The organism is Herbaspirillum rhizosphaerae (assembly GCF_046025915.1).
In the GTDB taxonomy this organism is placed as follows: domain Bacteria; phylum Pseudomonadota; class Gammaproteobacteria; order Burkholderiales; family Burkholderiaceae_D; genus Herbaspirillum; species Herbaspirillum rhizosphaerae_A.
On the sequence record NZ_JAQQFR010000005.1, the window covers coordinates 230,211 to 287,881 of the forward strand.

A 57,671-nucleotide genomic window follows, 5' to 3' on the forward strand; every position below is an offset into this window, starting at 1 on the left:
CCGCTGGCGATCATCTGGAAGATGCCGCTGTTGGCGCCGCCTTTACTGATCACTTCAAAGAACTTGCGCTGATCGACGCCGACCGCGTCGCAAATGGCCAACGCTTCCGTCGTCAGGGTGGCGATGCCGATGGCGATGAAGTTGTTGAGCAGCTTCAGCTTTTGCGCGCTGGTGGTGTCGCCGATATGGAAGATGTTTTCGCAGAAGGCTTCCAGCACCGGTTTCACTTTTTCGAACGTTGCTGCGTCTGCACCGACCATGGTGTTGAGACGACCCTGCATGGCTTCCACCGGCGTGCGCGCCAGCGGCGCATCGACGAACTTCACGCCCTTGGTCGCCAGTTGCTCGGCAATGCGTGCGCTCGACATCGGTTCGCTGGTGGAACAGTCGATAACGATCTGGCCGCTGCGGCAGTGTTCCAGAATGCCACCGGCGCGGAACATCAGGTCTTCCACCTGCGGTGAGCCGGTGACGCACAGGATAATGGCATCGGTGCCGGCGACCAGATCTTGCAGGCTGCTCGCCTCGCGCGCGCCTTCGGCGACCAGCTCTTCCACCGGTTTGCGATTGCGGTTGCCCATGACGGTGACGTTGAAGCCTTTGATGACGAGGTTGTGCGCCATGCCCTGGCCCATCATGCCGACGCCTATGAATCCGATATTTTTCATGACTGGTGAATTGCTTTCTCTAAAGTGGGAAAAGCCGGCGCAACCGGAGGCTGCGTCGGCGTGAAGCGATATGTTTTTTACTTAGGCATGTATTGCGAGAGATCAGCCAATGGCGCGCCGGCAGCTGCCTCATAGGATTTGGCCAGATTGCCGTTCTTCATATTGATGACGACCCAGTTGTTGATCCACGCCAGCAGTGCCGTGTCTTCCTTGCGTACGCCGATGCCGTGCGGAACCACCTTGACCGCAAATTTGGTCTCGATGTTGCGGCCCGGATTTTTGCGTGCGGTTGTGGTTACCAGTTCCTTGGCGGTGCCGATGGCGTCGACCTGACCCGACAGCAACGCGGCGGCATTGGTCGAGTCGTCGTCATAGCGCACCATTGTCGTACCCTTGGGGACGAGTGGCGTCAGCAGCGTGTCTTGCAGGTTGCCGCGCACGACGCCGACACGTTTTCCGGCCAGGTCGGCCAGGCTCTTGATCTGCATCGAGTGCTCGGCGCCGACTACCGATTCAGACGCGCTGTAAGGCACGCTGAAGTTGATCACCTTGGCTCGTTCCGGCGTGATGCTGAAGGACGCGATCACGATGTCGGCCTTGTTGGTCAGCAGGAAAGGCACGCGGTTGGGACCGGTAACCTGGATGATTTCCATCTCGACGCCGAGGTCCTTGGCCAGCATCTTGGCGGCGCTGACGTCGGAACCGTAGGGTTGCAGCTTGTCGTCGGTCATGCCGAAGGGTGGCGAGCCGAGGTCGATGGCGATGACGATTTTCTTGCGCTGGCGAATGTCGGCGAGCGTATCGGCGCTGACCGACTGGGCCAGACAGACCAGGCCGAGGAAGGCGGCGGCTATGTATTTGATGTTGACGAATTTCATGCTATCTCCTGGATATAAGAATTGTTGTTCACTGCTGGCATTGCGTTGTTGCTAGTTACTAAGTAAAGCGATGGCTGCAAAACGGATAACAAATTCTGGGTTTCGGAAAAGCGATTGCGTCAGAGCAAGAGGTCCATAGCGATAGAGGAGGAGAAACGGCAGGCGCGCGTTCGTCGCCATCGTTCAGACGCAGCAGCGCCGTCAACGATGGAACATCGGTGTCGCGTAAAAAAATCCTGGTGTTGTCTCCGCCAATGGCGTGGCAATAATCTCGTATTGGCCGCCGGCTTTTATGGTTCTTGATTCTGTTGCGGGGCCATTCTGGATTTGGCCCTCGTGTGGAAAGCGACACTACGCCCGGCATCAGGCACTGTCTAATGAAAGTAATTCATCGCGTGATAACCGGTTGCGATAGCGCAGCCTAAGTCATATATCGGCTGCATCGTCTGCTTGCCGGTGATTGAAATGCTCTATGTTCGTGGCTTCAATGCGGGCCTCAATACAGGTCGCCCATGATGGGCATATTGGCTCGGCGGCTTGCCCAGCACTTTGCGAAACATACTAGTGAAGGCGCTGGCGCTCTTGTAGCCAAGCTTCTCCGCGATGCGCTCGACGGCGTCGCCCTGCGCCAGCCGCAGCAGCGCCTCGGTGATGTGGACTTGCTGCACCCAATGACGAAACTGCAAGCCGGTCTCTTTGGGAAACAGGCGGATCACCGTGCGCGCACTAGCGCCGCCAATTTCGGCCCATTGCTCCAGTGAATTCAGGCTGCCCGGGTTGCCGACGATGGCTTCACAGATCGCTACCAACCGGCGGTCGGAGGGCCAGGGAATGGCGACGGGGATCGAAGTCGCCTCCTGAATCTCCAGCAGGATCAGTTGCGCCAGATGGCCGCCACGCGCCTTGGTGTCGTAGTCATCGCTTTCCTTGAGCAGCGCCAGGATCAGTTCGCGTAACAGCGGGCTAACTTCCAGCAGGCGGCAAGCATCGCCGATCTGCTGCGATTCTTCCCGCCGGATATAGAGCGTGCGCAGATGCACTTCGCTGAGCATGCGGATTTCATGTTCCAGTTCCGACGGCACCCACAACGCGCGTTGCGGCGGGATCACCCACAGGCCGTGCGGCGTGCGTACTTGCATCACGCCTTCTGCGGCGTACAGCAGCTGTCCGCGTGGATGGGAATGCGGCGCCAGCAGCTGAGCTGATTCGAAGTCGCGGCTGAAAGCGACCACGGCTTGCGGAAGTTGCTGGAGTTTGGCGGCCTTGGCGCTGGAGTGGACGATTTTCATGGTGCGAGCGGGTTGTCACTTAATCGACGAAAAATGGCATTACAGTTTTTAAATGCCACTATACCATTCACCTATTCCTGCAAGTTCTTCGTCCATTCATCCATTCCTAGTCATGACAATCAATAGTTCATCCTCGCTCAGTCCGACGCTGGCCGATAAGGCCCCCGCGATATCAGCCGTCCCAAGCAGCAGCAACACCGGCGCTGCGCCGCTGGTATTGCGCATCGTCCTCGCGGTCGGCTTCGCCCACATGATCAACGACCTGATCCAGGCCTTGTTGCCGTCCATTTATCCGATGCTCAAGCAGAACTATGGATTGACGTTCACCCAGGTCGGGCTGATCACCCTGACGTTTCAGGTAACGGCGTCGCTGATACAGCCGTGGATCGGCATGTATACCGACAAGCATCCTAAGCCGCTGTTGCTGCCGTGCGGGGCGGTCTTTACGCTGATCGGCGTGTTGATGTTGTCGATGGCCGGCAGCTTTGGCTGGTTCCTGTTTGCGGCCGCGCTGATCGGTGTCGGTTCGTCGACCTTTCACCCGGAAGCCTCGCGCATTGCCCGCATGGCGTCAGGTGGCCGCTTCGGCCTGGCGCAGTCGACTTTTCAGGTCGGCGGTAATGCAGGTTCCGCACTGGGACCGTTGCTGGCAGCCGCAATCGTGGTGCCGTTCGGGCAGCCTAACATCGCATGGTTCTGCATCATGGCGGTGGTGGCGATCATCACCTTGTCACGTGTGAGCAATTGGTATCGCCATCATCTGGCCGCCGGCGTCAAAAAGGGCAAGGCAGTTACGCATCACAATCTGTCGCCGGGTACCGTCAAAAAGGCACTGGTGGTATTGTCCTTGCTGGTGTTTTCCAAATACTTTTACATGGCGAGTTTCACCAGCTATTTCACCTTTTACCTGATCGACAAGTTTCATGTCGCGGTGGGTGATTCGCAGATCCTGCTGTTCTTGTTCCTCGGCGCGGTAGCGTTGGGGACGTTCTTCGGTGGCCCCATCGGCGACAAGATCGGGCGCAAGCGCGTGATCTGGTTTTCGATCCTCGGTGCGGCGCCGTTCGCCTTGCTGCTGCCGCATGCCAATCTGTTCTGGACCGGTGTGCTGTGCGTGTGCGTCGGCTTCATCCTGGCATCGGCGTTCTCGGCCATCGTGGTGTATGCGCAGGAGCTGGTGCCGGGCAAGGTGGGTTTGATCTCGGGAGTGTTCTTCGGGCTGATGTTCGGTTTCGGCGGCATCGGTGCGGCGCTGCTGGGACATCTTGCTGATCTGTACGGGATCTCGACGGTGTATGCAGTGTGCGCGTGGCTGCCGCTGGCGGGAGTATTGACGGTGTTCCTGCCGAATCTGAAACACTAATTTGGGCTCGATGACGCACGACAATATCCGTATGTGCGGATATTGTCGTTTCAGCTTTCTTGAGCGGACTTACAGTTTCGTTACCGCCAATACTGCATCGGCGAATGCCTGCGGCGCTTCCTGTGGCAGGTTATGGCCGATGCCGCCGGTGAGGTTGCGGTGTTCATATTTCCCCGAGAATTTGTCGCGATACAAGGTCGGCGGCAGGAAGGGCGCGCCGTTGGCGTCGCCTTCCATGGTGATGGTCGGGATGCCGATGACAGGGAGGCCGGCGAGGCGGAGTTCCAGTGCGTCGTACTTGCGTTCGCCATCGGCCAGGCCGAGACGCCAGCGGTAGTTGTGGATGACGATGGCGACGTAATCCGGATTGTCGAACGACGCGGCGCTGCGATTGAAGGTGGCGGCGTCGAACTGCCATTTCGGCGAAGCGGTCTTCCAGATCAGCTCGGCGAATTCGCGACGGTACTTGGTATAGCCTTCGACACCGCGCTCGGTAGTGAAGTAGAACTGATACCACCAGTCGAACTCTGCCTTCGGCGGCAGTGGCTTTTTAGCCGCTGCCAGATTGGTCATCAAATAGCCGCTCACTGACACCAGCGCTTTGCAGCGCTCCGGCCACAGGGCCGCCATGATGCACGCGGTGCGCGCCCCCCAGTCAAAACCGGCAATGACCGCGGAGGGAATCCGTAATGCATCCATCAGCGCGATGATGTCCTGTGCCACGGCTGATTGCTGGGCATTGCGCAGTGCGTCCGCAGACAGGAAACGCGTGCTGCCGTGGCCGCGCAGATGCGGGATGATCACGCGATGGCCGGCAGCCGCCAGCAAAGACGCGACGTCGACGAAGCTGTGGATGTCGTAAGGCCAGCCGTGCAGCAGGATGACCGGTTGACCGTTGGCCGGGCCGACTTCCGCATAGCCGATATTGAGTACGCCAGCGTCGATTTGCTTGATACCGGTGAAACCTGCTGCGGTTGCGGACGAAGTGCCGGCGACTATGCTTTGCGCATTGGCGAGCGCACTGAAGTTCAGTTGCGCAGTGGCGACGGTGGCTGCGGCTGCGCCGAAGAAACGGCGGCGGCGTTGGTTGATCAGATCTGACATATTTTTTCTCCTTGGATGTGATGGTGTTACGTGTGTGGCGATGCGCGGGTTTGCGTTGCTTCAATGCTTACTGTGGTTGCGCCAGCAAATTCTTGATGGCTGCTTCGGTCTGCGCGTACTGGCCTTCGCCGAAGTGCGTGTAGACCACTTGTCCTTTTTTATCGATCAGGTAGAACGCAGGCCAGTACTGGTTGTTGTACGAAGTCCAGGTGGCGTACTGGTTGTCCTGTGCCACCGGATACGTCAGGCCGAAGCGCTTGATGGCGGTCTTGACGTTGTCGGTGTTGCGCTCGAACGGGTACTCGGGCGTGTGCACACCGATCACGACCAGGCCCTGATCCTTGTACTTCTGGTACCAGGATTTGACGTAGGGCAGGGTGTTGATGCAATTGATGCAGGTGTAGGTCCAGAAGTCGACCAGCACCACCTTGCCGCGCAATTGCTGCATGGTCAGCGGTTCGCTGTTGAGCCATTTGTCGATGCCGGTGAATTCCGGTGCGGCGACGCTTTTGCCGAGTGTGCCGGCAGAAGCGGTGGAGGTTGCAGCAGCCAGTACAGTCAGGGCGGCGAAGGTCTTGAGTCGGGAAAGCATGATGGAGTCCTTTAGGGTTTCAGAAGGAAGAAGAAAACAGAGACGAAAATGCAGCAGTAATCAACACGTCGTATTGCAGATAGATCGCCAACGCTGTCAGCACCACCAGCACGCCGAACAGCTGTTGCAGACGTTGGGTATGGCGCGACACCATGCGAACATGGCGGGTGATGTACTGGCCGCCGTAGAGGATGGCGAGCATGGGGATGGCGGCGCCGATGGTGTACATCAGCAACAGCAGGGCCGACCAGCCGAGATCCTGGGCCTTCACGACCAGTACCAGGATCGATGCCAACACCGGACCGGCGCACGGTGTCCATACCGCGCCCAGCGACATGCCCAGTACAAAGCCGCCGGTGTTGCCGGCATGCACTTTGGGAGTCTTCGGCGCGGCGTGCATGCGTTGTAGTGGAGTCTGCAATTGCGCCACCAGCCATTCATAGGGCCGAGGCCACAGGCGCAGCAGGCCGGACAGCGCCAGCAATGTGATGGCGGTATTGCGCAAGACTTCCTGCGCCACATGGATGGTGCTGGAGACAGCGCCCAGCAGCATGGCGAAGGCGGAAAAACTCAGGATGAAGCCGGCGATAATAAACAGCGGGCGGGTTCGGTTGGGCGCGCTGCCGTTCGTCCCTACCGAACTGCCCAGCAAGATGGGTAAAACCGGGAGGACGCAGGGAGAGGCGATGGTCAGCAGACCGGCCAGCAGGGCGAATGGTGTTTCGAGGAAGCTGTGCATGGCGATTTCCAATGTTGGTTGCGATGACCGTATTGGAACGCTTGGACGTATCTGGCTTGTGTCCATAAAGCCGCCTGGGTGCAATGTTTTGTGTATGTGTATGCGCCAGATACATTGGGACACAAATCATCCCGGGACTTGTCTTCGCATTGATTTATAAAGTGGTCATTGCCAACCACCTGAAGGAAAAGTAAATGATCCCTGAACGCTACAAAGGCTCCTGCCACTGCGGCGCTGTCCGTTTTGAAGTCCGTACCGCGCTGACGCCGGCCGGGCGCTGCAACTGCAGCATGTGCCGCCGCAAGGGTGCGCTGATGACGCCGATGATCGACGCCGCCGACGTGAAGATCATCAGCGGCGAAGAGTCGCTGACGCTGTACCAGTTCAATACACGAACTGCGAAGCACTATTTTTGCAAGCACTGCGGCATCTATCCCTTCCATCAGACGCGCAAGGATCCGCTGCGCTGGCGCGCCAACATCGGCTGCCTGGAAGGCGTCGATCCGTATGCGCTGGAAGCAAGCGTCGCCGACGGCGCCAGCCTGTCCGTGCTGGAGGACGCATGAGGCTGCTAAGGCGCTTGCTGGCGGTGTTTGCCTTTGTCGCCGGTGGTCTGGCGGCGGAACTGGCCAAGCCGTTGTATTGCTCGCTGCTGAATGTGGCAAGCGCAACACCCGCGCGTCGCCGCAAACGAGCTAAGGTATGATCGCCGCATGGAAAACCAAGACCACATCCTGATCGTCGACGACGACCGCGGCATCCGTGAATTGCTGGCTGCCTATCTTGAAAAGAACGGCATGCGCGTGTCGCTGGCGGCCAACGGGCGCCAGATGCGCGCCGTGCTGGAGCAGGGCGCACCGGACCTGATCGTGCTGGATCTGATGCTGCCCGGCGAAGACGGCCTGGTGCTGTGCCGCGAATTGCGCGTGGGCAAATTCAAGGCCGTGCCTGTGCTGATGCTGACTGCGCGCAGCGAAGAAACCGACCGTATCGTCGGGCTGGAAATGGGGGCCGATGATTACCTCACCAAACCGTTTGCGGTGCGCGAACTGATGGCGCGTATCCGTTCGGTGCTGCGGCGCGCGCGCATGCTGCCGCCTAACATGCAGGTGACCGAAGCGGTTCAGTTGCTCGGTTTTGGCGACTGGCGTCTCGATACCACGGCGCGACATCTGCTCGATCAGGACGGCACCATGGTGGCGCTCAGTGGCGCAGAATATCGCCTGCTGCGCGTCTTCCTCGATCATCCGCAGCGCGTGCTCACGCGCGACCAGTTGCTCAACCTGACGCAGGGGCGGGCGGCGGATCCTTTTGACCGTTCCATCGACCTGCTGGTCAGCCGCCTGCGCCAGCGCCTGCAAGATGGCGCGCGCGAACCGCGCTACATCAAGACGCTGCGCAACGAGGGATATGTATTTTCGGCAGCCGTCACGCTGATAGATGGTGAGCAATGAAGCTCTCTTTTTTACGCTGGCCGCGCACGCTGTTCGCCCGACTGGCGCTGATCTTATGCATCGGGCTGGTGCTGGCGCAGACCTTGTCATTCTGGCTCACGCTGACTGAGCGCGATCAGGCCACCACCAATGTCATGATGGGTTATATCGAGCGCGAAGCAGCCAGTTCAGTAGCGCTGCTCGACCATCTTCCTCCCGCCGAACGTCCGCAATGGCTGCCGCGTCTGGCGCGCCGCAGTTATGAATTCATCCTCGGCCCCGGCATCACGGGCACGCCGCCGGACGCGCGCCTGTCGAAGATGGTGGCGAAGTCGATCGCCGACGGTATCGGCACTGATTACGCGCTGACCGTCAATGCCGTGCCCGGTGACAAAGAGCGCATGCAGGTGCACCTGAAGCTGACCGACGGCACGCCGCTGACCATCGACATGCGGCCGATGTCGGGCGTGCCGCTGTCGCCGTGGCTGCCGCTGGTGCTGGCGCTGCAACTCATCGTACTGGCCGCATGCTGCTGGCTGGCGGTGCGGCTGGCGACGCGGCCGCTGCACGCGCTGGCAACGGCGGCTGATGCGCTTGGCCCCGATCTCAAGGCGGCGCGCTTGCCGGAAGACGGCCCCTCGGAAGTGGCGCGCGCATCCAAAGCATTCAACGCCATGCAGGATCGTATCGCGACCTACATGACCGAGCGCATGCAAATCCTCGCCTCGATTTCGCACGACTTGCAGACACCGATCACGCGCATGCGTCTGCGCGTCGACGTGATGGACGACGATCCGCAGCACGCCAAACTGCAACAGGATTTGCAGGAAATGGAAAGCCTCGTCAAGGAAGGCGTAGCCTATGCGCGCACCTTGCACGGCGCAGCGGAAGCGCCCATCCGCATTGACCCCGATGCCTTGCTCGACAGTCTGATGTGCGACTACGTCGACGCCGGCAGCGATGTGTCTCTGGAGGGAAATATCGGTGCGCCATTGGTGACGCGCCCGCAAGCACTGCGGCGCATCCTCGGCAACCTGATCGACAATGCATTGAAGTACGGGGGCAGTGCTCGCATCGTGGTGGCATCATCTCCGCCTGATGGATCGGTAATGATTTCGGTACGTGACAGCGGCCCGGGGATTCCACCAGAGTTGCTGGAGACCGTGTTCGAACCCTTCTATCGCGTGGAAGAATCGCGTAATCGGCAGACCGGCGGCACCGGACTGGGGCTGGCTATTGCGCGGCAGCTGGCGCTGGCGATGGATGCTTCGCTGTCCTTGCACAATAATTTGCCGGAGGGCGGGTTGGAAGCGCGGCTGATCTTGGCGAAGACGCGCTGAAGGTTTCCATGAATCGGTTGCCGTATTGCGCGGCAACCTGATCAAATCCATTCAAGGTAAAACTGATTTGCGTTGAGATTTTTTCCTGCTTGCTTGTACGTGTTGTTCGCCTGCCTAAATGACAGAACGACTGCACAAAAATCACTCAACGATTTCCGCTTTGCCATCCGGATAAGGATGCAGGCAATACACTTTTCCCGATTTTCCCTTCATGTGTTTTTGCGGCCAGATGCCACCAATGCGATAGAGCACCCGGTTGGAAAAAATGATCGGGCCTTCCAGTACCTTCGCTTGTTTGAATCCGCTCTCGCTCAGACATGCCGCGCGCGTGTCTGCTTTCAATTTTTCCCACTGATCTGCACTGGATGCCTGTGCATTGCCGGTCCATATCAACGACGTTGCGATAGCTGTCAGTTGTAATGTTTGTTTCCAACTTTTTTGCATATTGTTTCCTTTTTCATTTTGCCAGATCGACAACGTTGTCTGATCGTTAAATCATTGCGTGGTTCAGAGCGAAAGAAATCGTCATTCATCAAGGCGACATTTTCGAATGTTATCAATGGCGGTTGGCCTTTAAAACGAGAAATAGGTAGTAATACCTATAGCTCTGAAACGGCCTTATTACCGACAATACGGGCGGTTCGGGGCAGGATGCCTATGTTTTTCTTTGCCGAAGAGACAGGCTTCCGAATCGACATTCAAATAAGGATAACAATGAACTTCCTCGCCAATATGAATATCAGCAAACGTCTGAATCTCGGTTTTGCCATCATCCTTTTTTCCGCGATCGGCGTCATTGCAGTGAGCATCTGGCGGTTGCATGCCGTCGCCGAAACAACGCAGGCGATGATGGAGAAACCGCTGGCGAAAGAACGCCTGGTCTCCGACTGGTATCGCACCATTCATACCAGCGTGCGCCGCACGACGGCGATTGCCAAGAGTTCCGATCCCAGCCTTGGCGCTTTCTTTGCAGAGGATGCGTCGACCTCCTCCAAATTATCTAACGAACAGCAAAAAGCGCTGGAAGCCTTGCTCACCAGCGACCGTGAAAAAGAACTGTTCGCGCAGCTGAGCGCAGTGCGCAAGCGCTACGTTGCCGCGCGTGATGCGATCACCAAGGCCAAGACGGATGGCCAGGTTGACGAAGCCAATCGCATTCTTGAAAAAGTCTTTCCGGTGGAAGCCAAGGGGTATCTCGATTCACTGCAACAGTTGCTCGATTTGCAGCGCTCCAGCATCGACCAGATCGCGGTCAGCATTCATGAAATCTATATGACGAGCCGCAATCTGCTGATTGCCTTCGGTGCGCTGCTGTTTGTCGCCGGCTGGTTATTCGCGTGGCGTCTGGCGCTCAGCATCACGCGTCCGCTCAATCAGGCAGTCAACATCGCCGAGACCGTGGCGGCGGGCGACCTGACGTCGCATATCGACACCAATCGCAAGGACGAAACCGGCAAGCTGTTGCTTGCGCTGAAAACCATGAACGACAATCTGTTGCGCATCGTCGGCCAGGTGCGCAGCGGCACCGACACCATCGCGACGGCATCGCGCGAAATCGCAACCGGTAATCTCGACTTGTCTTCACGTACGGAACAGCAGGCAGGTTCTCTGGAAGAAACTGCCTCGGCGATGGAGGAGTTGACCTCGACCGTGAAGCAAAATGCTGACAACGCACGCCAGGCCAACCAATTGGCTGCGTCGGCATCGGATGTCGCGGTGCAGGGCGGCAGTGTGGTCGGTCAGGTTATCGATACCATGGGCGCCATCAACGAGTCGTCGAAGAAGATCGTCGACATCATCAGCGTGATTGACGGTATCGCTTTCCAGACCAATATCCTTGCACTCAATGCTGCCGTTGAAGCCGCACGGGCAGGTGAACAAGGCCGCGGTTTTGCAGTGGTCGCATCGGAAGTGCGCAGCCTCGCGCAACGATCCGCCAGCGCCGCGAAAGAGATCAAGGAACTGATCGACAACTCGGTGCAAAAGGTCGACTCCGGCAGCAAGCTGGTTGAGCAGGCCGGTGCCACGATGACGGAAGTGGTTGCCAGCGTGCGCCGTGTGACCGACATCGTCGGCGAGATCAGTTCCGCCAGCCAGGAGCAGAGCGATGGTATTGAGCAGGTGAATCGCGCCATTGCACAGATGGACGAATCGACGCAACAGAATGCAGCACTGGTGGAGCAAGCTGCCGCCGCCGCGCAATCCTTGCAGGATCAGGCGCATACCCTGACCGAGGTGGTCAGTATTTTCAAGCTGGATAGCGCGAATGGTGGTGACGTTTCGCCGCGCAATAACACGAGACCGGCGGTCGCATCTGCTATGAACACGGCTTCTGTGAGGAAGACCCAACCAGCGGCAAGCGCAGCGCGCAAACCGGTGGCGAAACTCCCGGCGGCGGCATCGGTACCTGTCGTTACCAGACAGCCCAAGTTGCCGGCAGCGACGTCGGACGACGATTGGGAACAGTTCTAAGCATAGACACTAAACTTTATTTCACAACGATGCCGGCGGCGACAGGAAGGTATTGCAAAGCCAGCTACCGGCTTGTCCCAGTCCGCGATCGCGTGACCAGATCAGATGCACCTGGATATTTTTGGGCCAGCCGTTGACCTGCAATTCCTTCAGGTCGGCGGCGCCGAAACGTTTGACGATCCAGCGCGGCAGCTCCGCCCAGCCGAATCCCAGTTCGGTCATTTCCAGCAAAATCAGATAGCTTGATGACGACCAATGGAATCCCGATCGTGGCGGTTTGACTTCGTCGCGATAGGTGTTCAGGCGCAGCTCGCGTACCTCGCGCAGCATGTCGCCGGTGACTTGCGTGGCGCGCGCCAGTGGATGTTTGGTGCTGACGTAAAGACCAATCTCGGACTGGTCGGCGATGGTCTCGAAACCGATGTCGGGCGGGTAAGAGGTTTGCGCGGCCACCAGCGCCATCTGAACGCGCCCGGATTGCACCAGATCGACGGCGTCTTCGTCTTCCGCAATCAGGCATTCCAGCCGCAGGTCGGGATAGCGTTGCTCCAGCTGCGACAGGCTCTTTTCAAAGACGTCGGATTGATAGGTATCCGACAGTGCAAAACTCAGTTGCGCTTCCAGTCCGCCGGACAATCTCTGCGCGGCACGGCTCAGGCGATCATTGGCGTCGAGCATTTGCTGAGCATGGGCGAGCAGGGCATGGCCATGTTCGGTCAGCGTCGGTTTGCGCGTGCTGCGATCAAACAGCGTCACGCCGAGATCGATTTCCAGATTGGCGATGGCTTCGCTGACGGTGGATTGTTGTTTGTCGAGCTTGCGCGCCGCCGCCGAAAAGGAGCCCAGATTGGCGGATTCGATGAACATCAGCAGGGCGTCGACGGAGTGGAGCATGGTTTGAGGATCTCTTAATATCGGTTTTTCCGATGGTTAATGATTTTATCCTATCAGATTAAGTGAAGATAATCTCCTTCCTTGAGTCCGAAGGAGAGCAGCATGACGCTGGAAAAAACCTTATATGAACGCTTTTTGCACGCGGTTCTGTTCGAGCTGGTGGCGCTGCTGCTGTGCGCACCGGTGATGTCCTGGCTGCTGGGCGTGTCGTTTGCCCATGCGGGTTTGCTGACCCTGATGATTTCTCTGGTGGCGATGGCGTGGAATGTGATCTTCAACAGCATCTTCGACCGCCTGGAGCGCCGCTGGAAGGCTAAGGCTGCACCCGCTACGGTTGCGGAGCCGCGCCGCTTTTCGGTTCGCATCGCGCATGCCGTGGTCTTCGAAGCCGGCCTGATTCTCGCTGTCGTGCCGATGGCGGCTTGGTGGCTGAATATCGGTTTGGTTGAAGCTTTCGTGCTGGATATCGGTCTGGTGTTGTTTTTTCTTCCTTACACGCTGGTGTTCAACTGGTGCTACGACAAGCTTCGCGCCGGCATGCTTAAAAACGCCACGTGCTGATTGCGTCTGGCGCAGGTCGTCTTCCGCACTTGTTAACGGTTTTTACATGACTGTTCTGGTGAAATAAAAGGTGACACAAAAAACTGAAAACGAGCCGGCGCGATGCCGGCTTTTTTAATTTTCACGTTCATTTCCCTCGTTGATCTGGGGAATGACGCAGTTGCACAAAAGCTATACTGGCCCGCCATTTGCCGGGAATACCAATGAACCGGCAACTTCGTTGTCAATTTTGCTATCCGCTTTATTGTCACTCCATCATCTTATAAAAATAGAGACTTCATGAACATCATCGCTAATCTGAAAATCGGCAAGCGCCTTGCGCTCGGATTCTCCGTTATCTTGTTGCTGGCCATCGCGATCATCTGCATCGGCATCTGGCGCCTGCAAGGCGTGACGGATGCAACCAAGGCGATGATGCAGAAGCCGTTGGAAAAAGAACGCCTCATCAGCGACTGGTTTCCCTACGTACAGACCTCAATCCTGCGGGTGACCGCGATTGCCAAGAGTACGGATCCTGCGCTGGCGCCTTTCTTTGCCAAGGAAGATGCCGCCTCGTCGAAGATATCCACCGAGTTGCTGAAAAAGCTGCAAGCTGTGCTTGAAACGGATCAGGAGCTGGTTCTGTTCAAGAAGATCGAAGAGCAGCGTCAACTGTATGTTGTGGCGCGTGACCAGATGCGCAAAGCGAAAGCTGCCGGCGATCTCGATGAAGCGAACCGTTTGCTCGAAACCGCCTTCATGCCACGTGCGAACGATTTGAAGGACGCGCTGCAAAACCTGCTGACGATGCAGCGTAAAAGTATTGACGATACCGCGGCTGACATCGACCGCATGGCGCATACCGGCCGTACTTTGCTGATCGTGCTCGGCGTGCTGATCCTGTTGTTTGGTGTGAGCTGCGCCTGGTATCTGACCGTCAATATCACAGGACCGCTGACGGTGGCGGTAGGCGTGGCACGCGGTATTGCCGATGGCGATCTGACTGCGCGTATCGTCGTCAGGAGCAAGGATGAAGTCGGCATGCTGCTGAGTGCACTCAAGGATATGAACGGCAGCTTGCTGCGTATCGTCGGTGATGTTCGTGGTGGGACCGATGCCATCGCTACGGCGTCAGGCGAGATCGCCAGCGGTAACCTCGACTTGTCTTCGCGAACCGAAGAGCAAGCCAGTTCGTTGGAACAAACCGCTGCTGCGATGGAACAATTGTCGGCGACAGTGAAGCAAAACTCAGAGAATGCGGTGCAAGCGAATTCATTGGCAAACTCGGCTTCAACTGTGGCCGCAGAAGGTGGTGATGTGGTCGGCGAAGTGATTTCGACCATGCGCTCCATTGATGCCTCATCGAAGAAGATCGTGGACATCATCAGCGTGATTGATGGCATCGCGTTTCAGACCAATATTCTGGCGCTCAATGCTGCGGTCGAAGCCGCGCGTGCCGGTGAACAGGGGCGCGGCTTTGCCGTTGTGGCATCCGAGGTGCGCAGTCTGGCGCAACGCAGCGCCGCTGCCGCGAAGGAAATCAAGACTCTCATCGGCGACTCGGTAGAGAAGGTCGGCGCAGGCACGCGTCTGGTGGAGAAAGCCGGCGTCACGATGAACGATGTCGTCGCCAGCGTGAAGCGTGTTACGGATGTCGTCAGCGAAATCTCGGCAGCCAGCCGCGAGCAAAGCGAAGGCATTGATCAGGTCAAACACGCAGTCACGCAAATGGACAGCGTCACCCAACAGAACGCGGCGCTGGTGGAAGAGGCTGCTGCGGCAGCCCAATCCTTGCAACAGCAGGCCGACAATCTGGCGCGTATCGTCAGCGTCTTCAAGCTCAGTCACGATGCCGTGCAAGTCGGGCATGTTCCACGCCGCATGAAAGACATTCCCGCTGATCCGGTACGGCTGACGTAATGTCATAGAGCGCAAACACAAAAGTAGCAGACAAAAAAACACCCCTTCGAGAGGGGTGTTTTTTTTCGTCGGTGAAGAACGCTGACGAGGTGCTTGCAACGATCTTTACTTCTCAGCAGGCTCGCGGAAGTAAATGCGCTTCGGCAGTGCCCACAGCAACAACGCTGCGCCGAGCAGGCATTCCAACGCGACCACATACAGACCCAGCGATGCGCTGCCGGTGATGTCGCGGATCTTGCCGACCATGTACGGCGTGATGATGCCGCCCAATTGACCGACCGAGTTGATCAGTGCGATACCGCCTGCGGCAGCAGCACCGGTCAATACGCGCGGAGGCAGGATCCAGAACAGACCGATACCGGCGATGATGCCTGTTGCAGCAAACGACAAACCAATCACCAGCACCAGCGTGTTGTTGCCGAAGTAGGCGCTGACGGCATAACCGACGGCGCCGGCCAGTGCACAACCGGCCAGATGCCAGCGGCGTTCGCCGGTGCGGTCCGAGCTGCGACCGATCAGGATCATGCCGATGGCAGCACACAGGTAAGGGATCACCGTGATCAGGCCGATGATGAAGGTGTCATCGGTGCCGGCAGTCTTGATCAGTTGCGGCATCCAGAACACCAGACCGTAGATGCCCGAAGCCAGCACCAGATAGATCAACGACATGGTGATGGTCGATGGCTGCTTCAAGGCGTCGCGGAAGGAATGCACCGCGTCACTCTTTGGCTCTGCGGCCAGACGGGCCAGCAGCAATTTCTTTTCATCGTCCTTCAGCCAGCGGGCGTCTTCGATCTTGTTGTCGATGACGATCCAGCAAATCACGCCAAGTACGATCGATGGAATGCCTTCCAGCAAGAACAGCCATTGCCAGCCGTGCAGCGAGCTCACGCCGTGAGTGAACTTCATGATGCCGCCGGAGATCGGGCCGCCGATCATGCCGCAAACGGCAATCGCCGCCATGAACAGCGAATTGATGCGGCCGCGACGTTGCGATGGGAACCAGTTGGTGAAGAAGTACAGTGCACCCGGGACAAAGCCGGCTTCCAGGCTGCCGATCAGGAAGCGCAGAATGTAGAACCCGGTTTCATTGGTGACGAACATCATTGCCGCCGAGGCGATGCCCCAGGTGACCATGATGCGGGCGATCCAGCGTTTCGGACCGACCTTGTGCAAGATCATGTTGCTGGGGATCTCGAACAGGAAGTAGCCGACAAAAAAGATACTTGCGCCGAGGCCGTAGACGGCATCGGAGAAACCAAGATCTTGTTGCATCTGCAGCTTGGCGAAGCTGATGTTGACGCGATCAAGGTAAGCAAACACAAAGCAGATCACCAGCAGCGGCACGAAGCGCAGGGTGATGCGGCGGTATAGATTGGATTCCTGAATATCCTGCGCGGTTGCAGGATAGGGGACTGCTGCCATGACTTCTCTCCTCAATACATTTAAAAGGCGCAACTTACCTACCGGCGATGCTTGTGGCAGCGCCGGTAGACAGGCTGGAATATTGTTATTTTTTTGCGATAGCGCGGCGCATGTTCAATGCACCGCGGTTGCTATCGTTATTACAGTTTTGGCGGGATCAATAAGTCGCGCGGCCGCCCGACAGGTCGAAGACCGAGCCGGTGGTGAACGAGTTTTCTTCCGAGACCAGCCACGACACCATTGCAGCGATTTCTTCTACCTTGACGAAGCGTCCACGCGGGATCTTCGACAGCATGTAGTCGATATGCGCCTGGGAGCATTGCTCCAGGATGCGGGTTTGTGCCGCAGCAGGAGTAATCGCATTGACGGCGATATTTTTGGTGGCTGTTTCTTTACCGAGGCTCTTGGTCAGGGCGATCAGACCGGCTTTGGCGGCGCTGTAGGCCGAGGCGGTTGGATTGCCTTCTTTACCGGCGATCGACGCAACGTTGACGATACGACCGTAGTTTTGCGCGATCATGCGTTGCACGACGACCTGATTGACGTAGAACGCGCCATTCAGATCGATGTCGATGACACGACGCCATTCTTCCGGCGAGTACTCGGCAACCACACCGTTTTGGCCTGCGATACCGGCGCTGTGCACCAGCACGTCGATCGATTGGGTGACCTTTTCAGTGGCTTCGATAGCGCGTTGTACAGCGGCCTGATCGCCGATGTTGACGACGACGGTTTCGACGTTGCCCAGCGGTTCCAGCTTGCTGCGCGCTTCTTGCAAGACTTTCTCATCCATATCCCACAGGACGACTTTTGCCTTGCCTTGCAGCAGACGTTCGGCGATGGCAAAGCCGATGCCTTGCGCGCCGCCGGTGATGATCGCGCTGCGACCTTGAAAATCGTAGTGATTCATGTTGACTCCGTTCTCTTTACTCTTGAGGAAACCCGTGTTGTTTTGCCTGCCTTCTATGGGCAGTTTTCAGCGTTTAAATGTGCTGCTGTGTCATGGCAAGACCATCGGCCGGTATCGGCCAATGGTCTTGTGCTAGAAGCAGGGTAGGTATTAAGCGTTCACTGTCTTTTGTTGTTGCTCACCCAGGCCTTCGATGCCGAGGCGCATGGTTTGACCTGCAACCAGATACACCGGATTAGGCTTGACGCCCATACCGACGCCTGGAGGGGTACCTGTCGAGATCACGTCGCCAGGCTGCAGGCTCATGAACTTGCTCAGGTAGGAAATGATGAACGGCACGTTGAAAATCATCGTGTTGGTGTTGCCGTTCTGGTAGCGCTTGCCGTCGACTTCCAGCCACAGTTGCAGATTGTTCGGATTGGCGATTTCGTCGCGTGTCACCAGCCATGGGCCGAGTGGGCCGAACGTGTCGCAACCCTTGCCCTTGTCCCAAGTGCCGCCGCGTTCTGTTTGGTATTCACGCTCGGAGACGTCGTTGACGACGCAATAGCCGGCGATGTGCGACAGCGCATCTTTTTCTTCGATGTACGCGCCGCCCTTGCCGATAACCACGCCCAGTTCGACTTCCCAGTCGGTCTTCTTGGAGCCGCGTGGGATCTTGACGTCGTCGTTAGGACCGACCACAGCCGAAGTCCACTTGTTGAACACGACTGGTTCAGCAGGGATAGGCAGGTTGGATTCAGCAGCGTGATCGGCGTAGTTCAGGCCGATACAGATGAACTTGCCGATATTGCCGACGCAAGCGCCGATACGTGGATTGCCGTCAACCACTGGCAGGCTTTGCAGATCCAGAGCGCGGATTTTAGCCAGAGTGCCGTCGTCCAGCGCTGCGCCGTTGAAATCCTTGACGTGCGCCGACAGATCGCGAATCTTGCCAGCCTGATCCAGGATGCCTGGCTTTTCTTGGCCGACAGGGCCGTAACGGAGTAATTTCATTGCTCTTCCTTTGGTGGTTGATCTAAAGATAAAGCGCCATGTTGGCGAATGTGCGGCGCATAGTCCTGCTTTTTGGAATCGAGATAATACCAATTAATTGGTAAGACCATCAAACAACTTTGCCGCGACGTAGATGAAAATATCTAATTTCGGCGATGTCAGTTGAAATTCTTGATGGAAATATTTAATTCTTTTTGGAAGGAGAAGTTAATTAAATCAATGATTTAGAGGTTTTAAGTATTTTTTGATTTGAAATTTGGATTCCATTTGGCAATTTCTGATCGCCACTTTTTTCACGATTTGTGAATTCGGTTTGGAATTTGCTTTCCGCGCAGCATCCTCACCCGCGTCTTGCATGTTGCAAGAGGCTGCTCTGTCGTGTGGGCGAGTGGGAAGCGATTCGGGATCGTGAGAGACACGGTTGTGGCAAAGATGAAGCCAGCTATTCCGAACTGCCATCCGAGAATTCTCTTCGCATGAATGCTGCATGAGTAGAGCGTTATCCGCTTTCAACACAAATTCACGTGTATTGTGAAAAGGACGATTACATCAGCGCTGATAAGGAAACGATCTGATCTCTCAACCATTGCTGAGTGGGATGTGAGTCATTGCGTCGATGCCACATCAAGTCGTAGGTGATCTCTGGCAAGGCGACTGGAGGCTTGAAGACGTCAAGCTTTCCCCACGCTGTTCGGTTCTCACCCCATCGCGCACTATGCATTTGCTGTTCCATTCCAGCCAGCGCCAGACTACCAAGCTGCGCAGTTTTGTCGACATGGTCTTGCAGGAACTTGGTCCAGACAGTCTTCAGGGGTCGCCGTGAGCGTACGGCGATGATGAGTTTCGGCGCCGTGATGTATGAGCCGATTGAGTCCGACGTGTCAGTAACAGATCTTCGCAAAGATGCGAAAAATCGCTCAATCGACAGGCCGTGTATTTGAATCGCCACGCGCGTCTGGTTTGATTTTCTCAACGCAGGCGATCCAAATATCCTCAATGGCCGTCTTTGCAATCTTTTTGCTTTTGGCTTGCAACCCGAATACTCCTAAAGCGCCAACGCATTCATCACTGCTTCTGGCATCGATGGACGACCGTTGAAAAGGCAAGTTGCGACAAACGTAGCTTCTGCATAGGTGACGCCATCAACTTTAATCTCTTGAACGAAATTGACACGATTGCGTTTTTCGTTCTTTTCAAGCTGACAAGTCACCTCTAATCGATCGTCCTTCTTGAGGCTTTTACGGAAGCGCAGAGAGTATTCAAGCACCATGTAGATTTTCCCCTGAGCGAACTCTGCTTCAATATCAATGCCCAGTGCTTCTTTCATGAACGCGTGCCTTGTCCACTCCATATAAAACGGATAATAGAGGCCATCGACCACGCCCTGAAAATCGATATGACTGGCTTCAACTTCGTAATTCTTTGAAAACATGTATCTATCCTAATTTGTTGGCTGGGCTGGTAATACTACCTACGAAAGCTTAAATGCTGTTGTCTTGCATCGAAAATTGCCTCCACTTATCCGCCCAGCCAACGAAGATCACTAGGCCGGACGATTCGCATCAAGGACGGTGAGCGCCGCCATGTTGATGATGCGTCGCACGGTGGAGCTAGAGGTCAGGATATGCACCGGCGCGTTCACGCCGAGCAAAAAAGGTCCCACGGCGACGTTGCTGCCCGCTGCCGTCTTGAGCAGGTTGTAGGCAATATTGCCGGCATCGACGTTCGGGCAAACCAGCAGATTGGCGGAGCCTTTCAGACGCGAAGTCGGCAGAATCTGCAAACGCAAGGCTTCATCCAGCGCGCAATCGCCGTGCATCTCACCGTCTACTTCCAGTGTCGGTGCGCGCTCGGTAATGATTTCCAGTGCGCGGCGCATCTTGCTACCGGACGCCGAGCTGGCCGACCCGAAGTTGGAGCGGGAAAGCAATGCCGCCTTTGGCACCAGGTTTAACCAGTTCATTTCGTCAGCGGCGGCAATGGTGAACTCGGCGATCTGCTCGGCAGTCGGGTCATCGTTCACGTGCGTATCCACCAGCGCCACGGTGCGCTGATCCAGCAGCAGGATGTTCATGGCGGCGTAAGTGTGTGCACCCGGTTTCTTGCCGATGACCTGGTCGACATAGCGAAGATGGTCGTGATACGCGCCGACGGTACCGCAGATCATGCCGTCAGCATCGCCAAGGCGAACCATCATGGCGCCGATCAGCGTGAGTCGGCGGCGCATTTCGACGCGTGCCATTTCCTTGGTGATACCTTCGCGGCACATCAAATCCCAATAGGTTGTCCAGTACTGGTGGAAGCGTTCATCGTAATCAGGACTGGTGACTTCAACGTCTTGGCCCAGGCGAAGTCGTAAGCCGAATTTTTGAATCCGCGCCAGCAAGACTTCGGGACGACCGACCAGAATCGGACGCGCCAGCTTTTCGTCGACGATCACTTGCACGGCGCGCAGCACGCGTTCATCTTCGCCTTCGGTAAAGACGATGCGGGACTTACCGCCGTCGCGCACGCGTTGCTTGGCCGCCGAGAACAGCGGTTTCATGAACGCACCTGAGTGGTAGACAAATTGCTGCAGTTGTTCGACGTAAGCATCCAGATCGGCGATGGGGCGCGTGGCAACGCCACCTTCCATGGCAGCTTTGGCGACTGCCGGCGCGATGCGCACGATCAAGCGTGGGTCGAAAGGTTTTGGAATGAAATACTCGGGTCCAAAGGACAAGTCATAGCTGCCGTAGGCTGCGGCGACGACGTCGTTCTGCTCTTCTTCCGCCAGCCCTGCAATGGCATACACGGCGGCGATTTCCATTTCGCGTGTAATGGTGGTGGCGCCGACGTCGAGCGCGCCGCGGAAGATATACGGGAAGCACAACACGTTGTTGACCTGGTTCGGATAGTCCGAACGGCCGGTCGCCATCACGATGTCGTCGCGCACTGCCAACGCAACTTCGGGCAGGATTTCCGGGGTCGGATTGGCCAGCGCAAGGATCAACGGACGCGCCGCCATGGTGGCGACCATTTCCTTTTTCAGCACGTTGCCCGCGGACACGCCAAGGAACACGTCGGCGCCTTCAATCACTTGCGCCAGCGTGCGCAAGTCGGTCTTGCGCGCATAGCGTTCCTTGTCCGGATCCATCAGCGTCGGGCGGCCTTCGTAGACCACGCCTTCAATGTCGGTTACCCAGATATTTTCCAGCGGCAGACCCAGGTCCATCATCAGTTCCAGGCAGCCCAAGGCGGCGGCGCCGGCTCCCGACACCACCACTTTGACTTCAGCAATGTTCTTCTTGACGACCTTCAGTCCGTTGATGAAGGCGGCCGATACAGTGATCGCCGTGCCGTGCTGGTCATCGTGGAAGACAGGGATCTTCATGCGGTCGCGCAGCTGGCGTTCGACGGTAAAGCATTCCGGAGCCTTGATGTCTTCCAGGTTAATGCCGCCGAAGGTCGCTTCCAGACCGGCGATGATGGTCACCAGTTTGTCGGGATCGGTTTCGTTAATCTCGATATCGAAGACATCGATGCCGGCAAATTTCTTGAACAGAACCGCCTTGCCTTCCATGACCGGCTTCGAGGCCAGCGCGCCGATGTTGCCAAGTCCGAGGACGGCGGAGCCATTGGTGATGACGCCGACGAGATTGCCACGCGCCGTGTAACGGTACGCATTGAGCGGATCGGCAACGATCTCTTCGCAGGCAGCCGCCACGCCGGGGGTGTAAGCCAACGTGAGGTCGCGCTGGGTGACCAGGGGTTTGCTGGCGTTGACGGTAATTTTTCCGGGGGTTGGATATTGGTGGTAATCCAGGGCGGCTTGCCGGTCTGTCGTGTTCATGTGCTCTTCCTCTTTCCAAGATGCGCCCGGGATCGTAGTGACCAGCGGCGGCGGTTTGTCATCGGTCTGGCGTTTTTAGCTTGTTTTTGCGCTCAAACCGTTTTTTCTTTGCGATCGTCATGGCGATGATGGCCATGACTTGAGGCGAGTTTAGGCAATAGGCATATCAAGATCATTTTGATTTATTATGATCCCATCACCTTTTTCTAATGAAAGACGCCTTCCTATGGAGGTATTTGATGCAAACGCGCTGCTCAGGCGCTTGAGTACGCGCTTGAAAATGCGCCATCTGCTCTTGTTGTTGCAAATCAGGCAACACAAGTCGCTGACGCGTGTCGCCGAGCAAATGGCCAGCACGCAACCTGCCATTACCAATGCACTGTCGGAATTGGAAGGTATGTTTGGCGGCCCGCTGTTCGATCGTTCGGCGCGCGGCATGGCTCCGACCGAATTGGGCAAGGTGGTGCTGGAGCGGGCAGGGGCGATGGTGCATGACTTGCGTCATTTAGTGCGCGACATCGAAACCCTGGCATCCGGCCATGCCGCGCATTTGCATATCGGGATTACCCCCTTCATCTCCGGGCAGATCCTGACATCGGCGATTCAGCGGGCTCGTCCCGAGGGCGAGCAGCGGCTCACCGTGACAATTCATGAGGGAACCAGTGACCAGCTTCTGGCGCAATTGAGTGACCACGCTCTCGATCTTGTCATTGGGCGGGCATCCTCCGGAGTCAATCTGGAGAAGGTCAAATTTGAGGTGTTGTACCGCCAGCAGCCGCGCCTGATCGCCAGTCGCCGCCTCGCCGCTCAGTTGGGAAGAGTGCGCCTGGATTGGCGCAAGATGGTTGAACTGGACTGGATACTGGGCGCTCCCCATACGCCCATGCGAGAGCAGGTAGCCGATATTTTTCTCGGCGCAGGCGTTGTTCCTCCCGTGCCCGTTGTAGAGAGTTACTCGGCGAAATTGATCGGAGAAATGATCGCTGCCAACGAAAGAGCGATATCGATCGTACCGGCCGATATCGCCGAAGAGCTGGTCCGTGTCGCCGGCGTGGCAATCGTGCCGTACTCTTTTGACTGGACGCTTTCTCCCATCGCCTTGTTCATGCGCTCGGATGGGTTGCAGCGCAGGGCAGACCAGCTGTTCGCTGAATCGCTGCGCGCCGTTTGCGAAGAGACTTACTCGACGCTGTCATCGTAAAAATCCAGCCGACCATGCGTCTCCATTCAGAGGGGGCGATTTGTAAATTGAATTTTTTAGCCTAAATATTAAAATTAAGTTGCGCGCTAATTAATTGTGCGATATATTTCAACCCGTGCTTCAACCTGTGCTGTCGCCGAACTCCTTTTAGAGGAGTTTTTAAATGTAAATTACTTAGCGCGCTAAGTAATTTAACTTCCTTGAGAGAACTATCATGAAACTGACCTCCATCGCTAACGCTGTCCTCGTTTCCACACTGCTGTCCGCCTCTGTCATGAGTGCGCAAGCCGCGCCGGTCGCTGCTGACGCTACCACCGTTGTTCTTGTCCATGGCGCCTTTGCTGATGGATCGAGCTGGGAGAAGGTGATCCCGCTGCTGCAAGCCAAGGGCTTGAAAGTGGTCGCCGTACAAAATCCTCTGACTTCGCTGGCCGATGACGTCGCCGCCACGCAACGCGTCGTTGACGCACAAACCGGCAAAGTCGTGCTGGTCGGTCACTCCTGGGGTGGCACGGTGATTACGCAAGCCGGCACCAGCAACAAGATCAAGGCCTTGGTCTATGTTGCCGCGTTTGCTCCTTCGGAAGGCGAAGCCACCGGTGAACTTGGCAAGCAATACGCTGTACCTCCAGGTATCGCAACACTCCAGATGGACGCCACAGGATATCTCTGGTTGCCAACTGATTCGGTCTCGAAGAATTTTGCGCAGGATGTTTCGCCCGCCACAGCGGCGTTGATCGCTGCCACACAAGGCCCGATCAATGCCAAGGCATTCGGAGACAAGACGACGGTCGCAGCCTGGAAAACCAAGCCGAATTACTACATCGTGTCGTCGGAAGACCGCATGATCGCTCCTGAGCTGGAACAGGCATTTGCCAAGAAAATCAACGCCACCACAACCACCTTGAAAACAAGTCACGTGCCGATGGTGTCGCAACCTGAAAAAGTTGCCGAAGTGATTTTCGCCGCTTCGCAGCGTTAATGCTGGAAGGATGGATGGCCGATCTCGGATCTGCCGTCCATCTTATTGTTCGTCTCGTTGCAATCCCTTGCCATCAATGACGATGGCAATTTGCTTTGCGAGGCCGGAGCCGTTAGGCTAACGGCATTCCGACTTTTGCAGTATCTCCGTCATGGCCAAATTTGCTCCGCCCACGCTTGCTCAGCACCTGTGTTTTTCGCTCTACAGCACCTCGCTGAAGATGACCCAGTTGTACAAGCCTTTGCTGGCGCCGCTGAATTTGACGTATCCGCAATATCTGGTGATGGTGGTGCTCTGGCAGCATCAGGATCTGGGCGTAAAGGACGTGGCGCAACACCTGCAACAAGACTCCGGATCCATCACGCCTCTGATCAAGCGGCTGGAGGCCGAAGGCCTTCTCAGTCGCACGCGCGACCCGCGAGACGAGCGCAACGTTATCCTCAATCTCACGCCTGCCGGCGAAGCAATGCGTGAAGCCGGCGTGCGTATCAGTCAGGCGATTGCCGATGGCTGCTCGGTCAGCAAGCCGGAATATGAACGCATGATGGCCGACCTCGAAAAACTCAACCAGACGCTGACGTAATTCAGTGATTCTTTGTGACCGTCACGTTTTAACTGCCGCTTGACTGCCTACCTACTAAAAGGTAGGCTGTGCCCATGACTGATTCATCCAATACATTCGACAGCATTTTGCGGTGTGCGCAATCGCTGATTATTTCCGGCGGCTATAACGGCTTCAGCTATGCCGACATAGGGAAGGTGATCGGCATACGCAACGCCAGCATTCATCATCATTTTCCGAGCAAAGCCATCCTCGTACGCACGTTGGTGGCGCAGTATCGGGAGGAGATGCAGGCCGGTATCGCCAATCTGGAGCAAAGCGTGTCGGATCCGGTTGGGCAGCTTCGCGCCTACACCAGATTTTGGGAGGGTTGTATTGCCGATGCGTCTTCTTCTTTCTGCGTTTGCGCCTTGCTGGCGAGTGAAATGCCGGTGTTGCCTGAAGAGATTGCGATTGAAGTGAAGGCGCATTTCCGTGCGCTGTCGGCCTGGCTGGCGAGCGTTTTCGCACGGGGCGCAAAACAAGGCAGTCTCAAGCTGACCGAGTCTGCCGAAACGGAAGCGGAAATATTCATGGCGTCCGTTCACGGCGCCATGTTGTCGGCACGCGCTTATGGCGACGCCCAAATGTTCGGTGCCATCATCAATCCAGTATTGGTGCGCGTGGTTCAACAGAGTTGATGGCAAGCGATGATGACGTCAACGTTCGTCCATTTTTCCTACCGATTAGTAGGTAGTGTTTCGTTGGAGGCAGCTCTTCCAGAATAGGGAGAGATGCTTTCTTTGGATATTTCATTTTTTTGATAAAAGGATAGCGCTATGTTTGGAATTTCTCCCATTGGTTGGGTTCATACGCTAGGCAGCTTGCCGGCGATTCCTGCAGCTGTGTATATGTTTGCACGTTATGGACGAATCGCGCCTCGTTCGCGAGCAGGTGCTGTTTATTTCGTGTCGATGGTGATCGGTGCGGTGAGTGTTTTTCTGGTGGCGCATCAACCGGTCAGTTACGGCATCGCCGTCGCGACGTTGATCTTTCTTCTTGCAGGTTATGGCGTGGGAAAATTCTGGAAAGCAAGTGGCGCGGCAAACTATGTGGAAACCATCTTGCTGACACTGACCACGTTCTTGCTGATGGTGCCGACCGTCACCGAAACGCTGCGTCGCGTACCGGACGGGCAACCGTTTGTCACTGATTTGAAATCGCCGCTGCTGCTTGGATTTCAAGCCAGCCTTGTTGTGATGCTGATTGTCGGACTGAGCATTCAACTCATCTATTTGCGCAAGAAGGGCAAGGCTGCAGCGCTGTAAACAAGTGATGCCATCTGGCGTCAACAATTCTGAAGGAGAGCTGGTATGGCACGCAATCCGGTAACACCCGTTCGTCCCGTTGATGCCGTAGGCGCTGCAAGACGAGTGGATAGCGGTTCCACCTATTATCGTCATCTGGAGCTGTGGCGGATCAACTCGGAGGTCTATGCCGCTGAACGGCGAGCGAAAGAGCCGCGTATCGAAGAGGAGGGCGATTTCGCCAGAGTGTTGTCTGATGCCGTGAAGTCTGGTGTTTAAGTTTTGTACCTTTATGTCACTTGCAAAAGGCGACTGAAGATTTCTCTTGTCTTGACCGCATAAAGAATCGCCAACAGCGAAAAAATTCTCTGTTGGCGATTTTCATGGAGGCGACAACTGCAGTTGCCGGTAATTGCTGCCGATTAGTGGCGACTATTGCGCCGGCGCTACTTCCAATTGCAGATCCTGCATCTTGCGTGCGCGCCACACACGCAATGGTGCATTGAAGCCGGGTCGCATGGCACTAAGAATCGCTTGCGCGTCCTCTGCCGAATTCACATCCTGACCGCCGATTTCGACAATCACATCCGAAGGTCGCAATCCGGCTTTTGCACCCGTACCACCTTTGGCAACGTTGCTGACCAAGGCGCCGCGTGCGGTGTTCAATCCCAGTTTCTTCGCTGTTGCGTCATCCACATTACTCAGTTGGAGGCCGGTCGTTTTGACCGCGCTCGTGCTGCTTCCCGGATTACTTGCCGCGGAGGACGAAGGTGATGTCAGCGGTCGTGCACCCGCAGCGGCATTCTTTGCGACGGTTCTGCGTGGTGGCGGTTTGCTGACCGGTGTCCACGCGACAGCGACGCGCCTGGAACTCAGGTTGCCGAACATCTGGCCCCATAGTTTTTCACGTGCGGCATCGGCTTTTGGCCGCGTGTCTTCGCCTTGGCAAATAGCGTTGGCAGCGGCAGGCGAGTAGCGACTCTTCAAGAGTGCTTCGAATTCCTTCTGCTCATGCTGGCCGCTATCTGCGTACCAGTCCTGGTAAGCAAATACAGTCGATATATAAGTCGTGCCGGTGCCGCCAGGCTCGGCATACCAACAGAACCCATACATCGGCACTTCACCTGACAGAGGAACTTTAGGGGCAATACCAGCCACGCAACCTTGTTCGGCGCGAACCTGATTGATGGCGTCAATGTGCCAGCCAAAAGTTTTTTTGGTGAATGGTTCGGTGCCTGGCTCGTTCTGTGACTTGGCGAAAGTCTGCGACATCGACGCCAGGTAGGCGCAGTCATGGCCACGATACGCTGACGTCGATATGCCCATGCTTTCCGGCGTAGCGTTCGACTCAACGGTGCTTTGCATCGCTGATTGCATCATTGGCGAGATGACTGAATGTACCGCCATGCAACCGGACAAGGCGATTGCTGCACAAGCGGCGGCGATCCAGGCGAGGAGCTTGGAATATGTTTTCATCAGATGTCCCCGAAAGTCAAAGTTGGAAGTCGGCCTGCGTTATTCGCTGGTCATTGTTCAACGTGGCACCCAGTACACCGAAAACGTATCCTTTCCTGTTGCGGCGAAGGTTTGTCGCAACGCCGTTGTCGCCTCTTCACGTGCCTTGAGGATGGCCTCCCGCGTCTTGCGGCAGACTGCATAGCCGGGTGCGGCGCCAAGGTCAGGGCCGAGGCCGCGCTCCACCATCGTCGCGCGGAACTGAGCGCCTATGGTCGGATTGATGTCCTCGACGGCGTCAGCTGCCGGCACTACAAATTCATAACTGATTGCGCCGTTCTTCAACGCGGCGTTAGCGTTGACCCATGCGAAACAATAGCCTTCAGCACCGGTGGGCAGCGTCAATTGCAGTGCCTGGGATCCCAATGTCACTGGAACGAATTCCAGTTTGCGGTTGCGCCAGACTCCCAGTTTGACCGGGGCTCCGCCAGGCAGGCGAGCGAGCAATTCGGTCAGTTGTGTTCTGCTTTCAAGTGGCCGACCGTTCAGGGAAAGAATGACATCCAGCGTCTTGAGGCCGGCTTTGTCCGAGGCGCCATTCGGAATCGCACCGCCCATCAGGACGCCGCGCGTTTGCTCCAGGCCGAGCGAGGTCGCCAATGAAGGAGGAATGTCCTCGATCAAACCTTTTGCACCCATCACATACTGCATCCCCATCCATCCATGGTCAGCCAGCAACGGGCTGGTCATCGAAGGCGCCGTGTCCGGATCGGGAACGGCTGGTGCAACCGCTGTCGGGATCGGACGCTCTTCCTTGCTCACGACAACGGTGACGTTGCGGGTTTTACCGGAACGGAACACGCGCAAGGGCGCTTTGTAACCGGGACGCATGCGGCCAACGATATTGGAAAATTCTGTAGGCGTGTTGACCGGTTGACCGTTGACTTCAAGAATCACGTCGAGTGGTTTGATGCCCGCCTTGTCGGCCGCACTGCCTTTCTTTGTATCAACGACCAGGGCACCCTTCAGATCGGTCATGCCCAATGATTTTGCGAGTGAGGGCGAGACGCTATCGACGGTGATGTCCAGCGAGCCTTGTGTGATCCTGGCGGCAGAGGAGGCTGCAGTTCCGGCAGTTCCAGATCCTCCTGCAGCGCCGGTGATCGCTGTCGATGCAGGAGCTTTCGTTTGTAACGGAGGCGCAACGGGACAGGATTTTTCCGCTTGAATTTGCTTCACTACAGAAATATTCATTTCCGCGACAGCGATCTCGACACGATCGCCTTTTGCGGTGGCCTTTTTCAGATCTTCCTGATAAAGGGGACCCATGCCGGACAAAGTCTGGCAATTGGCTGAACGCAAGGAGTTCACCGTGATATTGCGCATTTCCGGCGAAGTCATCTCCGCCACCATATCGTAGGAGGATGCCCGCGCAGAGAGGATCATGTTCACCGGATCAAGCGCTCCGCAACCCGCCAGCGAAGACAATACGACGACGCAGGCCGCGCCTTTCAAGACATTCCCCATGCTTACCCCTTGTCATTATTTGATTTTTGGTAAAAACAAAGCAGGGGATTGTCACAATGGCGGGAGGTATTCAGCGTGTCAAAAACATCGGCTGCCACCAACACATCTCTATGTATTTCCTGCTGGAAATACATGTCTTTCCAACGCACGGCAGCGCTATGCGATGCGCCATTCTCATGCTCCCCTGACCGTTATTTTTTGCTTGCGATGATCTTAACACCGTCCAAATGCGATGCCTATTGCGGCGCCCATACTGTGTGGTATGGGCGCAATGCGATCGTATTGCCTTGTGTGATGAGATGTGTTGATTGCGAGATTGCGATCTCGGATATTTACGTTTTCCTCGAGAGCAATGAAGCAAGCTATATTAAGGGCGCAGTGATTGAGGCGTCGGTGGTTTGACGCTTTAATGTTTTGCGCGCGTCGGTCTGAGTTGTCTGCGTTGACATCGCGTGGCGTGGCGCTTATATCCAAATTTACATCGGAATTTTTATGAAAACAGTTGACCTCTTGACGCCTAATGCAGGCCTGCGCGTCTTTATCTCCGGCGCAGCTACCGGCATCGGCGCTGCCATTGCAGAGGCATTTCTTGAAACCGGTGCGTCCGTCTACGTCTGCGACATCAATCCTGCAGCCGTCGAGGAAATGAAAAAGAAAAATCCCGCTATCCACGTCGGCGTCGCCGACGTCGGCAAGTGGGAAGACGTGGACGCCGTCATGCAGGACGCGCAGGACAAACTCGGCGGGCTCGATCTTCTGATCAACAACGCCGGCATTGCCGGCCCAACGGGCGCGGTAGAAGACATCACGCCTGATGCTTGGGACAAAACCATTATGACGAATCTGAACAGCCAGTTTTACTTCCTTCGACGCGCCGTTCCCTTGCTGAAGCAAACATCGGACAATCCCAGCATCATTACCATCTCGTCCGTCGCAGGCCGTCTGGGATATCAATTCCGCACACCTTATGCCTCGACCAAGTGGGCCATCGTCGGGCTGATGAAATCGCTGGCCATCGAACTTGGCCCGGATAACATTCGCGTCAATGCCATCCTCCCCGGCGTCGTCGAGGGCGAGCGCATGGACAAGGTCATCGCAGCACGCGCAGAGGCACTCGGACTGACATTCGAGGCAATGCGCGAAGACTACGTCAAAAAGATTTCGCTACGGCGCCTCGTGACTACGCAAGATGTCGCGGCCATGGCCTTGTTCTTGTCGTCGCCGGCGGCAAGAAATATCTCGGGACAGGCCATCAGTGTTGACGGCAACCTGGAATATTTGTAGATCGATTGCTATTTGGAAATACGTCGTCCATTAACCACAGGTTCTGGATTTCAAATTAAAAAGCTCGCCTCTGCGGGCTTTCTTCAATGTGTATATTCTCTCCCTTGATTTAGGCGCCTATCGCCATTTTTCCCGTTGTCCTACACGTTAATGGGTGTTTCTCCACCTCGCCAACATCTCTCGCCATAGAGATACTGCGATCTCACCTGTCATTCCTGCAAGAATGTTGTCAGTGCGCTGCGGGTGCGCTTTTGCAGAAAAGGCGGGTCGGTAAAAAAACTCCAACAAATCGAACAAAAAAAGCAGGGATGCATACGCATGCATTCCTGCTCCGGGGAAACAGGATGAACGCATCTATCAGTAGATCTGCAGACATGGCTCACCATGAGCCTTTTGCAGTATCAGCCGTCAGCTCTCATATCGGTATAGCAGATCGCTCCTTTCAGCGGCAGCGTTCCATGCAACTGGGCGTCGGCCACGATGTTCGATCTGCGAGCTGTTCCTGGTGGCGTCGCGCTGCTGCGGATGAGACATTTTTCCGGGTTTGCCCAAGCAGCGTTCTCATTCCTGTCAATACCAATACAAGCAAATCCAGGGGACACAATGGCCAACGTCAAAGACGCCGCTCAACTGTCGGCACGATTGCCCGGTAGTGAATTAGTTGGCAATATGACTATCTGAGTTTCGGTTTCCGCAATCACCGTATTTTCGGTATTTTCTGCATTGAGCAAGACGACATTGAACATGGACAAGCACGCAGATACTGACAGCCAATGGGCATCCATCGAAGGTGGTGGACCAGGTCATCCTCGTATCGGGTTTGATATCCAGCGGCGCTTGTTGCAGGCATTGCTCATCCTGTGCGTGTTGAGCTCGCTGGTACTGTTGCTTGTACTCGGCATCGTTCAGTGGCGTGGTCTGCATACCCAAGCTTTCCTGGCCGCCGAGCGGGCTACTGTCGTTGCGAAGGAACACGCCGATAAGGTTTTTGAACTCGACACTTCTCTGACCGGCCGTATCGGCGATCTGCTTGCTGGCATGGACGACGACGGCATTCGCGCCGAGCAGCGCAAAATCCATCTGAAGTTGCGGCAGATGATTGCTGGCTTGCCGCAGATTATCAGCGTCGCCGTCATTGGTAAAAACGGCGATGTACTGGCTCACAGCCGCGATTATCCTTTTCCACCCTTGTCGGTGGCGGATCGGGAATATTTCATCACGCTCAAGCAAGGCAAGCAGGAGTCGATTTCTTCCGTGGTGGTCGGTCGTCAAATGCAGCGACAAGTCTTCACCGATGGTGTAGCGCGGCGCGGGGAAAACGGCAGCTTTCTCGGTGTGATCCTGGTGTCGCTGGATCCCGGTTACTTTCTTTCCTTTTATCAGGAAATGTTGCCCGGAGAGATGCATCAGTCACTGTCGCTGGTGCGAGAAGACGGCGCCATACTGGTGCGCTATCCAAAGATGGTGAACGACGTGGCGAATGTATCGGCGTCGTCGCCATTCATGCGCGGTATCGGTGCCAACGCATTGGTGGGTACGACTACCGGCATCTCGCCGTTGGATGGCGAGCGCAAGATCATTTCCTATCGACGCGTGACGAATCATGATGTGTATGTCGTATCCGCCAGATCGCTGTCGCATTTGTGGAGCGCTTGGCTATCGTATATGGTGTTGGCCGGCGCCTTGTTGCTGGTGCCGAGCAGCATTCTTTGCGGCATCATCATCTTTGCCATACGTCGCGTCAAAGATCAGAAGGTCGCCTGGCAGTATTGGCGGCGCGAGCTGGCCTTGCGTCACAAGGTCGAGTCCGATCTGCGCGAATCGCAGAAGTTCGAGGCCTTGGGAAAACTCCTGGGCCGCGTTGCCCACGACTTCAACAACTGCCTCATGGTGGTGACCACCGGCATCCAGATTATCCGGCTCAAGCGTGTTCCCGGGGTTGAAAAGCAACTCGAAGCCATCGAGCGCTCGATTAAAAGCGGCGAACAACTGACACGCCAGTTGCTGGGCGTCAGCCGGCGGCAACCGTTGAAGCCGGAGATTTTTTCTCTGCAAATGAAGATTCCTGAATGGCAGCTCTTGCTGTTCAATACCATCGGGGCCGCGCGTTGCCATGTCGACGTCGATCCCGAAACCTGGCCGGTCTGCGTCGATGCGGTAGAAATGCAACTGGCGTTGATCAACATTTTGCTCAATGCGCGTGACGCCAGTACGCCTGATGGTTCGATTACGCTCAGGACGGAGAATATTCTTCAGCGAAGTGCAGGACCACGACAAGGTTATTTTGTCTGTATCTCGATTACCGATCAGGGCAGCGGCATGTCGGAAGAAACGCGCAAGCAGGCCTTCGATCCCTTGTTCACGACCAAGGAAGCAGGCAAGGGCACTGGTCTCGGGCTGTCGCAGGTGGAAAATTTTGCCAAAGCCGCAGGCGGCTATGCAGAGATTGAAAGCACTGTCGGTATCGGCACCAAGGTTTCGATGTATCTTCCCGCTGCCGAGAGCGCGATATTGGAGAAAAGCGATGCGCAATCGCTGGTGGTTTCCGCTCCTCCTCTGAAGCCACTAAGCATCTTGCTGGTTGAAGACAACACCGACGTCGCGGACGGTATCGTGACCTTGCTGGAGACGGCCGGGCACACCGTGACGCATCTCACCGGCGCAGCCGATGCGGAAGAGTTTCTGTCGCAGCGGCAACCTGACGCCGTTATCTCGGACATCCATATGCCCGGCGGTATCACCGGCATCGAGCTTGCCAAGAAACTCAATCGGCGTTTTCCAGCCTTGCCGGTCATTCTGATCAGCGGTTACGCGGAAGATCTCCAGGCGGCAATCAAAGACGGTTTCAGTGTGATCCCCAAACCGTTCACCCTCGATAGCATCAATCGTCAACTGGCTGCGCAGGTCAGGTAAACAGAGGACGCGGATCAGGTGAAGTGGGGCTGCTTGCGGCCCCACTTCGTCCCGCCTCGTCCCGCCTCGTCCTGTATCTACTTCGTATCTACCTCGTATCTCGTATGACCTTCTATCCCCCTGCTGTTGAATGACGGCGCAAAAAAAGCCGCGCCTGAACAGGTCAGGCGCGGCTCTTGGTCGGTGTCCCGATACGGTCGTGTGTCTATGTGGTTAATGCATGAACAGCACGATCAGAATGATGATGGGAATAGGTACGCCGAGCAACCACAGCAGAATGGCAGGCATGGTGATCTCCTAGGAAATGGTGACAGGTTCATTGGAATCGGTGACGCGTGGCTCCCTTGCGGTGAACACGACGCGGTCACGCAGACGGCCGCCGTAAGTCGCCGTAAAGCTGGCGATAAAGGCACCGCACAACAGGGCGACAAACATCCACAGCGAACCGTAAGCAGCTGCCTTGCGTGCCGTGTCAGCGGCAGTCTTGGCCTTGGTGGCGGCGTCGTCGATGTTTTGCTTATAGGTCGTAAACTTGTCGCTTACGCGCTTTTCAGCATCGGCCTGACTCATGCCGGTACGTCGTGCCACCAACTGTGCGAGATAGCTCTTGTCCGCATCAGGCAAGGCACCGGTACGCAGTGCATTGGCGAAGATGCGCATCACTTCAGCACGTTGACCCGGCGTGACGGAATTGTCGCGGCCATCAGCCAAAGGTGCTACGCCAGGCGTGGTGTCTGCAGCTGGTGCTGCTGGTGCTGCCGGTGCGCCGGTCGAGGCAGCTAGAGCCGATGATGCTGGTGTGGCAGGGCGGAACAGGGAGTCGATGAAGTAGCCAGACATATCTGCTGTGCCGGCGGCATTGCTGCCATTGGCATCGGGTGCCATCGCAGCGGCGCCGACGGTGCCGGTCGCTACCACTGCTGCACCTGCAGAACTTGCGACTTTGGCGCCGCCCGACAGCACGCTGCCGACCGCGCTGCTCAGCAATGCGGCGGTAGCCAGCGATGCCACTGCCCAGGCCAGAAAACCGTGCGCGGTATCGCGGAAATACACCTCTTCCGTGTGGACGTTAGCCCACTTTACGCGCAGTCGTCCGGCGATGTAACCGCCGATGGCAGATGCCGCGATTTGCGTAAATGTAATCCAACCGATGGTGGAATAGCCTATAGTCTGGGCACTGAGTCCATTACCCGACCACGGCGACACGGAGGAAAATCCGAGGCCGAAGCCGAGGATGACGAGAATGAACGACAACGCCGCTGCGGCAAATGCGCCCGCGAGGATGGCTCCCCAGGACACGCCTGACGAGGCGGACCCGCTCGCCTCTATGGCCCCGATGTCCGGGTCATGCAGAGTACGATTTATCATGATGATCTCCTGTTATTGGTACTTGCCGGTGCAGGCTGGTAGTGGCACCCCATGGAGAGCAAACGGAATCAGGGGATGAGATCGCCTGAGCCACCTGCTTTCGCATGGTCTGAACTCTGAGAATTAACGTTAGCGCCAGCATTGGCATTAGCGTTCCTGTCTCCGAATCCATATCTGAGTTGTTGTCTTGCGATGTGTTGGTGAATGATTTGTTGCCTGCATCATCAAGACACAGAAAATGTACCGGTGCGACTCGTCCTGAACCATAGGACGACGACGGGACATTTCGTAGGACGAGCGGAAAACGCAACGGCCGTGAGAGGAATTAGTCTGTCGGCCAAGCGTTCGTCAGGGACTCTTCCGGAACAAGCCCGTCATTGCGCAGTCAGTAGTAGGGGCGACAAAGTGTCGTCATGAGATCACAACGCAGGTTGATGATCGGAACCTCAGTCCAGAGATAAATAAGCAAATAACCGGAAAGCAGCATGAAGACGTTCCACTGTGACAATTGTGCAAAACAGGTTTTCTTTGAAAACACCCGTTGTGAGAACTGCGGCTGGCTATTGGGGTATCAGCCTGAGCTTCAGATCATCAGTAGCTTCACATCTGCCGATGTACCCGCTCCTGCTGAAGACAGCGGGAACGCCGGCGCTGATGACGGGAATATAGTCGTCAATAACGGTGGCAATAACGACGTCAATAACGGCAACGGCGACCAGCACAACGGCGATACAAGCGGAGCTGAAACTCTTGTGTCGCGCTGGCGCAGCATCAATCCGGTCAATCAGGATCGTGTTTTCCGGCAGTGCAGTAACTATGCACAGGAAGATGTCTGCAACTGGATGATTGACGACCGCGACAACAACCTACTTTGTGCATCGTGCCGTCTGACTACCGTGATCCCTTCGCTGGAGGATCAACAGAACCGCATCCTGTGGAAGCGGCTTGAAGTTGCGAAGCGTCGTCTGCTGCATACCTTGTGGACCTTGCATTTGCAGCCGATGCCCAAACCGGAAGATACGCTGACTGGTCTGGCGTTCGAGTTTTTGCAAGATGTGCCGCATGGTGAGCGCGTCCTGACAGGGCATGCAGAAGGGGTCATCACCATCAACATTGCCGAGGCCGATCCGGCCTATCGTGAAAAAATGCGCGAACAGATGGCCGAGCCATACCGGACGCTGCTCGGACATTTTCGCCATGAGAGCGGGCATTATTATTTCGACCGCCTCATCGCCGGCACCGACAGGATCGACGCTTTTCGCACGCTGTTCGGTGATGAAACCGTCGACTACAGCGCCAGTTTGCAACAGCACTACGACAACGGCCCGCCGCAAAACTGGAATCAGCAGTTCGTCAGTCTCTACGCCAGCAGCCATCCCTGGGAAGACTGGGCAGAAACCTGGGCACATTACCTGCACATGTTCGATACGCTGGAGACCGCTTATTCCTGCGGCGTGCAACTACGCCCCAAAAAGCACAACGAGCAGAATCTGATCATTGATGTTTCTCCACTGGATGCTTCATCGTTCGACGAACTCATCGCCGAATGGTTTGCCCTGACCTACGTGCTCAACAGCCTCAATCGCAGTATCGGCATGCCCGATTCCTACCCGTTTACCTTGTCGACGCCGGTACTGGAAAAGCTGAAATTTGTGCATGAGGTAGTGATGCAGTATGCACACGGTGAGGCGGTGTGATGTTGTCGGGACAGAGCCGGTAGTCCGGTAGGCCCGTAGCACAGCGCTTCCCCCAATGCCTGCAGTCGCAGGCATTTTTTTTCTCTCCTTTTCGTTCCATTCCCTGTTCTGACGCGGGCTTCAGCAAGTCTGACATTCAAACAAGGTATCGGCTTATGTCGCCGGGCGTCGTTTGCTTTTAGGCTGATGATCGGTTGGTGTGCAAATAGTCTCGCGACGAGCGTACTACCCTCTTCGAGGTGTCTCGTACTGCCTCGACTCTGGTGCCGGTCATAGCCTTGTTGCAGCGCAGTTGTAGCGTAGTCGCAGCCATGCCCGATGCTTCATTTACGGTTATAGGGATGTTTATCATGGCAAGCAAAAAATCTACAAACGAAGGTGCTGGTTCGGTACTTGGCACCATGTCCGGAGCTGCCGAAGTCGGCGCTGGTGCGGGTAAGAAAAGTATTCCAGCCGATTTGTTGAAGAAGGTTACTGGTACTGCAGTGTTGGCCGGCACGATTGCCGACAATGAGGCCAAGCCGCAGGAATTTGCGGCGGCACGTGAAGACGTCAGAGTGCCGTCCGCCGGCGTGACTGCCAAACCGGCATCGCCGCTGGTGAGCGCCAGCAGCGTCAGCGAATCGGTCACGTCAGAGAAGGTCGGCGCGGGTGCGCCCAAGCCGGGCGAAAACGCGGTCACCGGCAATCTCGATCGGGTGCGGGTCGATTCCGGTGCGCAGGGGCTGACGACAAATCAGGGCGTGCCTGTTGCCGACAATCAGAACTCCCTCAAGATAGGCGCACGCGGGCCGACTGCGCTGGAAGATTTTATCCTGCGTGAAAAAATCACCCACTTCGACCATGAGCGTATCCCGGAACGCGTCGTGCATGCACGCGGTTCGGCGGCGCATGGTTATTTCGAATCGTATGGCGACTTCAGCGAGCTGACGCGTGCCACCTCCTTTGCCGCAGCCGGCAAGCGCACGCCGGTATTTGTGCGATTCTCCACTGTGGCGGGCGGCGCCGGCTCAGCGGACACTGTGCGTGACGTGCGCGGCTTCGCCGTCAAGTTCTATACCGACGAGGGCAACTGGGATCTGGTGGGCAACAACATCCCGGTATTCTTCATTCAGGATGCAATGAAGTTTCCTGATCTGGTGCATGCCCTCAAGCCAGAGCCGCATTTCGGCATGCCGCAGGCGTCTAGTGCGCACGATACGTTCTGGGATTTCGTGTCGCTGATGCCTGAGTCGACGCACATGCTGCTGTGGCAAATGTCGGACCGCGCCATCCCGCGCAGCTATCGCATGATGCAAGGATTTGGCGTGCACACTTTCCGTCTGGTGAATGCGTCCGGGGAATCGGTGTTCTGTAAATTTCATTGGACGCCGCTGGCGGGTACGCATTCGTTGGCCTGGGACGAGGCCGTCAAAATCGGCGGTGCTGATCCCGACTTTCATCGGCGTGATTTGTGGGAAGCCATCGAAGCAGGTCATGCGCCGGAATGGGAGTTGAGCCTGCAAGTCTTCACGGAAGAGCAAGCCGGAAATTTTGACTTTGATGTGCTCGATCCGACCAAGCTCGTGCCCGAAGAACTGGTGCCGCTGACGCCGGTAGGCAGGATGGTTCTGGATCGCAATCCTGATAATTTTTTCGCGGAAACCGAGCAGGTCGCGTTTTGCACCGCCCATGTGGTGCCGGGTGTCGATTTCAGCAACGATCCACTGTTGCAAGGGCGCATACATTCGTATCTGGATACTCAGATCAGCCGCCTCGGCGGTGTCAATTTTCACGAGCTGCCGATCAATGCGCCACTGGCGCCGGTGCACAATAACCAGCGCGATGGCATGCACCGTCAGGCGATACATCGGGGACGCGTCTCGTATGAGCCCAACTCTCTCGGCGGCGGTTGTCCGTTTCAGGCGGGAGCCGCTGGTTTCAGCAGTTTTCCGCAAGCGGAGCAGGGCGACAAACTGCGCATCAAACCGGAGAAATTCGCGGATCACTATTCGCAGGCAAAGCTGTTCTGGAATAGTCAGTCGCTTCCCGAAAAGATGCACATCATCAAGGCTTTCCGTTTTGAATTGACGCGTGTGCAGACACCAGCGATCCGTCAGCGCGTGGTGTCTCTGCTAGCCAATGTAGACGATAGTCTGGCGGAAGGCGTCGCTGCAGGACTCGGCTTTGACATGCCGGCACCGGCACCTGTGATTGCCGGCGCGCCGGCGCCAGAATATGCACCGTCGCCCGCGCTGTCTCTGACCTCCTATCCTGGAGACAGCGGTATTACTACACGCAAGGTGGCCATTCTGGTTGCCGACGGTGTCGATACAGTCGTGTTGGGGAAAATTTACGATGTCTTGCTTGAGCATGGCGCCGTACCGCGTGTCGTCGCGCCGCGACTGGGTGCTGTCAAAGGCAAGGGCGCGGTCACCTGGCAGGCCGACGTCACCATCGATGCCGCACCGTCGGCGCTCTACGATGCACTGATCGTCCCTCCGGGTGATGCTTCCGCCATCAGCTTGTGCGAACACGGGCTGGCGGTCGAATTCATCAAGGATCAGTACCGTCATTGCAAGCCCATCATGGTGCTCGATGATGGCTCGACGATGCTGGATCGGGCTGAGTTGCCGGCGGTGTTGCCGACCGGCGATCCGGATTTTTCACTGATCAACGCTACGTCCGGACAGCTTGACGAAGCACTCGCCCAGTTCATTCAGGCCCTGGCAGGGCCGCGCGAACTTGGCCGCGAAACCGATCCGCCGGTGGTGTGAGATGACAGCCTCTTCCATCAAAGATCCGATTCCGGCGATACGCAAATTTCTCGCCGGCTTGCCTGTCCAGTCAGACGCGTCGGAAGACAGTCGCAAAGACAGTGCCGGGCAAGTGCTGTGCGCCATGGTCGATGCCGGACTGGATCGGCTGAGTCTTCCCGGCGGTGGCCAGACCTTGCAGCGCTGGCGGGCACTTGCAGCGGTTGCCGCGCACGATCTCAGTCTGGCCAAATTGTATGAAGCGCATACCGATGCGCTGGCGATTCTCGCTGAAGCAGGGATGGAGAACGAACAGCCTCTGCGTGTCTGGGGCGTGTGGTGTGCAGAGCCGCCTCAGGCCAAACTGGATATCCACCATCCTGCTGCGGAAGAGTCCGGCACCGTCGTACTCGATGGCGTCAAAGCCTGGTGTTCGGGCGCCAACGCGATTACGCACGCGGTAGTGAGCGGTTGGAATCGCGATGGGCGGCCTTGTCTGGCCGCTGTCGATCTCGACCAGTCAGGCATCACCGTAACCAACGAGGGCTGGCATGCCGTCGGCATGGCGGAAACTGCCAGCGTGGATGTGTTGTTCGACAACGTGCGCGGGATGGCGGTGGGCGGAGCAGATTTTTATACCGTGCGGCCCGGCTTCTGGCATGGTGGCGCCGGCATCGCCGCGTGCTGGTACGGCGCGGCTGCGCAACTTGCTTTGTATCTGCGGCAGCGTTTGAGCGACAAGGGGAATCCGCATGCGCTGGCTCAACTCGGCCGCGCCGATGTGGCGCTCAGTGCTTGTGCGGCCAGCTTGCATGCCGCCGCACAGTATATCGATGCAGCGCCGACCAGCGACGCCTATCGGCTGGCAATGCGGGTACGCCTGATTGCAGAAGATACCGCCAACCACGTCATGCAAGCCTTCGGGCGTGCGTTGGGGGCGGCGCCGTTATGCCGTGATCCCTGGGCGGCAAGGATGATGGCCGACCTGCCGGTATTTTTACGCCAGAGCCATGCGGATCGCGACCTGGAAGCGCTGGCGCATTCGCTTTTGCAGCGCGATGGCGAGACAGAAAATGGAGGCGAAGAATGGCAACTATAGAAGAGATCCGGCCTGAAGAGATGCAGAGTCATGAACGTCAACCAGCGTCGACCGAAGAGGCACTATGGCGCGACGATCCCCGCCTTGCAAGGGTGCCTGCGGTGCATGCCGAAACATTGATTGCCGCCGGTTCGCGCGCCGTGATCGTAGCGCCGCATCCGGATGATGAAGTACTCGGCTGTGCCGGCTTGCTGATGCATCTGGCACAGCTTGGCCATCCGATTTTGCTGGTGGCAGTTTCAGACGGTGAAAAAAGTCACAGTCAGGATTCCGTGCTGAGTCCGGCCTTGCTTTCACATGTGCGTCCGGCGGAAACGACGCAGGCGCTGTCGCTGCTCGGTGTGAGCGACATCACCATCATCCGTGCGCAATTACCGGATAGCGATGTGGCCGGGCATCGCACCAAGTTGCAGGATTTGCTGGGCGCCTATTTGTTGCCCGGAGATACCCTGTTTGCCAGTTGGCAGTTCGACGGTCATCCTGATCACGAGGCAGTCGGGCAAGCATCACGCGAAGCCGCACGCGCGCTCGGTTGCCGTCTCATCGAAATTCCGATCTGGATGTGGCACTGGCGTACTCCAGATCATGCCGGGATTCCGTGGCAACGCGCGCGCAAGCTGGAACTAGATGAGCAGATGCAGGAGCGCAAAAAAGCGGCGCTGGCTTGTTATCGCAGCCAACTGGAACCTGATCACTCGACCGGTAACGCAGCCATTTTGCCGCCTGAGGTGCTGGCGCATTTTCATCGATCGTTTGAAGTTTATTTCGTCTGAACGACCGGAGCGCCGATATGCAGGCACCGACAATACCCACCACGCCGACAATGCCGACAACAGCGTCGCGCGATTATTTTGATGCGCTCTATGAGCGCAGCGACGATCCCTGGCGCATTGCCGGCAACTGGTACGAGCAGCGCAAGCGCAGCCTGATCATGGCGATGTTGCCGCGCAGCCGTTTTCTCCACGCCTTTGAACCGGCCTGCGGCAGTGGCGAGCTGACGGTGGATCTCGGTCGGCGCTGTGACCGTATTCTTGCGGGCGATTTTGCGGAGACGGCAGTCGACATTGCACACGAGCGCTGGCAGCAGGCCAGTATCTCGCGCCGCACCGATTGCGTCGTGCGCTTCGCCTGCATGGCGGTACCGGATCAATGGCCGGCGCAACTGGGTGCCGTATTCGACCTGATCGTCATCAGCGAATTCGCTTACTACCTTGACGGCGATGCCCTGCAGGCTTTACCGGCTTTGGTCAATGCATCGCTGGCACCTGACGGTGTCTTGGTGCTATGTCATTGGAAACGTGACTTTGCACAGCGTCGTCATCGGACGGCAGACATCCATCAAGGTTTTGAGAATGTGCCGGACTGGCATCATGCGGCACGCTATGAAGACGCAGACTTCCTGCTTGATCTCTGGAGCCGCGAACAGCAATCGCCGGCCGAACTGGCGGAGCTGACCTAGATGATCGGCGTCGTCATCCCAGTTCATAATGAAGAACACTACCTGCGCGCTTGTCTGGCGTCGATACAGGTGGCGGCGCTGCATCCCGCGCTTGCTACGGAAGAAGTGCGGGTGATGGTGGTGCTCGATACCTGCAGCGACAGCTCGGGCCGCATCGTCAAAGCGCTGGGGATGGAGTCAATCGACATTGCGGTGCGTAACGTTGGGCTGGCCCGCGCTGCCGGCGCATTGCAATTGCTGGAGGCTGGAGCCCGCTGGCTTGCCTTTACCGATGCCGATAGTGTGGTGTCGCACGCCTGGCTGGCAGCACAGCTTGCGCTGGAGGCCGACGCAGTGTGTGGAACCGTGGCTGTTGACGATTGGACACAGCATGGCGCGCAGGCGGAAATATTGCGGCACCGTTTCGACGCGTCCTATCTTGATCAGGATCAGCATCACCATATTCATGGCGCCAATTTCGGCGTGTCGGCGGCGGCTTACCGGCAGGCCGGAGGATTCTGCGGGCTGGAGTGCGGTGAGGACGTCGCCATGGTGCAAGCCTTGATCGCCTGCGGCGCGCGCATCTCATGGAGTGCCGCACCGCGCGTCACCACCAGCAGCAGGTTGCACAGCCGCATGCACGGCGGTTTTGGCGATACCTTGCGGGCGTTGATACCCGATGCGGCTGTTGGAATCGACTGAGGGAAGTTGAAGGGCGATTGCTGATCAATTGGTGATCAGCTTACGGCCGACCGGGCAGGCACCCGGCCGGCGCATCAGCATTACCAGCCGTACTTGAGCGTCAGATAGACGTTGCGGCCATCGCCGTAGTAGCAGCCTGCGGAGGACAAGCAAGCGGCGACGTAGGTCTTGTTGAGAATGTTGGATGCATTCAACGCCATTCTCAAGCCTTTGAGTTGCGGATTGACTTTGCCGAAATCGAAGCGCAGGGCTGCGTCGAACAAGGTCACGCCGGGCATGTGATACACGTTGGCGTTGTCGCCGTAGTTTTCACCGATGTGACGTGCGCCGACACCCATGCCGAGACCGGCCAGGGCTTCGTTTTGCACGGTGTAGTCAAGCCAGGCGCTGGCCTGATTGCGCGGGACGAAGGCGAGACGGTTGCCGGTGGTGTTGACGCCTGCGCCGCTGGCATTGGCCTTGGTGATCTTGCTGTCGGTGTAGCCGTACGACGCAATCAGATCCAATCCCTTTTGCAGTTTGAATTTTCCTTCCAGCTCAATACCGCGCATGCGCACTTCACCAGTTTGCACACTGAAGTTGGTATTGATCGGGTCAGGCGTGGTGACGTTTTGCTGGGTCAGCTCGTAGGCCGACAGCGTGACCATCGTGCTCGATCCATCAGGCTGGTACTTGATCCCTGTCTCGTATTGTTTGCCCTTGGTCGGTTGGAACGGTTGCAGCGTACGGCTGGTGCCGACTGCCGGCTGGAACGACGTCGAATAGCTGACGTAAGGCGTGATGCCATTGTCGAAGCTGTACAGCAGGCCGAGGCGACCGGTGAAAGCGCCGTCGCTCTGTTTGACATTGTTGTTGGCAGTGCTGGTTACCGTGCGTGTCGTGGTATCGGCCCAGTCGTAGCGACCGCCGGCCACCAGCGTCCAGCGATCCAGTTTGATCTGGTCTTGCAGGTAAGCGCCGAGTTGCTCGCGGTTCTGTTCGATATGGGTGGCGACTGCCGGGATGGCGCCGTTATAGGTGCCGTAGACCGGTGCGTACACATTGAAGGCGGTTGCCAGCGGGCTCAACGCGGATTCGTCATAGACCGAACGCTCAGACGAGTAGTCCACGCCCATCAATACGGTTTGCTTGACCGGGCCGGTGCTGAAGGTGGCCTGAGCCTGATTGTCGACGGTGAACAGCTTCGATTTTTCCGGGAAGGCCCACGCATAGCGGCCCATGCTGGTTGGATTGCAAGTAGTCGTGAGGCAGAACAGCTGCACGCGCTTGGTGTCGGACATGGTCTCGCCGTAACGCAGATTCTGGCGCAGGGTCCAGGTGTCGTTCAGACGATGCTCGAATTCGTAACCAAGAAAATATTGTTCGTTGCTGTAATGGTCGAAGTTGGGCTCACCCGCAAAGGTGCCCAGCGGCAGCGCTTTGTAGACGCTGGTGTAAAGCGTGCCGTTGGCCGGCAATACCGGTGCCCCGCCGCCGCCCTGGGAGCTGAGCTTCTGATATTGCGCCATCAGGGTCAGGTGCGTGTCGGTGTTGGGGCGCCAGGTGATGGATGGCGCGATGTAGGTTTTTTCTTCGTTGACGTAGTCGTACGCAGTGTCGCTGCGACGCGTCAGCCCGACCAGGCGATAGCTGAGCTCGCCGGTTTCATCCAGTTTTCCGCCCAGATCCAGCGCCAGTTGCTTGCGGTTGTGGCTGCCGTATTGCAGTTCAACTTCGCGCACGGTATCGGTGGTCGGTCGCTTGCTGACCATGTTGACGAGGCCGCCGGGCGTGCCTTGACCGTACAACAGCGAAGTCGGTCCTTTCAATACTTCCACGCGTTCCAGACCATAGGGTTCGATGCGTGGCTGCGAGTATCCACGCGAGCCGAAGGGCAGGCGCAGGCCATCGAGATAGCGTCCCGGCACAAAACCACGCACGGTCAGCCAGTCATAGCGCAGATCGGTGTTGCCGTATTGCGTGACGACGCCGGGCGTATAGCGCAGGCTTTCGGCGATGCTTTCGACGCCTTGCGCATCCAACTGCTCACGGGTGACGACGGAAACGGATTGCGGCGTTTCTTTCAGCAAGGTATCAGTCTTGGTGCCGGTACGGCTGCGGGTCGCGACATAGCCGTTGGCCGGTCCGAGTGGATTTTCGCGCTCGCCGGCAGCATTGACGCTGATCACGGGCAAGGTCTGTGCCGCAGCGGCAGCGCCGGCACCGATTGCAGTGGTGGCGCCGGGTTGGAGCACGTACGTGTTGGGCGCACCTTCAATCGCGCGCAGGCCTGCATTACCGAGCAACGCCGCGAAGCCTTCAGCGATGGTGTAGTTGCCGTTGATGCTGTTGCTGCGGCGACCATCGACCAGGCGCGCGTCCATCTGGACAGTGATGCCCGCAGCGCTGGCGAAACGATTCAGTGCATCGCCCAGCGGACCGGCGGCAATGTCGAAGTGGCGGCGCGCTTGCGTGCTGGAACCTGTGCCGGTGCCGATGGCATCAGCTGCCAGCGCATACTGGAACGGCGTTGCCAGCGCAATGCTTAATAGTGCGCCGCGAACGGCGCGATGCATGGAGGAAATGGCCGGAGCTGTTGGAGCCGCCGGCGGGTGTTGCCGAGAAAGTCGTTGCATGGTGGATGTCCCTGAACAAATGATCGGATAGCGTTGCGTGTTTTGTGCTTCTTATCTCGATGACACGCGGGATCCGCAAAAGGGGACACAGAAAAACAAAAAAGATGAAAATATTTTTTAAGACGAAAAAGGCGAAGGAATCACGGTCACCCAATAGCGTGAGCGGAACAGCACCGCGACCGGCAAGGTATCTGGCAAGGCATTGAGGATGCCATCGGTATTGTCGAGCTGAAAAGCCCCCGTGATACGCAAGGCGGCCACGTCGGGATCGCAACGCAACAGCCCGTTGCGATAGCGGCCGAGCTGGGCGAGGAAATCGTCGAGCCGCATGGCGTTGACGATCAGGCGACCGTCCACCCACGCGGTCGCATAGCGATCTGCGGGCTGGGGCGCATCGATCGTGGTGCCGGTGAAGCGGATCTGCTGACCGGCTTCGATGATGCGGGTGCGTTCGACTGCAACGGCAGGCCGGATTTCGACCGCGTGCTCCAATACCGTGACATTGGTCGAGGGCGCCAGCTGGGGATGGGTGTCGGCGGCCGATACGACAAAGCGCGTGCCCAAGGCCCGTACGTTGCCTTGGGCAGTGCGAACGATGAAGGGACGATTGGTGCCTGCTTGCAGCTCTTTCGACAGAGGGTCGCGCGCAGTCTCGATGAAGATTTCACCGGCGTGCAAATGCAGCAGGCGCTGTTCGCTGTCGAAGCGGACATCGACGGCGGTCGACGTATTCAGGATCAGCTTGCTGCCGTCGGCCAGCGTTACGGTGCGGCGTTCACCTGCGGCAGTGCGCAGGTCGGCACTCCATTGCTGCCACGGCAGTGTGCGGTACGACGCATAACCGACTGGTACCGACATCAGCAAGAGTATGGTCTTGAGCACTGCGCGGCGTTCCACGCGATTGCTGCGACCGAGGCTTTGCAGCGCGACACTGCCGGGCAGGCCGGCAAGTTTGCCGCCGATGGCTTCGGCACGTTGCCAGGCGCGTTCGTGTTCGGGATGCGCGGCGCGCCAGCGAGCGCAAGCGGCGATGTCGGCGGCGCTGACATGTTCGTCATGCAGTTTGACCAGCCATTGCGCGGCTTGTCTGGCGATGGAGCGGTCGGGCGGGCCGTTTCGTTCGGACAGGGAAGATTGCAAGGGTGAGGCCATGTTCAGCTTTCCTGCATGATGCATTCTTCGAAGGCCTGCGCCATGTATCGCTTGACGGTGCGCAGGCTGACGTTCAGTTTGACGGCAATGTTGGCATAGGACATGCCTTCAAGCTGGGACAGCAGGAAAGCGCTGCGGGCCTGCCCCGGAAGTGTGTGCAGCATGGCGTCGATCTCATTGAGTGTTTCCAGGATGAGCAGGCGCTCTTCCGGCGAGGGCGCGTGGATTTCGGGGAGTTGCTCCAGCGCTTGCAGGTAGGCTTGTTCCAGCGACAGGCGGCGATAGTGGTTGAACAGCACGCGACTGGCAACGGTCGTCAGGTAAGCACGCGGCTCGCGTAGCGCCTGCAATGTCAGATCCGTAGACTGTTCGCGCTTGTGCGCAACGATGATGCGCACGAAGGTATCCTGCGCCAGATCGGCTGCATCCGCATTGCCGGAGACATGGCCCAGCTTGCGCCGCAGCCATGCGAGCAACCAGCCGTGATGGCTGTATAACGACTGCACGTGCAGCATGGATGAGTCGGTCGCCGCCATGAATTCCCCTAGCCCCCCGGCTTGTCTGTTCAGAAAACAATCTTATTAAATAAGAACTATTCTCAATTATACATGCCTGTGCGAATGTCATGCAATCAGGCTGGACGGGGTGTTGCAGGCAGGGGAAGGTAATAAGACGGCAATAAGAAGGGAATGGAGAAGTTAAGAGCTGCGCTTACGCCAGCGTGTCTGCGGGTGGCAGCTCAAATACGTAGCCGACGCCATAAATGGCCTGAATCGCGTTGTGGCCGGGGAAGAATGGTTCGAGTTTGCGCCGCAGATTCTTGATGTGGGTATCGATGGCGCGGTCGGTGACGGAGCGGTATTCGTCATGGACATGGTTGAGCAACTGGTCGCGTGAAAAAACCTGACCCGGTGCAGCTGCGAATGCTTTGAGCAGGCGAAACTCCAGCGGCGTCAGGTTGACGGGCGCACCATTGATGCTGGCCTGATGGCGTGCGTCATCAATCTGCAGGGGCGACGATGAAAATGCCGCGTTGTCGTCGCTGCCTTCCGTGGAAACTTCCTGTTCGCGGCGGCTGCGGCGCAGCATGGCTTTGACGCGCGCCACAATTTCACGCGGGCTGAACGGCGTCTTGCTGATGTAATCGTCCGCACCCAGTTCCAGACCGCGCAAACGGTCTTCCTCTTCTGCACGTGCGGTGAGCATCAGAATCGGCACGTCGCTGAAACGCCGCAGCTCCTGACAGATCTGCCAGCCATCACGGCCGGGCAGCATGATGTCGAGCAGCACCAGATCCGGTTTTTGTGCCTGTACCTGCGGCACGGCGTCGTCGCCATGCGCGACGTGCCGTGAGGTGTAGCCGGCGGCAGCGAGATATTTTTGCAGTAGCTCCGCCAGTTTGGGTTCGTCCTCCACGATGAGGATGTCGGCTGCCTTGGGCGCTTCGAACTGAAAGGCAGGCGTGCTCATGCCGGGTTCCCTTCTGCGATTCCGCCTTCATGGACTGGCAATCTGACGGTCACGCGCAAACCGCCCAGCGGCGATGCTTCAGCGCGGATGCTGCCCTGATGCGCGTCGACGATGCGGCGGCAAATCGCGAGGCCAAGACCGGCGCCGCCGCTGGCACGATTGCGCGACGCTTCGACGCGATAGAAACGTTCGAACAGGCGATCTAATGCAGCGGCATCGACACCCGGTGCGCTGTCGTCGAGCTGCACGATCCAGTGTTGCTGATCGCGCCGGCAACTGAGCGCTAACTGACCAATGCCATTGTTGGCATCGCTGTGAGCATCCGTGTAGCGCAGACTGTTTTCAAACAGGTTATTGAATAACTGTTGCAGGCGACCGGCGTCGGCATGCACCGGCATGACATCGGGAAATGCGTCCGCTTGCAAGTTCAGGCCGCGCTTGCGGAACATGTCCTCGTAGCTTTGCATGGTCGTACGCAGCAGCAGTGCAAGGTCGATGTCGGTCTTGCGATACGTGAGTGCGCCGGCATCGGCCAGCGACAAGTCGTAGAGATCGTTGACCAATTTGTTCAGATGCGTCACCTCGCTCTTGAGTGAGCGGATAGTGGATTCGTCCGGTTGCAGTAAACCGTCCTGCACCGCTTCGAGCTGGCCGTTGAGGATGCCGAGAGGCGTGCGCAGTTCATGCGAGACATCGGCCATGAACTCGCGGCGCAGTTTTTCGTTGCGCTCCAGCGTCATGGCCAACTGATTGAAATCGCTGGCGAGGCGGCCGACTTCGTCCTCGGTATCGACGGCGACGCGGATGGTGTAGTCGCCGCCGGCCAGTTTGTGCGTGGCGCGTGCTACTCGCACCAGCGGTTTGAGCAGCACGCCGGAAATGCGCATGACGATCAGGCCGACCAGCATCAGCGCAACCAGACCGATCAGCAGATGCGCCACGAGCTGGCTGTGCTGGAAGCGCAGGTCGGCCGAGCCGATGACGTTCTGAAATGGTGTCTGGGCGACCCAGCCGACGATTTCGCTGTCGCGCATGACCGGGCGTATGCGCGCATCCGGACCGATATAAGGATTGCCAATCACCAGTTTACGCTGGGCGTCGAGCAAGGAAAACCGCATCGGCACGCCGGTCAGATCTGACTGCGACGGCATGTGTTTGGTGTCGGCATTCTTGGGCAGGGCGGCTGTGATGGTAATGGCATCGTCGTGATCGACGATGATGGGACGCAACAGGTCAAACCACGCGCGCGGATTGTTGCTGATGAAATCCCAGCTGCCGTTGGCGCGATAGGCTTCTTCGATGCGCGGCATCAGGGCTTCCATGCGATCCTGGCTTTGCTCGTTCAGATAGCCGAGGAAGTCGCGGTTGAAAATGTAGCGCGCAGTACCGCCCATGGCCAGAATGATCACCACGATTACCGCCAGCATGGCGTAGAACAACTTGAGGCGAATACTGGCTCGCGCAAAGAAGCGCTGGTAGATGCCGGAGGCGGTAGAGGACATGAGCTTGAGCACAATGAAAAAGTGGGGTAGCGCACGCGCGTCGCTAGCCGGGACAAGCTGCTAGGGTAGCAAGTTCACGGCTGTCAGTGGCGATATTTTGCAATCCTCACTTTCCTCATATTTCCTCCACAATTGATTTTTATGATGGCAAGTCCGATAGCTCATTGCGCCCGGACGATGCCTTCTTGATAAGGCGGAGACGGGCTGAAAGTCTCCGATGCATCCAGAAAACAAACAAATTGCTCTATCTGCACCCCGTTCTTTATTCGTGCGTCCGCTGCGCCTGGCAGTCTGTGGCGCGGCCATCATGCTGGCGCTGGCCGCCTGCTCCAAGACGGCCGACAAACCGACGGCCGGCACGCCCGAGGTCGGCTACATCGTGGTTCAACCGCAGCGCCAGGCCTTGTCCACCGAGTTGCCGGGCCGCACCACTGCTTATCTGACTGCGGATATCCGTCCGCAGATCGGCGGCATCATCCAGAAACGCCTGTTCAAGGAAGGTTCGACTGTCAAACAAGGCCAGGCCTTGTATCAGATCGATCCGGCCAGTTATCAGGCCGCCTATGACAGCGCCAAGGCATCGCTGCTGAAAGCCGAAGCGACGCTCAACTCATCGAAGTTGAAAGCGCTGCGCTATGCCGAGCTCGACAAGATCGATGCCGTCAGCAAGCAGGACAACGACGATGTGCAGAGCACGCTGCGCCAGAATCAGGCCGACGTCGAAGTGCAGCGCGCCGCAGTGAAGAGCGCCGCCATCAACCTCGATTACACGCGCATCATGTCGCCGATCTCCGGCCGCATCGAAAAATCCACTGTGACGCCGGGTGCGCTGGTGGTGGCGCAGCAGACCACGGCGCTGACGACGGTGCAGCAGCTTGATCCCATTTATGTCGACGTCACGCAATCCAGCGTTGACTTGCTGCGTCTGCGCAAGGAACTTGCCAGCGGCAAGATCAGGAAGAACGGAGAGAACGCGGCGCCAGTGAAGATCCTGCTGGAAGACGGCTCCACCTACGCGCAACAAGGCAAGCTGGAGTTCAACGGCGTCAGCGTCGATACCGGCACCGGCATGATTACCTTGCGCGCAGTCGTGCCTAACCCGGAAGGCATTCTGTTGCCGGGTGCGTATGTGCGCGCCGTGTTGGAAGAAGGTGTCAGCGACAATGCCATGCTGGTGCCGCAGAAGGCCGTCAGCCGCGACGCCACCGGTACGGCCACTGCGCTGGTGCTGGGCGAAGGCGGCAAGGTCGAGCAGCGCATCCTCACCGTGGAGCGCGCCATCGGCAACAGCTGGTGGATCAGTGCAGGCCTCAAGGCAGGCGACAAGCTGATCGTCGACGGCTTGCAAAAGGTGCGCAACGGCGACGTGCCGCGCGGCATCGACATGAGCGACACGCTCAATGCGGCGAAGAGCGGTGCGGCAACTTCTCCGGCTCCTGTGGCTCCAGTTGCAGCGACTCCTGCAGCAACGACTCCTGCAGCAACGACTCCTGCCGCAACGACTCCTGCCGCAGCCGCGGCAGCGAAGTAAGGGGCGCACATGGCACGTTTCTTTATTGACCGGCCCATCTTTGCGTGGGTCATCGCCATTGTGATCATGCTGGGTGGATTGCTGTCGATCAGCAATCTCTCGCTGGAGCAGTATCCCGATATCGCTCCGCCCAAAGTCAACATCAGCGCCACCTATACCGGCGCTTCCGCCAAGACGCTGGAAGACTCGGTCACGCAGGTGATCGAACAGCAGATGAAGGGCCTCGACAATCTGCAATACATGTCGGCCAGCTCCAGCTCTGCCGGCAGCGCCAAGGTCACGCTGACCTTTACTGCCGGCACCAATCCCGACGTCGCGCAAATGCAGGTACAGAACAAGCTGCAGCAAGTGACCGCGCGTCTGCCGCAAGCCGTGCAGAACAACGGTGTGACGGTCACCAAAGCATCCACCGATATCCTGATGGTGATCTCGCTGACCTCGGGTGATCCGCGTGTGACCGCGACCGACATCGGCGACTTCATCAGCAGCACGCTGACGGATCAGATCAGCCGCGTGGAAGGCGTGGGCGATGTCAGCGCCTTCGGCACCAACTATGCGATGCGCATCTGGCTCGATCCGGCGAAGTTGCAGAAATATGCACTGATGCCGTCTGACGTTACCGCGGCATTGGAAGCGCAGAACACCGAAGTCTCCGCCGGCGAAATCGGTGCCTTGCCGGCCGTGCCCGGCCAGCAGATCAACGCGACTATCACGGCGCGCAGCAAGCTGACCACGCCGGATGAGTTCCGCAACATCATCGTCAAGTCATCCAGCGATGGCTCGCTGGTGAAACTCTCTGACGTAGCGCGTGTGGAACTGGGTGGCGAGAGCTACCAGGTATCGTCGCAACAAAATGGCAAGCCCTCGTCTGCGCTCGCTATCCAGCTGGCGACCGGCGCCAATGCGCTGGCGACGTCCAAAGCCGTTCAGGCCAAGATGGCCGAACTGGAGCCGTACTTTCCTGCATCGATGAAGCTCAAGAGCAGCATCGCTTACGACACCACGCCCTTCGTGCGCGTGTCGCTGGAAGAGGTTGTGAAGACGCTGATTGAAGCGGTTGTGCTGGTGGTGCTGATCATGTATCTGTTCCTGCAAAACATCCGCGCTACCTTCATCCCGACCATCACCGTGCCGGTAGTGTTGCTGGGTACCTTCGGCGTGCTGGCGATCTTCGGCTATTCGATCAATACGCTCACCATGTTCGGCATGGTGCTGGCGATCGGTCTGCTGGTGGACGATGCCATCGTGGTGGTAGAGAACGTCGAGCGACTGATGAGCGAAGAGAAACTCAGCGCCAAGGAAGCCACGCGCAAATCGATGAAAGAAATTACCGGCGCGCTGGTCGGTATCGCGCTGGTGTTGTCGGGCGTGTTTGTGCCGATGGCATTCTTCGGCGGCTCGACTGGTGTGATCTACCGTCAGTTCTCGATCACCATCGTCGCGGCCATGAGCTTGTCGGTGCTGGTGGCGTTGACACTGACGCCGGCCTTGTGTGCGTCGCTGCTCAAGCCGCATGAGCCTGGCTCACATGGTGCCAAGCAAGGACGTTTCTTCACCTGGTTCAATCGCACCTTCGACCGTAGTGCCGGGCGCTATCGTTCCGGCGTCGGCGGTCTTCTCTCGCGCGGTAAGCGCGGTCTGCTGGCCTATGCCTTGGTGGTGGTGGCAATGGGCGTGTTGTTTGTACGCCTGCCGACTTCCTTCCTGCCGGAAGAAGATCAGGGTGTGTTGATGGCGCAGGTTCAACTGCCGACCGGTGCGACCATGGAGCAGACCAGCGCGGTCGTGGCAACCTTGCAAGACTACTTCCTCAACAAACCGGACGTGGTTGAGTCCGTGCTGGCGATCGTCGGCTCCGGCGTCGGCGGCAATAGTCAGAACGGTGCACGTGCCTTCATCAAGCTCAAGGATTGGAGTGAACGTACCGGCACCGGCAATTCGGCTGCTGAGCTGGTGCGGCAGGCCAACGCCGATCTCGGCAAGATCCGCGGCGCGCGGGTGTTTCTGATGAGTCCTCCGGCCGTGCGTGGGTTGGGGCAGAGCGCAGGTTTCGATTTTGAGATCAAGGACGTGGGCGGTGTCGGCCATGACGCGTTGGTCAAGGCGCGCGATCAGTTCCTGCAACTGGCGCGGCAGAATCCTCGTCTGGCCAACGTGCGCACGACCGGTCTGGACGATACACCACAGCTCAAGGTCAGCATCGACGACCGCAAGGCGGATGCGCTCAGCATTTCCACCAGCGACGTCAACGCCACGATGGCGACGGCGATGGGTGGCACTTACGTGAATGACTTCCTCAACAACGGGCGCGTGAAGAAAGTGTATGTGCAGGGCGATGCACAGTTCCGCATGCAGACCGAGGATCTGAACAAATGGTATGTGCGCAATTCTGCCAGCCAGATGGTGCCGTTCACGGCGTTCACGACCAGCAGGTGGAGTTTCGGCCCGTCGCTGCTGGAGCGTTACAACGGCGTGTCGTCATTTGAAATCGTCGGCGAACCGGCAGCGGGTGTGAGCTCGGGTGACGCCATGACGGAAGTGCAGAACATCGCCGCGCAACTGCCGGCGGGCGTCGGCTACGAATGGACCGGTTCGTCCTATCAGGAAAGGCTCTCCGGCAACCAGGCGCCGATGCTGTATGCGATTTCCATTCTGTTCGTATTCTTGTGTCTGGCGGCGCTGTATGAAAGCTGGTCGGTGCCGTTTGCGGTGATTCTGGCGGTGCCGCTGGGGATTATCGGGACGGTGTTGCTCACAGGTGTACTGGGCATGTCCAACGACGTGTATTTCCAGGTCGGCTTGCTGACCACGGTTGGCTTGTCGGCGAAGAACGCGATTCTGATTGTCGAGTTCGCCAAGCAATTGCATGAATCCGGAAAGTCCCTGTGGGATGCCACATTGGAAGCGGTGCAGTTGCGTTTGCGTCCGATCCTGATGACGTCGCTGGCGTTCATGTTCGGTGTATTGCCGCTGGCGATTGCGAGCGGCGCGGGTTCCGCCAGCCGTCGTGCTATCGGTACCGGCGTGCTGGGCGGCATGCTGTCGGCGACGATACTCGGGATCTTCTTCGTGCCGTTGTTTTATTACCTGATCGGCACCTTGATGGACAAGCGCAAAGCCAACGCAGAAAAGAAGAGAAGCGCAGAGTCGACTATGGATGGAAAGGAAGGCGTGTGATGCGCATCAAGACGAATCAGAAGACCGCATCGCGGCAATCCGCTCGATCCATTCCGGCACTGACGTCGGTATTGTTGGCGGCGATGCTGTTGGGTGGCTGCGTCAATCTGGCGCCGCAATATCAGCAACCGGCAGCGCCGGTCGCCGGCAATTGGACGCAGACCGTAGATGGCAAGAACCTGGTCGCTGCACAAGGCAGCACGGCCAATGCCGACGACATCGGCTGGCGCAGTTTCTTCATCGACGAACGCTTGCGCGAGGTGATTGCGCTGGCGCTGCAAAACAACCGTGACTTACGCGTTGCCGCACTCAATATCGAAAAGGCGCGCGCGCAATATCGGATCACTGACGCTGATCGCTATCCAGCGGTCAGCGCCACGGGTACGGGCACCGCAAGCCGTACGCCGGCATCACTGTCAACTTCGGGAAATGCGACTACTTCACGGCAGTACAGCGCCACGCTGGGAGTGAGTGCCTACGAGCTGGATTTTTTCGGCAGACTGAAGAATCTGAGCGACGCTGCGTTGGAGACCTACAAATATCAGGTCGAGACCCGCCGCAGCACGCATATCAGCCTGGTCGCTGAAGTGGCGACGGCGTGGCTGACGCTGGCGTCGGATCGTGAGCTGTTGCAACTGGCGCAGAACACGTTCACGAGTCTGAGTCGCACCTATGAACTGGGCAAGCGCTCTCACGAGATCGGTACCGCGTCCGGCGTTGATCTGGCGAGTCAGGAAGCCAGTATGGAATCAGCGCGTGCCGATGTCGGCCGTTATACCAGCCTGGTAGCGCAAGACGCTAATGCCTTGAATCTGCTGGTGGGCGCGACGCTTGAATCACGTCTTTTGCCGGATCGTCTGCCGGACACGGCTTCGACTTTATTGGGAACGCCGGCGGCACTGCCTTCGGAAGTCTTGTTGCGCCGTCCTGATGTCTTGGCGGCGGAGCACACATTGATCGGCGCACACGCCGACATTGGTGCGGCGCGTGCAGCATTTTTCCCGAGTATCAGCCTGACGGCCAATGGCGGTACGGCCAGTCGCAGCCTGGGCGGCTTGTTCAATGCCGGCAGCGGATCGTGGAGTTTTGCGCCATCGATCAATCTGCCGATTTTCAACGCCGGCAGCAATCGGGCCAGTCTGGATGCAGCGAAGATCACGCGCGATATCGACGTGGCAACGTATGAGAAGACGATTCAGACCGCTTTCGAAGAAGTGGCGAATGCATTGGCCGAGCGCAGCACACTGGATCAGCGTCTGGATGCGCAACAAAAGGTCACTGCCGCCAACGAGAAGAGCTACAGGTTGTCGGATGCGCGCTATCGCAATGGCATCGACAGCTATCTTTCTGCGCTGGTGTCGCAGCGATCCCTCTACAGCGCGCAACAGACGCTGATCGCTTTGCGCCTGACTGAGCAAAGCAATCGCATCACCTTGTACAAGGTGCTGGGCGGCGGCTGGAACGAGTGATTGTTTCCAAATCAAGGTCTGGGCCGGGCGGGCGTTTAAGCTAAAATGGCTGCGCCCGTTCGGGCTGAGATTCTCTGCTCTCGAAAACATGTCTGTTTTACATCGCGTCGTCGCCGTACTTTCCCTTTCTCTTCTGGCTGCTTGCAACAGCCTCATGCCGTCCAAGTCGGCCGCTCCGGTCGAGACGTCTCCGGTGACGCCGGTTACCGCACCGACTAAACCGCCGCAGAAGCCGCGTATTGCTCTGGCCTTGGGTGGCGGTGCTGCGCGCGGCTTTGCGCACGTGGGCGTGATCAAGGCGCTGGAGTCGCAAGGCATCGTGCCTGATATCGTCGTTGGAACCAGCGCAGGTAGCCTGGTCGGTGCTTTGTATGCGGCAGGCAATAATGGCTTTGCTTTGCAAAAGCTGGCGCTGGATATGGACGAGGCAACTATTTCCGATTGGTCGGTGCCGTTTTTCTCCAAGGTGAGCGGTGTGTTGAAGGGCGAGGGCGTGCAGACGTATGTGAATCGCTCCGTCAACAATCTGCCGATCGAAAAATTCAAGATTCCATTCGGCGCGGTGGCGACGGATTTGAAGACTGGTCAGCCGATTCTGTTTCGCCGAGGAAACGCCGGCATTGCGGTGCGTGCGTCGTCCGCCGTACCGGGTGTGTTCCAGTCGGTGAAGATCGGCGATCACTATTATGTGGACGGCGGACTGGTGGCGCCGGTGCCGGTGCATTTTGCGCGCGAGATGGGTGCGGACTTCGTGATTGCGGTAAATATTTCTGCACAACCGGAGGCGCAGGCGTCATCGAGTTCTGTCGACGTGATGCTGCAAACCTTCGCCATCATGGGGCAGAGTATCAATTACTATGAATTGAAGGACGCCGACATTGTGATCCAGCCGGGCTTGGGGGCGATGAAGGGCAGTGACTTTGCCGGACGTAATCTTGCAATTCTTGCGGGCGAGCAGGCGGCGATGAAGATCATGCCGGAGCTGAAGGCTAAGTTGAAGGCTAAGGGCGGAAACTGATGCTGATGTGTGTGCGGCAACGCTTTGCGGCATTTAACGATGCGCCAGAGCTCGCCAGGTATTCAGGGATGAGTTTTAAGGCGGTTCGGAGCCAGTACTACTAATAAGAAGAAGCGCTGGTTGAATCTGGGGAGAGCGCAGGAGTCACAATCCTGGACTCCTTATGAAATGCTTATTGCTGATCTTCTGCAGTTGCAGAGATGCGGCGTGCACCATTAAAGCGCTTTTTCCAGTAGGCGACATCCATGTCTTCGATGCGCACTTGTCCGCCGGCGGATGGCGAGTGGATGAATTTGCTGTCGCCCAGATAAATGCCGACATGCGAAAAGCCGCGGCGCAGGGTGTTGTAGAACACCAGGTCACCGGGACGCAGGTCGACTTTGTCGACCTTTTCGCCGACGCGGCTGATTTCAGCCGATGTACGCGGCAAGTCAGTGCCCAACGCTTCCTTGAAAACATAACGCACCAGGCCGCTGCAATCCAGGCCGGTTTCCGGTGAGGTGCCGCCGTAACGATAGTTGATGCCGAGCATGCTTAATGCCTGGACAGCTAGTTCGGAAGCGCGGTTGGTGATGTCGTGCAGTTTGGCGAGAGCGATGGTCGCTTTGCCGGGAGGAAGAGGGTCTTGCTGAGATTGCTGAATCTGAGGGATCTGCTGGATAGGGAGTTCGATGCTCCAGGCGGTACTGCAGAACCAGAACCCGGCAGCCAGCACGCATGCTTTTGCGAGGTGACGTCGGTATCGGTTGGTTTTTGCAGCGCTGCGTGTTGTCATCAAGACATTTCCCTATCGGTATGACTGCTGGAATGTAAACAATTTCATCGACAATGTCAAAAGCTTATTTCGTGGTTTCCTACAAAAATTGTAATAAAGTCAATGCCTTACGCGTGTAGGACGATGCCCTCATTTAGGGCGCAATGCCCGAGGTTTTGCATATTTTGTGCCAGCGGGGCATTCTCGCCTTACAATCAGCATTCTTTTTTACTTGAGACATTTGGGAGCATCATGCAAACGAAACCGTACCTGACCCTCGACGACCTGAAAAAAATCGCTGCCGGCGCCGAAGCTGAAGCCAAGGCTAATAACTGGGCA

The 57,671-nt window shown here is 57.5% G+C and carries 49 protein-coding genes (2 of these 49 cut by a window edge); 27 read left to right on the forward strand and 22 right to left on the reverse strand.

All coding sequences use genetic code 11. The annotated features are described in order from the left end of the window. From PQR63_RS09765 to PQR63_RS09775, 3 genes are all read right to left on the reverse strand, one after another. Positions 1 to 668, reverse strand: the 5' portion of a protein-coding gene (locus PQR63_RS09765; protein ID WP_408167663.1) for an NAD(P)-dependent oxidoreductase. It extends 220 nt beyond the left edge of the window; only the first 668 of its 888 coding nucleotides appear in the window; its start codon is at positions 666 to 668; the stop codon falls past the left edge of the window. Between the two features lie 77 nt (positions 669 to 745). Next, positions 746 to 1,546, reverse strand: coding sequence for a transporter substrate-binding domain-containing protein (locus PQR63_RS09770; RefSeq protein WP_408167664.1), 801 nt, complete (start codon positions 1,544 to 1,546; stop codon positions 746 to 748). A gap of 470 nt (positions 1,547 to 2,016) precedes the next feature. Further along, positions 2,017 to 2,835 carry an AraC family transcriptional regulator gene (locus PQR63_RS09775; protein WP_408167666.1) on the reverse strand — a complete coding sequence of 273 codons (819 nt, stop codon included), beginning with the start codon at positions 2,833 to 2,835 and terminating at the stop codon, positions 2,017 to 2,019. A 112-nt stretch (positions 2,836 to 2,947) separates the two neighbouring features. On the opposite strand from PQR63_RS09775, the gene PQR63_RS09780 reads away from it, so the two are divergent. Beyond that, positions 2,948 to 4,198, forward strand: a complete 1,251-nt coding sequence (locus tag PQR63_RS09780; protein WP_408167667.1) for an MFS transporter — start codon at positions 2,948 to 2,950, stop codon at positions 4,196 to 4,198. A 69-nt stretch (positions 4,199 to 4,267) separates the two neighbouring features. Here PQR63_RS09780 and PQR63_RS09785 read toward each other — a convergent pair whose 3' ends face one another. The 3 genes from PQR63_RS09785 to PQR63_RS09795 all read right to left on the reverse strand — a co-directional run bounded on the left by PQR63_RS09785 (position 4,268) and on the right by PQR63_RS09795 (position 6,633). Continuing rightward, the gene (locus PQR63_RS09785) at positions 4,268 to 5,302 is read right to left on the reverse strand and encodes an alpha/beta hydrolase (protein ID WP_408167668.1); all 1,035 of its coding nucleotides are present in this window, start codon (positions 5,300 to 5,302) and stop codon (positions 4,268 to 4,270) included. Positions 5,303 to 5,369: 67 nt separating this feature from the next. After that, complete coding sequence (locus tag PQR63_RS09790) at positions 5,370 to 5,894, reverse strand: thioredoxin family protein (RefSeq protein ID WP_408167669.1); 525 nt, start codon at positions 5,892 to 5,894, stop codon at positions 5,370 to 5,372. Positions 5,895 to 5,913: 19 nt separating this feature from the next. Beyond that, entirely contained in the window at positions 5,914 to 6,633 is a 720-nt protein-coding gene (locus PQR63_RS09795; protein ID WP_408167670.1) for a cytochrome c biogenesis CcdA family protein, read from the reverse strand. Positions 6,634 to 6,827: 194 nt separating this feature from the next. Between PQR63_RS09795 and PQR63_RS09800 the strand changes: the two genes are divergently transcribed. From PQR63_RS09800 to PQR63_RS09815, 4 genes are read left to right on the forward strand one after another with little or no spacing between them, the layout of a single operon-like run. Beyond that, the gene (locus PQR63_RS09800; protein ID WP_408167671.1) at positions 6,828 to 7,199 is read left to right on the forward strand and encodes a GFA family protein; all 372 of its coding nucleotides are present in this window, start codon (positions 6,828 to 6,830) and stop codon (positions 7,197 to 7,199) included. Continuing rightward, positions 7,196 to 7,339 (forward strand): hypothetical protein, encoded by a 144-nt coding sequence (locus PQR63_RS09805; RefSeq protein WP_408167673.1) that lies wholly within the window; start codon positions 7,196 to 7,198, stop codon positions 7,337 to 7,339. The genes PQR63_RS09800 and PQR63_RS09805 overlap by 4 nt, the downstream gene beginning before the upstream one ends. A gap of 7 nt (positions 7,340 to 7,346) precedes the next feature. Next, on the forward strand, positions 7,347 to 8,087 hold the full coding sequence (locus tag PQR63_RS09810) for a response regulator (protein WP_408167674.1): 741 nt from the start codon (positions 7,347 to 7,349) through the stop codon (positions 8,085 to 8,087). Then, positions 8,084 to 9,406 carry an ATP-binding protein gene (locus PQR63_RS09815; RefSeq protein ID WP_408167675.1) on the forward strand — a complete coding sequence of 441 codons (1,323 nt, stop codon included), beginning with the start codon at positions 8,084 to 8,086 and terminating at the stop codon, positions 9,404 to 9,406. Before PQR63_RS09810 ends, PQR63_RS09815 begins: the two co-directional genes overlap by 4 nt. Before the next feature lie 141 nt (positions 9,407 to 9,547). Here the strand turns inward: PQR63_RS09815 and PQR63_RS09820 are convergent, their stop codons facing one another. Then, positions 9,548 to 9,850: a hypothetical protein gene (locus PQR63_RS09820; protein ID WP_408167676.1), complete on the reverse strand. Its 303-nt coding sequence runs from the start codon at positions 9,848 to 9,850 to the stop codon at positions 9,548 to 9,550. A 270-nt stretch (positions 9,851 to 10,120) separates the two neighbouring features. On the opposite strand from PQR63_RS09820, the gene PQR63_RS09825 reads away from it, so the two are divergent. After that, on the forward strand, positions 10,121 to 11,878 hold the full coding sequence (locus tag PQR63_RS09825) for a methyl-accepting chemotaxis protein (protein ID WP_408167677.1): 1,758 nt from the start codon (positions 10,121 to 10,123) through the stop codon (positions 11,876 to 11,878). A gap of 21 nt (positions 11,879 to 11,899) precedes the next feature. Here PQR63_RS09825 and PQR63_RS09830 read toward each other — a convergent pair whose 3' ends face one another. Beyond that, complete coding sequence (locus PQR63_RS09830; RefSeq protein ID WP_408167678.1) at positions 11,900 to 12,772, reverse strand: LysR family transcriptional regulator; 873 nt, start codon at positions 12,770 to 12,772, stop codon at positions 11,900 to 11,902. 102 nt (positions 12,773 to 12,874) lie between these two features. Here PQR63_RS09830 and PQR63_RS09835 point away from each other — a divergent pair, with 102 nt between their 5' ends. Beyond that, positions 12,875 to 13,333, forward strand: coding sequence for a multidrug/biocide efflux PACE transporter (locus PQR63_RS09835; RefSeq protein WP_408167679.1), 459 nt, complete (start codon positions 12,875 to 12,877; stop codon positions 13,331 to 13,333). Between the two features lie 279 nt (positions 13,334 to 13,612). Beyond that, positions 13,613 to 15,232: a methyl-accepting chemotaxis protein gene (locus PQR63_RS09840; protein WP_408167680.1), complete on the forward strand. Its 1,620-nt coding sequence runs from the start codon at positions 13,613 to 13,615 to the stop codon at positions 15,230 to 15,232. Between the two features lie 105 nt (positions 15,233 to 15,337). Here PQR63_RS09840 and PQR63_RS09845 read toward each other — a convergent pair whose 3' ends face one another. The 5 genes from PQR63_RS09845 to PQR63_RS09865 form a co-directional block, all read right to left on the reverse strand. After that, positions 15,338 to 16,657, reverse strand: a complete 1,320-nt coding sequence (locus tag PQR63_RS09845; RefSeq protein WP_408167681.1) for an MFS transporter — start codon at positions 16,655 to 16,657, stop codon at positions 15,338 to 15,340. Positions 16,658 to 16,814: 157 nt separating this feature from the next. Further along, positions 16,815 to 17,567 carry an SDR family oxidoreductase gene (locus tag PQR63_RS09850; RefSeq protein WP_408167682.1) on the reverse strand — a complete coding sequence of 251 codons (753 nt, stop codon included), beginning with the start codon at positions 17,565 to 17,567 and terminating at the stop codon, positions 16,815 to 16,817. A gap of 150 nt (positions 17,568 to 17,717) precedes the next feature. Next, positions 17,718 to 18,563, reverse strand: coding sequence for a fumarylacetoacetate hydrolase family protein (locus PQR63_RS09855; RefSeq protein ID WP_408167683.1), 846 nt, complete (start codon positions 18,561 to 18,563; stop codon positions 17,718 to 17,720). Between the two features lie 1,045 nt (positions 18,564 to 19,608). Further along, positions 19,609 to 19,995, reverse strand: a complete 387-nt coding sequence (locus tag PQR63_RS09860; protein WP_408167684.1) for an acyl-CoA thioesterase — start codon at positions 19,993 to 19,995, stop codon at positions 19,609 to 19,611. A gap of 111 nt (positions 19,996 to 20,106) precedes the next feature. Then, entirely contained in the window at positions 20,107 to 22,395 is a 2,289-nt protein-coding gene (locus tag PQR63_RS09865; protein ID WP_408167685.1) for an NADP-dependent malic enzyme, read from the reverse strand. 226 nt (positions 22,396 to 22,621) lie between these two features. Between PQR63_RS09865 and PQR63_RS09870 the strand changes: the two genes are divergently transcribed. The 6 genes from PQR63_RS09870 (at position 22,622) to PQR63_RS09895 (ending at position 26,705) form a co-directional block, all read left to right on the forward strand. Then, a complete protein-coding gene (locus tag PQR63_RS09870) occupies positions 22,622 to 23,596 on the forward strand; it encodes a LysR substrate-binding domain-containing protein (RefSeq protein ID WP_408167686.1) in 975 nt (324 codons plus the stop codon). Between the two features lie 214 nt (positions 23,597 to 23,810). Then, complete coding sequence (locus PQR63_RS09875; RefSeq protein ID WP_408167687.1) at positions 23,811 to 24,578, forward strand: alpha/beta hydrolase; 768 nt, start codon at positions 23,811 to 23,813, stop codon at positions 24,576 to 24,578. Positions 24,579 to 24,729: 151 nt separating this feature from the next. After that, a complete protein-coding gene (locus PQR63_RS09880) occupies positions 24,730 to 25,161 on the forward strand; it encodes a MarR family winged helix-turn-helix transcriptional regulator (RefSeq protein ID WP_408167689.1) in 432 nt (143 codons plus the stop codon). A gap of 74 nt (positions 25,162 to 25,235) precedes the next feature. After that, positions 25,236 to 25,820, forward strand: a complete 585-nt coding sequence (locus PQR63_RS09885) for a TetR/AcrR family transcriptional regulator (RefSeq protein WP_408167690.1) — start codon at positions 25,236 to 25,238, stop codon at positions 25,818 to 25,820. Positions 25,821 to 25,958: 138 nt separating this feature from the next. Next, a complete protein-coding gene (locus tag PQR63_RS09890; protein ID WP_408167691.1) occupies positions 25,959 to 26,447 on the forward strand; it encodes a hypothetical protein in 489 nt (162 codons plus the stop codon). A 45-nt stretch (positions 26,448 to 26,492) separates the two neighbouring features. Beyond that, the gene (locus PQR63_RS09895; RefSeq protein WP_094563004.1) at positions 26,493 to 26,705 is read left to right on the forward strand and encodes a hypothetical protein; all 213 of its coding nucleotides are present in this window, start codon (positions 26,493 to 26,495) and stop codon (positions 26,703 to 26,705) included. Positions 26,706 to 26,858: 153 nt separating this feature from the next. Here PQR63_RS09895 and PQR63_RS09900 read toward each other — a convergent pair whose 3' ends face one another. Both PQR63_RS09900 and PQR63_RS09905 read right to left on the reverse strand, forming a co-directional pair. Further along, complete coding sequence (locus PQR63_RS09900) at positions 26,859 to 27,902, reverse strand: S1C family serine protease (protein ID WP_408167692.1); 1,044 nt, start codon at positions 27,900 to 27,902, stop codon at positions 26,859 to 26,861. 57 nt (positions 27,903 to 27,959) lie between these two features. Then, positions 27,960 to 29,408: a PDZ domain-containing protein gene (locus tag PQR63_RS09905; protein WP_408167693.1), complete on the reverse strand. Its 1,449-nt coding sequence runs from the start codon at positions 29,406 to 29,408 to the stop codon at positions 27,960 to 27,962. A gap of 492 nt (positions 29,409 to 29,900) precedes the next feature. Between PQR63_RS09905 and PQR63_RS09910 the strand changes: the two genes are divergently transcribed. Together PQR63_RS09910 and PQR63_RS09915 are read left to right on the forward strand one after the other, a co-directional pair. Then, positions 29,901 to 30,692, forward strand: a complete 792-nt coding sequence (locus PQR63_RS09910; protein WP_408167694.1) for an SDR family oxidoreductase — start codon at positions 29,901 to 29,903, stop codon at positions 30,690 to 30,692. Between the two features lie 744 nt (positions 30,693 to 31,436). Further along, positions 31,437 to 33,605, forward strand: coding sequence for a hybrid sensor histidine kinase/response regulator family protein (locus PQR63_RS09915; RefSeq protein WP_408167695.1), 2,169 nt, complete (start codon positions 31,437 to 31,439; stop codon positions 33,603 to 33,605). A 297-nt stretch (positions 33,606 to 33,902) separates the two neighbouring features. Here the strand turns inward: PQR63_RS09915 and PQR63_RS09920 are convergent, their stop codons facing one another. Beyond that, positions 33,903 to 34,973 (reverse strand): hypothetical protein, encoded by a 1,071-nt coding sequence (locus tag PQR63_RS09920; RefSeq protein ID WP_408167696.1) that lies wholly within the window; start codon positions 34,971 to 34,973, stop codon positions 33,903 to 33,905. Between the two features lie 485 nt (positions 34,974 to 35,458). Here PQR63_RS09920 and PQR63_RS09925 point away from each other — a divergent pair, with 485 nt between their 5' ends. From PQR63_RS09925 to PQR63_RS09950, 6 genes are all read left to right on the forward strand, one after another. Then, a complete protein-coding gene (locus tag PQR63_RS09925; protein ID WP_408167698.1) occupies positions 35,459 to 36,670 on the forward strand; it encodes a zinc-binding metallopeptidase family protein in 1,212 nt (403 codons plus the stop codon). A gap of 350 nt (positions 36,671 to 37,020) precedes the next feature. After that, positions 37,021 to 39,426 (forward strand): catalase, encoded by a 2,406-nt coding sequence (locus PQR63_RS09930; RefSeq protein WP_408167699.1) that lies wholly within the window; start codon positions 37,021 to 37,023, stop codon positions 39,424 to 39,426. A 1-nt stretch (position 39,427) separates the two neighbouring features. Continuing rightward, entirely contained in the window at positions 39,428 to 40,504 is a 1,077-nt protein-coding gene (locus tag PQR63_RS09935) for an acyl-CoA dehydrogenase family protein (RefSeq protein ID WP_408167700.1), read from the forward strand. Next, on the forward strand, positions 40,492 to 41,277 hold the full coding sequence (locus tag PQR63_RS09940) for a PIG-L deacetylase family protein (RefSeq protein WP_408167701.1): 786 nt from the start codon (positions 40,492 to 40,494) through the stop codon (positions 41,275 to 41,277). Before PQR63_RS09935 ends, PQR63_RS09940 begins: the two co-directional genes overlap by 13 nt. Positions 41,278 to 41,294: 17 nt before the next feature. Beyond that, complete coding sequence (locus PQR63_RS09945; RefSeq protein WP_408167702.1) at positions 41,295 to 41,963, forward strand: SAM-dependent methyltransferase; 669 nt, start codon at positions 41,295 to 41,297, stop codon at positions 41,961 to 41,963. Further along, entirely contained in the window at positions 41,964 to 42,644 is a 681-nt protein-coding gene (locus PQR63_RS09950) for a glycosyltransferase family 2 protein (RefSeq protein ID WP_408167703.1), read from the forward strand. 80 nt (positions 42,645 to 42,724) lie between these two features. On the opposite strand, the gene PQR63_RS09955 is transcribed toward PQR63_RS09950, so the two are convergent. From PQR63_RS09955 to PQR63_RS09975, 5 genes are all read right to left on the reverse strand, one after another. Then, on the reverse strand, positions 42,725 to 45,259 hold the full coding sequence (locus PQR63_RS09955; protein ID WP_408167704.1) for a TonB-dependent siderophore receptor: 2,535 nt from the start codon (positions 45,257 to 45,259) through the stop codon (positions 42,725 to 42,727). 117 nt (positions 45,260 to 45,376) lie between these two features. Beyond that, positions 45,377 to 46,411, reverse strand: coding sequence for a FecR domain-containing protein (locus PQR63_RS09960; RefSeq protein WP_408167705.1), 1,035 nt, complete (start codon positions 46,409 to 46,411; stop codon positions 45,377 to 45,379). A gap of 2 nt (positions 46,412 to 46,413) precedes the next feature. Then, the gene (locus PQR63_RS09965) at positions 46,414 to 46,947 is read right to left on the reverse strand and encodes a sigma-70 family RNA polymerase sigma factor (RefSeq protein WP_408167706.1); all 534 of its coding nucleotides are present in this window, start codon (positions 46,945 to 46,947) and stop codon (positions 46,414 to 46,416) included. A 175-nt stretch (positions 46,948 to 47,122) separates the two neighbouring features. Then, positions 47,123 to 47,881 carry a response regulator gene (locus PQR63_RS09970; RefSeq protein ID WP_408167707.1) on the reverse strand — a complete coding sequence of 253 codons (759 nt, stop codon included), beginning with the start codon at positions 47,879 to 47,881 and terminating at the stop codon, positions 47,123 to 47,125. Next, positions 47,878 to 49,383, reverse strand: coding sequence for an ATP-binding protein (locus PQR63_RS09975; protein WP_408167708.1), 1,506 nt, complete (start codon positions 49,381 to 49,383; stop codon positions 47,878 to 47,880). Before PQR63_RS09975 ends, PQR63_RS09970 begins: the two co-directional genes overlap by 4 nt. 217 nt (positions 49,384 to 49,600) lie before the next feature. On the opposite strand from PQR63_RS09975, the gene PQR63_RS09980 reads away from it, so the two are divergent. The 4 genes from PQR63_RS09980 (at position 49,601) to PQR63_RS09995 (ending at position 56,578) form a co-directional block, all read left to right on the forward strand. Beyond that, positions 49,601 to 50,914 (forward strand): efflux RND transporter periplasmic adaptor subunit, encoded by a 1,314-nt coding sequence (locus PQR63_RS09980; protein ID WP_408167709.1) that lies wholly within the window; start codon positions 49,601 to 49,603, stop codon positions 50,912 to 50,914. 9 nt (positions 50,915 to 50,923) lie between these two features. Further along, positions 50,924 to 54,091 (forward strand): efflux RND transporter permease subunit, encoded by a 3,168-nt coding sequence (locus PQR63_RS09985; protein WP_408167710.1) that lies wholly within the window; start codon positions 50,924 to 50,926, stop codon positions 54,089 to 54,091. After that, complete coding sequence (locus PQR63_RS09990) at positions 54,091 to 55,560, forward strand: efflux transporter outer membrane subunit (RefSeq protein ID WP_408167711.1); 1,470 nt, start codon at positions 54,091 to 54,093, stop codon at positions 55,558 to 55,560. The genes PQR63_RS09985 and PQR63_RS09990 overlap by 1 nt, the downstream gene beginning before the upstream one ends. Before the next feature lie 154 nt (positions 55,561 to 55,714). Continuing rightward, positions 55,715 to 56,578 carry a patatin-like phospholipase family protein gene (locus PQR63_RS09995; protein WP_408167789.1) on the forward strand — a complete coding sequence of 288 codons (864 nt, stop codon included), beginning with the start codon at positions 55,715 to 55,717 and terminating at the stop codon, positions 56,576 to 56,578. 172 nt (positions 56,579 to 56,750) lie between these two features. Here the strand turns inward: PQR63_RS09995 and PQR63_RS10000 are convergent, their stop codons facing one another. Beyond that, positions 56,751 to 57,353: a C40 family peptidase gene (locus PQR63_RS10000; protein WP_408167712.1), complete on the reverse strand. Its 603-nt coding sequence runs from the start codon at positions 57,351 to 57,353 to the stop codon at positions 56,751 to 56,753. A 231-nt stretch (positions 57,354 to 57,584) separates the two neighbouring features. Here PQR63_RS10000 and PQR63_RS10005 point away from each other — a divergent pair, with 231 nt between their 5' ends. Further along, positions 57,585 to 57,671 carry the beginning of a GlcG/HbpS family heme-binding protein gene (locus tag PQR63_RS10005; protein ID WP_094563024.1) on the forward strand. It continues 321 nt past the right edge of the window, so 87 of the gene's 408 nt are visible here — the first part of the coding sequence; the start codon lies at positions 57,585 to 57,587; its stop codon lies off the right edge, out of view.

Coding starts and splice junctions, on each gene's coding strand:
- PQR63_RS09770 (WP_408167664.1), bottom strand. CDS start 1,546: ATGAAATTCGTCAACATCAAATACATAGCCGCCGCCTTCCTCGGCCTG.
- PQR63_RS09775 (WP_408167666.1), bottom strand. CDS start 2,835: ATGAAAATCGTCCACTCCAGCGCCAAGGCCGCCAAACTCCAGCAACTT.
- PQR63_RS09780 (WP_408167667.1), top strand. CDS start 2,948: ATGACAATCAATAGTTCATCCTCGCTCAGTCCGACGCTGGCCGATAAG.
- PQR63_RS09785 (WP_408167668.1), bottom strand. CDS start 5,302: ATGTCAGATCTGATCAACCAACGCCGCCGCCGTTTCTTCGGCGCAGCC.
- PQR63_RS09790 (WP_408167669.1), bottom strand. CDS start 5,894: ATGCTTTCCCGACTCAAGACCTTCGCCGCCCTGACTGTACTGGCTGCT.
- PQR63_RS09795 (WP_408167670.1), bottom strand. CDS start 6,633: ATGCACAGCTTCCTCGAAACACCATTCGCCCTGCTGGCCGGTCTGCTG.
- PQR63_RS09800 (WP_408167671.1), top strand. CDS start 6,828: ATGATCCCTGAACGCTACAAAGGCTCCTGCCACTGCGGCGCTGTCCGT.
- PQR63_RS09805 (WP_408167673.1), top strand. CDS start 7,196: ATGAGGCTGCTAAGGCGCTTGCTGGCGGTGTTTGCCTTTGTCGCCGGT.
- PQR63_RS09810 (WP_408167674.1), top strand. CDS start 7,347: ATGGAAAACCAAGACCACATCCTGATCGTCGACGACGACCGCGGCATC.
- PQR63_RS09815 (WP_408167675.1), top strand. CDS start 8,084: ATGAAGCTCTCTTTTTTACGCTGGCCGCGCACGCTGTTCGCCCGACTG.
- PQR63_RS09820 (WP_408167676.1), bottom strand. CDS start 9,850: ATGCAAAAAAGTTGGAAACAAACATTACAACTGACAGCTATCGCAACG.
- PQR63_RS09825 (WP_408167677.1), top strand. CDS start 10,121: ATGAACTTCCTCGCCAATATGAATATCAGCAAACGTCTGAATCTCGGT.
- PQR63_RS09830 (WP_408167678.1), bottom strand. CDS start 12,772: ATGCTCCACTCCGTCGACGCCCTGCTGATGTTCATCGAATCCGCCAAT.
- PQR63_RS09835 (WP_408167679.1), top strand. CDS start 12,875: ATGACGCTGGAAAAAACCTTATATGAACGCTTTTTGCACGCGGTTCTG.
- PQR63_RS09840 (WP_408167680.1), top strand. CDS start 13,613: ATGAACATCATCGCTAATCTGAAAATCGGCAAGCGCCTTGCGCTCGGA.
- PQR63_RS09845 (WP_408167681.1), bottom strand. CDS start 16,657: ATGGCAGCAGTCCCCTATCCTGCAACCGCGCAGGATATTCAGGAATCC.
- PQR63_RS09850 (WP_408167682.1), bottom strand. CDS start 17,567: ATGAATCACTACGATTTTCAAGGTCGCAGCGCGATCATCACCGGCGGC.
- PQR63_RS09855 (WP_408167683.1), bottom strand. CDS start 18,563: ATGAAATTACTCCGTTACGGCCCTGTCGGCCAAGAAAAGCCAGGCATC.
- PQR63_RS09860 (WP_408167684.1), bottom strand. CDS start 19,995: ATGTTTTCAAAGAATTACGAAGTTGAAGCCAGTCATATCGATTTTCAG.
- PQR63_RS09865 (WP_408167685.1), bottom strand. CDS start 22,395: ATGAACACGACAGACCGGCAAGCCGCCCTGGATTACCACCAATATCCA.
- PQR63_RS09870 (WP_408167686.1), top strand. CDS start 22,622: ATGGAGGTATTTGATGCAAACGCGCTGCTCAGGCGCTTGAGTACGCGC.
- PQR63_RS09875 (WP_408167687.1), top strand. CDS start 23,811: ATGAAACTGACCTCCATCGCTAACGCTGTCCTCGTTTCCACACTGCTG.
- PQR63_RS09880 (WP_408167689.1), top strand. CDS start 24,730: ATGGCCAAATTTGCTCCGCCCACGCTTGCTCAGCACCTGTGTTTTTCG.
- PQR63_RS09885 (WP_408167690.1), top strand. CDS start 25,236: ATGACTGATTCATCCAATACATTCGACAGCATTTTGCGGTGTGCGCAA.
- PQR63_RS09890 (WP_408167691.1), top strand. CDS start 25,959: ATGTTTGGAATTTCTCCCATTGGTTGGGTTCATACGCTAGGCAGCTTG.
- PQR63_RS09895 (WP_094563004.1), top strand. CDS start 26,493: ATGGCACGCAATCCGGTAACACCCGTTCGTCCCGTTGATGCCGTAGGC.
- PQR63_RS09900 (WP_408167692.1), bottom strand. CDS start 27,902: ATGAAAACATATTCCAAGCTCCTCGCCTGGATCGCCGCCGCTTGTGCA.
- PQR63_RS09905 (WP_408167693.1), bottom strand. CDS start 29,408: ATGGGGAATGTCTTGAAAGGCGCGGCCTGCGTCGTCGTATTGTCTTCG.
- PQR63_RS09910 (WP_408167694.1), top strand. CDS start 29,901: ATGAAAACAGTTGACCTCTTGACGCCTAATGCAGGCCTGCGCGTCTTT.
- PQR63_RS09915 (WP_408167695.1), top strand. CDS start 31,437: ATGGACAAGCACGCAGATACTGACAGCCAATGGGCATCCATCGAAGGT.
- PQR63_RS09920 (WP_408167696.1), bottom strand. CDS start 34,973: ATGATAAATCGTACTCTGCATGACCCGGACATCGGGGCCATAGAGGCG.
- PQR63_RS09925 (WP_408167698.1), top strand. CDS start 35,459: ATGAAGACGTTCCACTGTGACAATTGTGCAAAACAGGTTTTCTTTGAA.
- PQR63_RS09930 (WP_408167699.1), top strand. CDS start 37,021: ATGGCAAGCAAAAAATCTACAAACGAAGGTGCTGGTTCGGTACTTGGC.
- PQR63_RS09935 (WP_408167700.1), top strand. CDS start 39,428: ATGACAGCCTCTTCCATCAAAGATCCGATTCCGGCGATACGCAAATTT.
- PQR63_RS09940 (WP_408167701.1), top strand. CDS start 40,492: ATGGCAACTATAGAAGAGATCCGGCCTGAAGAGATGCAGAGTCATGAA.
- PQR63_RS09945 (WP_408167702.1), top strand. CDS start 41,295: ATGCAGGCACCGACAATACCCACCACGCCGACAATGCCGACAACAGCG.
- PQR63_RS09950 (WP_408167703.1), top strand. CDS start 41,964: ATGATCGGCGTCGTCATCCCAGTTCATAATGAAGAACACTACCTGCGC.
- PQR63_RS09955 (WP_408167704.1), bottom strand. CDS start 45,259: ATGCAACGACTTTCTCGGCAACACCCGCCGGCGGCTCCAACAGCTCCG.
- PQR63_RS09960 (WP_408167705.1), bottom strand. CDS start 46,411: ATGGCCTCACCCTTGCAATCTTCCCTGTCCGAACGAAACGGCCCGCCC.
- PQR63_RS09965 (WP_408167706.1), bottom strand. CDS start 46,947: ATGGCGGCGACCGACTCATCCATGCTGCACGTGCAGTCGTTATACAGC.
- PQR63_RS09970 (WP_408167707.1), bottom strand. CDS start 47,881: ATGAGCACGCCTGCCTTTCAGTTCGAAGCGCCCAAGGCAGCCGACATC.
- PQR63_RS09975 (WP_408167708.1), bottom strand. CDS start 49,383: ATGTCCTCTACCGCCTCCGGCATCTACCAGCGCTTCTTTGCGCGAGCC.
- PQR63_RS09980 (WP_408167709.1), top strand. CDS start 49,601: ATGCATCCAGAAAACAAACAAATTGCTCTATCTGCACCCCGTTCTTTA.
- PQR63_RS09985 (WP_408167710.1), top strand. CDS start 50,924: ATGGCACGTTTCTTTATTGACCGGCCCATCTTTGCGTGGGTCATCGCC.
- PQR63_RS09990 (WP_408167711.1), top strand. CDS start 54,091: ATGCGCATCAAGACGAATCAGAAGACCGCATCGCGGCAATCCGCTCGA.
- PQR63_RS09995 (WP_408167789.1), top strand. CDS start 55,715: ATGCCGTCCAAGTCGGCCGCTCCGGTCGAGACGTCTCCGGTGACGCCG.
- PQR63_RS10000 (WP_408167712.1), bottom strand. CDS start 57,353: ATGACAACACGCAGCGCTGCAAAAACCAACCGATACCGACGTCACCTC.